General features: G+C 51.8%; 57 protein-coding genes (2 of these 57 cut by a window edge). 35 read left to right on the forward strand and 22 right to left on the reverse strand.

Translation table 11 applies throughout. From position 1 onward, the window contains the following. The 13 genes from holA to lipA form a co-directional block, all read left to right on the forward strand. On the forward strand, positions 1-777 hold the 3' portion of the coding sequence (gene holA / locus K0778_RS09035; RefSeq protein ID WP_000620529.1) for a DNA polymerase III subunit delta. It extends 255 nt beyond the left edge of the window; 777 of the gene's 1,032 nt are visible here — the last part of the coding sequence; its start codon lies beyond the left edge, outside the window; the stop codon is at positions 775-777. 1 nt (position 778) lies between these two features. Continuing rightward, positions 779-1,420, forward strand: a complete 642-nt coding sequence (gene nadD, locus K0778_RS09040) for a nicotinate-nucleotide adenylyltransferase (protein WP_000838889.1) — start codon at positions 779-781, stop codon at positions 1,418-1,420. A 23-nt stretch (positions 1,421-1,443) separates the two neighbouring features. Further along, entirely contained in the window at positions 1,444-2,055 is a 612-nt protein-coding gene (locus K0778_RS09045) for an adenosylcobalamin/alpha-ribazole phosphatase (RefSeq protein WP_001241883.1), read from the forward strand. A 259-nt stretch (positions 2,056-2,314) separates the two neighbouring features. Beyond that, the gene (rsfS, locus tag K0778_RS09050) at positions 2,315-2,632 is read left to right on the forward strand and encodes a ribosome silencing factor (RefSeq protein WP_001161664.1); all 318 of its coding nucleotides are present in this window, start codon (positions 2,315-2,317) and stop codon (positions 2,630-2,632) included. Positions 2,633-2,635: 3 nt separating this feature from the next. After that, positions 2,636-3,103, forward strand: coding sequence for a 23S rRNA (pseudouridine(1915)-N(3))-methyltransferase RlmH (gene rlmH, locus K0778_RS09055; RefSeq protein ID WP_000776104.1), 468 nt, complete (start codon positions 2,636-2,638; stop codon positions 3,101-3,103). A gap of 30 nt (positions 3,104-3,133) precedes the next feature. Beyond that, complete coding sequence (gene mrdA, locus K0778_RS09060; protein ID WP_000776191.1) at positions 3,134-5,035, forward strand: peptidoglycan DD-transpeptidase MrdA; 1,902 nt, start codon at positions 3,134-3,136, stop codon at positions 5,033-5,035. 2 nt (positions 5,036-5,037) lie between these two features. Continuing rightward, positions 5,038-6,150, forward strand: a complete 1,113-nt coding sequence (gene mrdB / locus K0778_RS09065; protein ID WP_000131719.1) for a peptidoglycan glycosyltransferase MrdB — start codon at positions 5,038-5,040, stop codon at positions 6,148-6,150. A gap of 10 nt (positions 6,151-6,160) precedes the next feature. Beyond that, complete coding sequence (rlpA, locus tag K0778_RS09070; RefSeq protein WP_001619223.1) at positions 6,161-7,249, forward strand: endolytic peptidoglycan transglycosylase RlpA; 1,089 nt, start codon at positions 6,161-6,163, stop codon at positions 7,247-7,249. Between the two features lie 138 nt (positions 7,250-7,387). Further along, entirely contained in the window at positions 7,388-8,599 is a 1,212-nt protein-coding gene (gene dacA, locus K0778_RS09075) for a D-alanyl-D-alanine carboxypeptidase DacA (RefSeq protein WP_001092082.1), read from the forward strand. Positions 8,600-8,708: 109 nt separating this feature from the next. After that, positions 8,709-8,972: a DUF493 family protein YbeD gene (gene ybeD, locus K0778_RS09080; protein WP_000850550.1), complete on the forward strand. Its 264-nt coding sequence runs from the start codon at positions 8,709-8,711 to the stop codon at positions 8,970-8,972. Between the two features lie 100 nt (positions 8,973-9,072). Further along, positions 9,073-9,714: a lipoyl(octanoyl) transferase LipB gene (gene lipB / locus K0778_RS09085; protein WP_000284027.1), complete on the forward strand. Its 642-nt coding sequence runs from the start codon at positions 9,073-9,075 to the stop codon at positions 9,712-9,714. Between the two features lie 258 nt (positions 9,715-9,972). Continuing rightward, the gene (locus tag K0778_RS09090; RefSeq protein ID WP_001619222.1) at positions 9,973-10,926 is read left to right on the forward strand and encodes a YbeF family transcriptional regulator; all 954 of its coding nucleotides are present in this window, start codon (positions 9,973-9,975) and stop codon (positions 10,924-10,926) included. 208 nt (positions 10,927-11,134) lie between these two features. Beyond that, entirely contained in the window at positions 11,135-12,100 is a 966-nt protein-coding gene (lipA, locus tag K0778_RS09095; RefSeq protein ID WP_000042632.1) for a lipoyl synthase, read from the forward strand. A gap of 100 nt (positions 12,101-12,200) precedes the next feature. On the opposite strand, the gene tatE is transcribed toward lipA, so the two are convergent. Together tatE and K0778_RS09105 are read right to left on the reverse strand one after the other, a co-directional pair. Further along, a complete protein-coding gene (gene tatE / locus K0778_RS09100) occupies positions 12,201-12,404 on the reverse strand; it encodes a twin-arginine translocase subunit TatE (protein ID WP_000503931.1) in 204 nt (67 codons plus the stop codon). Positions 12,405-12,532: 128 nt separating this feature from the next. Continuing rightward, the gene (locus K0778_RS09105) at positions 12,533-13,321 is read right to left on the reverse strand and encodes a deaminated glutathione amidase (protein WP_063084763.1); all 789 of its coding nucleotides are present in this window, start codon (positions 13,319-13,321) and stop codon (positions 12,533-12,535) included. Between the two features lie 92 nt (positions 13,322-13,413). Between K0778_RS09105 and crcB the strand changes: the two genes are divergently transcribed. After that, the gene (gene crcB, locus K0778_RS09110; protein ID WP_000939749.1) at positions 13,414-13,797 is read left to right on the forward strand and encodes a fluoride efflux transporter CrcB; all 384 of its coding nucleotides are present in this window, start codon (positions 13,414-13,416) and stop codon (positions 13,795-13,797) included. A 53-nt stretch (positions 13,798-13,850) separates the two neighbouring features. Here the strand turns inward: crcB and cspE are convergent, their stop codons facing one another. Then, positions 13,851-14,060: a transcription antiterminator/RNA stability regulator CspE gene (gene cspE, locus K0778_RS09115; protein WP_000034825.1), complete on the reverse strand. Its 210-nt coding sequence runs from the start codon at positions 14,058-14,060 to the stop codon at positions 13,851-13,853. Positions 14,061-14,234: 174 nt separating this feature from the next. After that, entirely contained in the window at positions 14,235-14,795 is a 561-nt protein-coding gene (gene pagP / locus K0778_RS09120) for a lipid IV(A) palmitoyltransferase PagP (RefSeq protein ID WP_001103094.1), read from the reverse strand. 585 nt (positions 14,796-15,380) lie between these two features. On the opposite strand from pagP, the gene dcuC reads away from it, so the two are divergent. Then, positions 15,381-16,766, forward strand: coding sequence for an anaerobic C4-dicarboxylate transporter DcuC (gene dcuC / locus K0778_RS09125; RefSeq protein WP_000955063.1), 1,386 nt, complete (start codon positions 15,381-15,383; stop codon positions 16,764-16,766). A 40-nt stretch (positions 16,767-16,806) separates the two neighbouring features. Here dcuC and dpiA read toward each other — a convergent pair whose 3' ends face one another. Continuing rightward, positions 16,807-17,487 (reverse strand): two-component response regulator DpiA, encoded by a 681-nt coding sequence (dpiA, locus tag K0778_RS09130; RefSeq protein ID WP_000126500.1) that lies wholly within the window; start codon positions 17,485-17,487, stop codon positions 16,807-16,809. Next, on the reverse strand, positions 17,456-19,114 hold the full coding sequence (gene dpiB, locus K0778_RS09135; protein ID WP_000939767.1) for a sensor histidine kinase DpiB: 1,659 nt from the start codon (positions 19,112-19,114) through the stop codon (positions 17,456-17,458). Before dpiB ends, dpiA begins: the two co-directional genes overlap by 32 nt. Positions 19,115-19,493: 379 nt before the next feature. Here dpiB and citC point away from each other — a divergent pair, with 379 nt between their 5' ends. The 10 genes from citC to yldA all read left to right on the forward strand — a co-directional run bounded on the left by citC (position 19,494) and on the right by yldA (position 28,019). Further along, complete coding sequence (gene citC / locus K0778_RS09140; RefSeq protein ID WP_000467705.1) at positions 19,494-20,552, forward strand: [citrate (pro-3S)-lyase] ligase; 1,059 nt, start codon at positions 19,494-19,496, stop codon at positions 20,550-20,552. 14 nt (positions 20,553-20,566) lie between these two features. Next, entirely contained in the window at positions 20,567-20,863 is a 297-nt protein-coding gene (gene citD / locus K0778_RS09145; RefSeq protein ID WP_000700703.1) for a citrate lyase acyl carrier protein, read from the forward strand. After that, entirely contained in the window at positions 20,860-21,768 is a 909-nt protein-coding gene (gene citE / locus K0778_RS09150) for a citrate (pro-3S)-lyase subunit beta (protein ID WP_000622357.1), read from the forward strand. The genes citD and citE overlap by 4 nt, the downstream gene beginning before the upstream one ends. A 10-nt stretch (positions 21,769-21,778) precedes the next feature. Continuing rightward, a complete protein-coding gene (citF, locus tag K0778_RS09155) occupies positions 21,779-23,311 on the forward strand; it encodes a citrate lyase subunit alpha (protein WP_000192245.1) in 1,533 nt (510 codons plus the stop codon). A gap of 3 nt (positions 23,312-23,314) precedes the next feature. After that, positions 23,315-23,866: a citrate lyase holo-[acyl-carrier protein] synthase gene (gene citX, locus K0778_RS09160; protein WP_000550411.1), complete on the forward strand. Its 552-nt coding sequence runs from the start codon at positions 23,315-23,317 to the stop codon at positions 23,864-23,866. Then, positions 23,841-24,719 (forward strand): triphosphoribosyl-dephospho-CoA synthase CitG, encoded by an 879-nt coding sequence (gene citG / locus K0778_RS09165; protein WP_000062459.1) that lies wholly within the window; start codon positions 23,841-23,843, stop codon positions 24,717-24,719. Before citX ends, citG begins: the two co-directional genes overlap by 26 nt. A gap of 50 nt (positions 24,720-24,769) precedes the next feature. Continuing rightward, positions 24,770-26,233: a citrate/succinate antiporter CitT gene (citT, locus tag K0778_RS09170; protein ID WP_000050323.1), complete on the forward strand. Its 1,464-nt coding sequence runs from the start codon at positions 24,770-24,772 to the stop codon at positions 26,231-26,233. A 113-nt stretch (positions 26,234-26,346) separates the two neighbouring features. Then, positions 26,347-27,153, forward strand: coding sequence for a ribonuclease I (gene rna / locus K0778_RS09175; RefSeq protein WP_001295857.1), 807 nt, complete (start codon positions 26,347-26,349; stop codon positions 27,151-27,153). A 228-nt stretch (positions 27,154-27,381) separates the two neighbouring features. Beyond that, positions 27,382-27,792, forward strand: a complete 411-nt coding sequence (rnk, locus tag K0778_RS09180) for a nucleoside diphosphate kinase regulator (RefSeq protein ID WP_000089731.1) — start codon at positions 27,382-27,384, stop codon at positions 27,790-27,792. A 137-nt stretch (positions 27,793-27,929) separates the two neighbouring features. Further along, positions 27,930-28,019: a small membrane protein YldA gene (gene yldA, locus K0778_RS28310; protein ID WP_000796528.1), complete on the forward strand. Its 90-nt coding sequence runs from the start codon at positions 27,930-27,932 to the stop codon at positions 28,017-28,019. Between the two features lie 3 nt (positions 28,020-28,022). Here yldA and K0778_RS09185 read toward each other — a convergent pair whose 3' ends face one another. Then, positions 28,023-29,261: a zinc-dependent alcohol dehydrogenase gene (locus K0778_RS09185; RefSeq protein WP_000646175.1), complete on the reverse strand. Its 1,239-nt coding sequence runs from the start codon at positions 29,259-29,261 to the stop codon at positions 28,023-28,025. 220 nt (positions 29,262-29,481) lie between these two features. On the opposite strand from K0778_RS09185, the gene uspG reads away from it, so the two are divergent. Further along, the gene (gene uspG, locus K0778_RS09190; RefSeq protein WP_000278509.1) at positions 29,482-29,910 is read left to right on the forward strand and encodes a universal stress protein UspG; all 429 of its coding nucleotides are present in this window, start codon (positions 29,482-29,484) and stop codon (positions 29,908-29,910) included. A 120-nt stretch (positions 29,911-30,030) separates the two neighbouring features. On the opposite strand, the gene ahpF is transcribed toward uspG, so the two are convergent. After that, a complete protein-coding gene (gene ahpF / locus K0778_RS09195) occupies positions 30,031-31,596 on the reverse strand; it encodes an alkyl hydroperoxide reductase subunit F (protein ID WP_000887629.1) in 1,566 nt (521 codons plus the stop codon). Positions 31,597-31,840: 244 nt separating this feature from the next. Continuing rightward, positions 31,841-32,404, reverse strand: a complete 564-nt coding sequence (gene ahpC / locus K0778_RS09200; protein ID WP_000052796.1) for an alkyl hydroperoxide reductase subunit C — start codon at positions 32,402-32,404, stop codon at positions 31,841-31,843. A 371-nt stretch (positions 32,405-32,775) separates the two neighbouring features. Between ahpC and dsbG the strand changes: the two genes are divergently transcribed. The 4 genes from dsbG (at position 32,776) to K0778_RS09220 (ending at position 36,602) form a co-directional block, all read left to right on the forward strand. Next, positions 32,776-33,522: a thiol:disulfide interchange protein DsbG gene (gene dsbG, locus K0778_RS09205; protein WP_000913829.1), complete on the forward strand. Its 747-nt coding sequence runs from the start codon at positions 32,776-32,778 to the stop codon at positions 33,520-33,522. A gap of 208 nt (positions 33,523-33,730) precedes the next feature. Next, positions 33,731-34,633 carry a LysR family transcriptional regulator gene (locus K0778_RS09210; RefSeq protein ID WP_000002474.1) on the forward strand — a complete coding sequence of 301 codons (903 nt, stop codon included), beginning with the start codon at positions 33,731-33,733 and terminating at the stop codon, positions 34,631-34,633. 146 nt (positions 34,634-34,779) lie between these two features. Beyond that, entirely contained in the window at positions 34,780-36,000 is a 1,221-nt protein-coding gene (locus K0778_RS09215) for a phosphoadenosine phosphosulfate reductase (protein ID WP_000029825.1), read from the forward strand. Further along, positions 35,973-36,602 carry a ParB/RepB/Spo0J family partition protein gene (locus K0778_RS09220; RefSeq protein WP_000502945.1) on the forward strand — a complete coding sequence of 210 codons (630 nt, stop codon included), beginning with the start codon at positions 35,973-35,975 and terminating at the stop codon, positions 36,600-36,602. Before K0778_RS09215 ends, K0778_RS09220 begins: the two co-directional genes overlap by 28 nt. Here the strand turns inward: K0778_RS09220 and ybdL are convergent, their stop codons facing one another. Continuing rightward, positions 36,603-37,763: a methionine-oxo-acid transaminase gene (gene ybdL / locus K0778_RS09225; protein WP_063084765.1), complete on the reverse strand. Its 1,161-nt coding sequence runs from the start codon at positions 37,761-37,763 to the stop codon at positions 36,603-36,605. Positions 37,764-37,871: 108 nt separating this feature from the next. Here ybdL and hcxA point away from each other — a divergent pair, with 108 nt between their 5' ends. Next, positions 37,872-38,960 carry a hydroxycarboxylate dehydrogenase HcxA gene (gene hcxA / locus K0778_RS09230; protein WP_001120432.1) on the forward strand — a complete coding sequence of 363 codons (1,089 nt, stop codon included), beginning with the start codon at positions 37,872-37,874 and terminating at the stop codon, positions 38,958-38,960. 9 nt (positions 38,961-38,969) lie between these two features. On the opposite strand, the gene K0778_RS09235 is transcribed toward hcxA, so the two are convergent. From K0778_RS09235 to entC, 7 genes are all read right to left on the reverse strand, one after another. After that, a complete protein-coding gene (locus K0778_RS09235) occupies positions 38,970-39,167 on the reverse strand; it encodes a YbdD/YjiX family protein (RefSeq protein ID WP_000460431.1) in 198 nt (65 codons plus the stop codon). A 181-nt stretch (positions 39,168-39,348) separates the two neighbouring features. Then, a complete protein-coding gene (gene cstA / locus K0778_RS09240) occupies positions 39,349-41,454 on the reverse strand; it encodes a pyruvate/proton symporter CstA (protein WP_001043156.1) in 2,106 nt (701 codons plus the stop codon). A 180-nt stretch (positions 41,455-41,634) separates the two neighbouring features. Continuing rightward, positions 41,635-42,048, reverse strand: coding sequence for a proofreading thioesterase EntH (gene entH / locus K0778_RS09245; RefSeq protein WP_000637953.1), 414 nt, complete (start codon positions 42,046-42,048; stop codon positions 41,635-41,637). Positions 42,049-42,050: 2 nt separating this feature from the next. Beyond that, a complete protein-coding gene (gene entA, locus K0778_RS09250) occupies positions 42,051-42,797 on the reverse strand; it encodes a 2,3-dihydro-2,3-dihydroxybenzoate dehydrogenase EntA (protein WP_000347651.1) in 747 nt (248 codons plus the stop codon). Further along, positions 42,797-43,654: an enterobactin biosynthesis bifunctional isochorismatase/aryl carrier protein EntB gene (gene entB / locus K0778_RS09255; RefSeq protein ID WP_001007138.1), complete on the reverse strand. Its 858-nt coding sequence runs from the start codon at positions 43,652-43,654 to the stop codon at positions 42,797-42,799. Before entB ends, entA begins: the two co-directional genes overlap by 1 nt. A gap of 13 nt (positions 43,655-43,667) precedes the next feature. Beyond that, on the reverse strand, positions 43,668-45,278 hold the full coding sequence (gene entE, locus K0778_RS09260) for a (2,3-dihydroxybenzoyl)adenylate synthase EntE (protein ID WP_000026812.1): 1,611 nt from the start codon (positions 45,276-45,278) through the stop codon (positions 43,668-43,670). 9 nt (positions 45,279-45,287) lie between these two features. Beyond that, positions 45,288-46,463: an isochorismate synthase EntC gene (gene entC / locus K0778_RS09265; protein WP_000381303.1), complete on the reverse strand. Its 1,176-nt coding sequence runs from the start codon at positions 46,461-46,463 to the stop codon at positions 45,288-45,290. 374 nt (positions 46,464-46,837) lie between these two features. Here entC and fepB point away from each other — a divergent pair, with 374 nt between their 5' ends. Further along, positions 46,838-47,794 (forward strand): Fe2+-enterobactin ABC transporter substrate-binding protein, encoded by a 957-nt coding sequence (gene fepB / locus K0778_RS09270; protein ID WP_001234311.1) that lies wholly within the window; start codon positions 46,838-46,840, stop codon positions 47,792-47,794. A gap of 3 nt (positions 47,795-47,797) precedes the next feature. On the opposite strand, the gene entS is transcribed toward fepB, so the two are convergent. Beyond that, a complete protein-coding gene (gene entS / locus K0778_RS09275; RefSeq protein WP_001041786.1) occupies positions 47,798-49,048 on the reverse strand; it encodes an enterobactin transporter EntS in 1,251 nt (416 codons plus the stop codon). Positions 49,049-49,158: 110 nt separating this feature from the next. Between entS and fepD the strand changes: the two genes are divergently transcribed. The 3 genes from fepD to fepC are packed head-to-tail and all read left to right on the forward strand — an operon-like array spanning position 49,159 to position 51,964. Then, a complete protein-coding gene (fepD, locus tag K0778_RS09280) occupies positions 49,159-50,163 on the forward strand; it encodes a Fe(3+)-siderophore ABC transporter permease (protein ID WP_000016947.1) in 1,005 nt (334 codons plus the stop codon). After that, on the forward strand, positions 50,160-51,152 hold the full coding sequence (gene fepG / locus K0778_RS09285; RefSeq protein WP_000640988.1) for an iron-enterobactin ABC transporter permease: 993 nt from the start codon (positions 50,160-50,162) through the stop codon (positions 51,150-51,152). The genes fepD and fepG overlap by 4 nt, the downstream gene beginning before the upstream one ends. Beyond that, complete coding sequence (gene fepC, locus K0778_RS09290) at positions 51,149-51,964, forward strand: iron-enterobactin ABC transporter ATP-binding protein (protein ID WP_000140647.1); 816 nt, start codon at positions 51,149-51,151, stop codon at positions 51,962-51,964. The genes fepG and fepC overlap by 4 nt, the downstream gene beginning before the upstream one ends. Here the strand turns inward: fepC and wzz(fepE) are convergent. The 4 genes from wzz(fepE) to fes all read right to left on the reverse strand — a co-directional run. Continuing rightward, positions 51,961-53,094, reverse strand: a complete 1,134-nt coding sequence (gene wzz(fepE), locus K0778_RS09295; RefSeq protein ID WP_000096692.1) for an LPS O-antigen length regulator Wzz(fepE) — start codon at positions 53,092-53,094, stop codon at positions 51,961-51,963. The genes fepC and wzz(fepE) overlap by 4 nt on opposite strands. 215 nt (positions 53,095-53,309) lie before the next feature. Then, positions 53,310-57,191 carry an enterobactin non-ribosomal peptide synthetase EntF gene (gene entF, locus K0778_RS09300; RefSeq protein ID WP_063084766.1) on the reverse strand — a complete coding sequence of 1,294 codons (3,882 nt, stop codon included), beginning with the start codon at positions 57,189-57,191 and terminating at the stop codon, positions 53,310-53,312. Then, on the reverse strand, positions 57,188-57,406 hold the full coding sequence (gene ybdZ, locus K0778_RS09305; RefSeq protein WP_000885801.1) for an enterobactin biosynthesis protein YbdZ: 219 nt from the start codon (positions 57,404-57,406) through the stop codon (positions 57,188-57,190). The genes entF and ybdZ overlap by 4 nt, the downstream gene beginning before the upstream one ends. Positions 57,407-57,408: 2 nt before the next feature. Continuing rightward, on the reverse strand, positions 57,409-57,671 hold the end of the coding sequence (fes, locus tag K0778_RS09310) for an enterochelin esterase (protein WP_000125843.1). It continues 940 nt past the right edge of the window; the window shows 263 of its 1,203 coding nt (coding positions 941-1,203); the start codon falls outside the window, past its right edge; the stop codon is at positions 57,409-57,411.

Here is a 57,671-nt window from a genome sequence, read left to right on the forward strand (position 1 = left end):
GAAAACGGACCGAATGCGGCGATCAATGAACAACTTCTCACACTCACCGGACTTCTGCATGACGACCTGCTGTTGATCGTCCGCGGTAATAAATTAAGCAAAGCGCAAGAAAATGCCGCCTGGTTTACTGCTCTTGCGAATCGCAGCGTGCAGGTGACCTGTCAGACACCGGAGCAGGCTCAGCTTCCCCGCTGGGTTGCTGCGCGCGCAAAACAGCTCAACTTAGAACTGGATGACGCGGCGAATCAGGTGCTCTGCTACTGTTATGAAGGAAACCTGCTGGCGCTGGCACAGGCACTGGAGCGTTTATCGCTACTCTGGCCGGACGGCAAACTGACATTACCGCGCGTTGAACAGGCGGTGAATGATGCCGCGCATTTCACCCCTTTTCATTGGGTTGATGCTTTGTTGATGGGAAAAAGTAAGCGCGCGTTGCATATTCTTCAGCAACTGTGTCTGGAAGGCAGCGAGCCGGTTATTTTGTTGCGCACATTACAACGTGAACTGTTGTTACTGGTTAACCTGAAACGCCAGTCTGCCCATACGCCACTGCGTGCGTTGTTTGATAAGCATCGGGTATGGCAGAACCGCCGGGGCATGATGGGCGAGGCGTTAAATCGCTTAAGTCAGCCGCAGTTACGTCAGGCCGTGCAACTCCTGACACGAACGGAACTCACCCTCAAACAAGATTACGGTCAGTCAGTGTGGGCAGAGCTGGAAGGGTTATCTCTTCTGTTGTGCCATAAACCCCTGGCGGACGTATTTATCGACGGTTGATATGAAATCTTTACAGGCTCTGTTTGGCGGCACCTTTGATCCGGTGCACTATGGTCATCTAAAACCCGTGGAAACGCTGGCGAATTTGATTGGTCTGACGCGGGTCACAATCATCCCTAATAATGTTCCTCCGCATCGTCCCCAGCCGGAAGCGAACAGCGTGCAGCGTAAACACATGCTTGAACTGGCGATTGCCGACAAGCCATTATTTACTCTTGATGAACGCGAGCTAAAGCGCAATGCCCCCTCTTACACTGCGCAAACACTGAAAGAGTGGCGGCAGGAACAAGGACCGGACGTGCCGCTGGCGTTTATTATTGGTCAGGATTCATTGCTGACCTTTCCGACCTGGTACGAATACGAAACGATACTCGACAATGCACATTTGATCGTCTGTCGGCGTCCAGGTTACCCACTTGAAATGGCGCAACCGCAATACCAGCAATGGCTGGAAGATCATTTGACACATAACCCGGAAGATCTTCACCTTCAGCCTGCCGGTAAAATTTATCTGGCTGAAACGCCGTGGTTTAACATCTCGGCGACCATCATCCGCGAACGTTTGCAAAACGGTGAATCGTGTGAGGATTTATTGCCGGAACCGGTATTGACGTACATTAACCAACAAGGCTTGTATCGCTGATACCTGTCGTTACGGAGGGCATGATGCGACTGTGGTTAATTCGTCATGGCGAAACACAAGCGAATGTCGATGGTCTGTACAGCGGTCATGCGGCCACCCCCCTGACCGCACGCGGTATTGAGCAAGCGCAAAATCTGCATACACTGCTACATGATGTTTTCTTTGACCTGGTTTTATGCAGTGAACTGGAACGGGCACAGCATACCGCGCGACTGGTTCTCAGTGACCGCCAGCTCCCCGTTCATATCATCCCTGAACTCAACGAAATGTTTTTTGGCGACTGGGAGATGCGACATCATCGCGACCTCATGCAAGAAGATGCCGAAAACTATAGCGCGTGGTGCAATGACTGGCAGCATGCTATCCCCACGAACGGTGAAGGATTTCAGGCATTTTCGCAACGTGTGGAACGCTTTATCGCAAGGCTTAGTGAATATCAGCACTATCAGAATATTTTAATCGTCAGCCATCAGGGCGTACTGAGTCTGTTAATTGCTCGTTTAATTGGCATGCCTGCCGAGTCTATGTGGCATTTTCGCGTTGACCAGGGGTGTTGGAGCGCCATTGATATCAACCAAAAATTCGCGACGCTACGCGTCCTCAATAGCCGTGCCATCGGGGTCGAGAATGCATGACTTTTCTGTTTTTTTACGGGTAAGCCGCAACGACCATTGACAGCCCCGGGCAGGCTGATATTCTCCGCAGCCAGACTTTTTCCGCCAGACACGACTTTGTAGAAATTGTTTTACAAAAATGGCGATGCAATCTGCGGCGCGGGGTGGGATGATAGCCCACTTTCGAAAGCCGATTCGGCGACAATTGTCCCGAAATCGCCTCTGGTTCAGGTATACTGACAGACCATTTTTATCTATTTGATTCACCCAGGGGGAAAACTTGCAGGGTAAAGCACTCCAGGATTTTGTTATCGACAAAATTGATGACCTCAAAGGTCAGGACATCATCGCCTTAGACGTTCAGGGCAAATCCAGCATCACCGACTGCATGATCATCTGTACGGGTACGTCCAGCCGTCATGTTATGTCCATTGCTGACCACGTTGTGCAGGAGTCTCGCGCAGCGGGCCTGTTACCGCTCGGCGTAGAAGGTGAAAACAGCGCCGACTGGATTGTCGTGGATTTGGGCGATGTGATTGTCCATGTCATGCAGGAAGAGAGCCGTCGCCTGTATGAACTGGAAAAACTCTGGAGTTAATGCGTGAAGCTGCAACTTGTCGCCGTGGGAACGAAAATGCCGGACTGGGTACAAACCGGTTTTACCGAGTACCTGCGTCGTTTTCCGAAAGATATGCCCTTCGAGCTGATTGAAATTCCGGCCGGAAAACGCGGCAAGAATGCGGACATCAAGCGCATACTCGACAAAGAGGGTGAGCAGATGTTGGCGGCCGCAGGCAAAAACCGCATTGTCACCCTCGATATTCCAGGCAAGCCCTGGGATACGCCGCAGTTAGCCGCTGAGCTGGAACGCTGGAAGCTGGATGGTCGCGACGTCAGTCTACTGATTGGCGGGCCTGAAGGGTTGTCGCCTGCCTGTAAAGCGGCGGCTGAGCAGAGCTGGTCGCTGTCGGCGCTTACCCTCCCCCATCCGCTGGTTCGCGTGCTGGTCGCAGAGAGTCTGTACCGGGCGTGGAGCATCACCACCAACCATCCTTATCACCGTGAGTGATAAGGGAGCTTTGAGTAGAAAACGCAGCGGATGAAACTACAGAACTCTTTTCGCGACTATACGGCAGAGTCCGCGCTGTTTGTGCGCCGGGCGCTGGTCGCCTTTTTGGGGATTTTGCTGCTGACCGGCGTGCTTATCGCCAACCTGTATAATCTGCAAATTGTTCGCTTTACCGACTACCAGACCCGCTCTAATGAAAACCGCATTAAGCTGGTGCCTATCGCGCCCAGCCGCGGCATTATCTATGACCGTAACGGTATCCCTCTGGCCCTCAACCGCACTATCTACCAGATAGAAATGATGCCGGAGAAAGTCGATAACGTGCAGCAAACGCTGGACGCTTTGCGCAGCGTGGTAGATCTGACCGATGACGATATTGCTGCATTCCGAAAAGAGCGCGCACGTTCACACCGTTTCACCTCTATTCCGGTGAAAACTAACCTGACCGAAGTACAAGTAGCTCGCTTTGCCGTCAATCAGTACCGTTTTCCGGGTGTTGAAGTTAAAGGCTATAAACGTCGTTACTATCCTTACGGTTCGGCGTTGACCCACGTCATCGGCTATGTGTCGAAAATCAACGATAAAGACGTCGAACGCCTGAATAATGACGGCAAACTGGCCAACTATGCGGCAACGCATGATATCGGTAAGCTGGGCATTGAGCGTTACTATGAAGACGTGCTGCACGGTCAGACCGGTTATGAAGAGGTTGAAGTTAACAACCGTGGGCGTGTTATCCGCCAGTTAAAAGAAGTACCACCGCAAGCCGGACACGATATTTACCTGACGCTGGATCTCAAACTCCAGCAATATATTGAAACGCTGCTGGCGGGTAGCCGCGCAGCTGTGGTAGTCACCGATCCGCGTACAGGTGGGGTGCTGGCGCTGGTTTCCACGCCTAGTTATGACCCAAACTTGTTTGTTGACGGTATCTCCAGCAAAGATTATTCCGCCTTGTTGAACGACCCGAATACACCGCTGGTGAACCGCGCTACACAGGGGGTTTATCCTCCCGCGTCTACAGTTAAACCCTATGTGGCGGTTTCGGCATTGAGCGCCGGGGTGATCACGCGCAATACGACGCTGTTTGACCCTGGCTGGTGGCAACTGCCAGGTTCAGAAAAACGTTATCGTGACTGGAAAAAATGGGGCCACGGGCGTCTGAATGTCACAAGATCGCTGGAAGAATCTGCGGATACCTTCTTCTATCAGGTGGCCTACGATATGGGGATCGATCGCCTCTCCGAATGGATGGGTAAATTCGGTTATGGTCATTACACCGGTATCGACCTGGCGGAAGAACGTTCCGGCAACATGCCTACCCGCGAATGGAAACAGAAACGCTTTAAAAAACCGTGGTATCAGGGTGACACCATTCCGGTTGGTATCGGTCAGGGTTACTGGACAGCGACCCCAATCCAGATGAGTAAGGCACTGATGATCCTGATTAATGACGGTATCGTGAAGGTTCCGCATTTGCTGATGAGCACCGCCGAAGACGGCAAACAGGTGCCATGGGTACAACCGCATGAACCGCCCGTCGGCGATATTCATTCCGGTTACTGGGAGCTGGCGAAAGACGGTATGTACGGTGTTGCTAACCGCCCTAACGGTACGGCGCATAAATACTTTGCCAGCGCACCATACAAAATTGCGGCGAAATCTGGTACCGCTCAGGTCTTCGGTCTGAAAGCGAACGAAACCTATAATGCGCACAAAATTGCCGAGCGTTTACGTGACCACAAACTGATGACCGCCTTTGCGCCATACAACAATCCGCAAGTGGCTGTCGCCATGATTCTGGAGAACGGCGGCGCGGGTCCGGCGGTTGGTACGCTGATGCGTCAGATCCTCGACCACATTATGCTGGGTGATAACAACACCGATCTGCCTGCGGAAAATCCTGCGGTTGCCGCAGCGGAGGACCATTAATCATGACGGATAATCCGAATAAAAAAACATTCTGGGATAAAGTCCATCTCGATCCCACAATGCTGCTGATTTTACTGGCATTGCTGGTTTACAGCGCCCTGGTTATCTGGAGCGCCAGCGGTCAGGATATTGGCATGATGGAGCGTAAAATCGGCCAAATCGCGATGGGTCTGGTCATCATGGTGGTGATGGCGCAAATTCCTCCACGCGTTTATGAAGGCTGGGCCCCCTATCTCTATATCATCTGTATTATTTTGCTGGTGGCGGTAGATGCTTTCGGTGCCATCTCTAAAGGCGCTCAACGCTGGCTGGACCTCGGTATTGTTCGTTTTCAGCCGTCGGAAATTGCCAAAATAGCCGTACCACTGATGGTTGCGCGCTTTATCAACCGCGACGTTTGCCCGCCATCGTTGAAGAACACTGGCATCGCGCTGGTACTGATATTTATGCCCACGCTGCTGGTGGCTGCACAGCCTGACCTGGGAACATCAATCCTCGTTGCGCTTTCCGGTCTGTTTGTACTGTTCCTCTCTGGCCTTAGCTGGCGTCTGATTGGCGTCGCAGTAGTGCTGGTAGCGGCGTTCATTCCGATTCTGTGGTTCTTCCTGATGCATGATTACCAGCGCCAGCGCGTAATGATGCTCCTGGACCCGGAATCAGACCCACTCGGCGCGGGCTATCACATTATTCAGTCTAAAATTGCTATTGGCTCCGGCGGATTACGCGGCAAAGGCTGGCTGCACGGCACTCAGTCACAGCTTGAATTTCTACCCGAACGCCATACCGACTTTATCTTCGCGGTACTGGCGGAAGAGCTGGGATTAGTGGGCATTCTGATTCTGCTCGCTCTCTACATTCTGCTGATCATGCGCGGGCTGTGGATAGCCGCCAGAGCGCAAACCACCTTTGGTCGCGTCATGGCTGGCGGCTTAATGCTGATATTATTCGTTTATGTCTTCGTAAATATTGGTATGGTAAGCGGTATTCTGCCGGTTGTAGGGGTTCCGCTCCCACTGGTCAGTTATGGAGGATCGGCGCTAATTGTGCTGATGGCTGGGTTCGGGATTGTAATGTCAATCCACACCCACAGGAAAATGTTGTCGAAAAGCGTGTAAGAGGTGCGCAATGCGTAAGCAGTGGCTCGGGATCTGCATCGCGGCAGGAATGCTCGCGGCATGTACAAGCGATGATGGTCAGCAACAGACGGTAAGTGTACCGCAGCCTGCGGTATGTAACGGCCCCATAGTTGAAATTAGCGGGGCGGACCCGCGTTTCGAACCACTGAACGCGACGGCAAATCAGGATTACCAGCGCGACGGTAAAAGCTACAAAATCGTGCAGGATCCGTCTCGATTTAGCCAGGCGGGACTGGCGGCAATCTATGATGCCGAACCAGGCAGTAACCTGACGGCCTCTGGCGAAGCTTTCGATCCGACACAGCTGACGGCGGCCCATCCAACGCTTCCGATCCCCAGCTACGCCAGAATCACTAACCTGGCTAACGGGCGAATGATCGTGGTGCGCATTAATGATCGCGGCCCTTACGGCAACGACCGCGTTATTTCGCTTTCTCGCGCGGCAGCTGACCGTCTTAACACGTCAAACAACACCAAAGTTCGTATCGATCCGATTATTGTCGCCCAGGATGGTTCGCTTTCTGGTCCTGGTATGGCTTGTACCACAGTCGCCAAACAGACTTACGCCCTGCCTGCACCTCCCGATTTAAGCGGTGGCGCGGGAACAAGTTCAGTGTCTGGCCCGCAGGGTGACATTCTTCCGGTCAGTAATTCGACGCTAAAAAGCGAAGATCCGACCGGCGCGCCGGTAACCAGTAGCGGTTTCCTCGGCGCACCAACGACCTTAGCGCCTGGTGTACTGGAAGGCAGCGAACCGACGCCTGCGCCACAGCCCGTTGTTACAGCTCCGTTGACAACGCCTGCAACCTCGCCTGCAATGGTGACACCGCAAGCCGTCTCGCAAAGCGCCAGCGGCAACTTTATGGTGCAAGTCGGGGCCGTAAGCGATCAGGCTCGTGCGCAACAGTACCAACAGCAACTGGGACAGAAGTTCGGCGTCCCCGGTCGCGTAACTCAAAATGGCGCGGTCTGGCGGATCCAGCTTGGCCCATTCGCCAGCAAAGCCGAAGCCAGTACCTTGCAGCAACGTTTGCAAACCGAAGCCCAATTACAGTCATTTATTACTACCGCGCAGTAGCGTAAAGCAGGCATCTGATGTGTCAATTTCTGTAAATGACGTTAACAAAGTCACGCGGAAAGTCAGATGCCTGCCGGTAGTGCATTTGCTATAGTAGGGCACTTTTTTAATTCCATCACGGATGTCGTAGTTCAGACCATGAATACCATTTTTTCCGCTCGTATCATGAAGCGCCTGGCGCTCACCACGGCTCTTTGCACAGCCTTTATCTCTGCTGCACATGCCGATGACCTGAATATCAAAACTATGATCCCGGGTGTACCGCAGATCGATGCGGAGTCCTACATCCTGATTGACTATAACTCCGGCAAAGTGCTCGCCGAACAGAACGCAGATGTCCGCCGCGATCCTGCCAGCCTGACCAAAATGATGACCAGTTACGTTATCGGCCAGGCAATGAAAGCCGGTAAATTTAAAGAAACTGATTTAGTCACTATCGGCAACGACGCATGGGCCACCGGTAACCCGGTGTTTAAAGGTTCTTCGCTGATGTTCCTCAAACCGGGCATGCAGGTTCCGGTTTCTCAGCTGATCCGCGGTATTAACCTGCAATCGGGTAACGATGCTTGTGTCGCCATGGCCGATTTTGCCGCTGGTAGCCAGGACGCTTTTGTTGGCTTGATGAACAGCTACGTTAACGCACTGGGCCTGAAAAATACCCACTTCCAGACGGTACATGGTCTGGATGCTGATGGTCAGTACAGCTCCGCGCGAGATATGGCGCTGATCGGCCAGGCATTGATCCGTGACGTACCGAATGAATACTCGATCTATAAAGAAAAAGAATTTACGTTTAACGGTATTCGCCAGCTGAACCGTAACGGCCTGTTATGGGATAACAGCCTGAATGTCGACGGCATCAAAACCGGACACACTGACAAAGCAGGTTACAACCTTGTTGCTTCTGCGACTGAAGGCCAGATGCGCTTGATTTCTGCGGTAATGGGCGGACGTACTTTTAAAGGCCGTGAAGCCGAAAGTAAAAAACTGCTAACCTGGGGCTTCCGTTTCTTTGAAACCGTTAACCCACTGAAAGTAGGTAAAGAGTTCGCCTCTGAACCGGTTTGGTTTGGTGATTCTGATCGCGCTTCGTTAGGGGTTGATAAAGACGTGTACCTGACCATTCCGCGTGGTCGCATGAAAGATCTGAAAGCCAGCTATGTGCTGAACAGCAGTGAATTGCATGCGCCGCTGCAAAAGAATCAGGTCGTCGGAACTATCAACTTCCAGCTTGATGGCAAAACGATCGAGCAACGCCCGCTGGTTGTGTTGCAAGAAATCCCGGAAGGTAACTTCTTCGGCAAAATCATTGATTACATTAAATTAATGTTCCATCACTGGTTTGGCTAAAAATTGAACACTTGAAAGTGTAATTTCCGTCCCCATATACTAAGCATCAGTAAAAAACTCCCGCCTTCTGGCGGGAGTTGCTATTTAATTACGTTACGCCGGAGCTGACATGAAAACCAAACTTAACGAACTGCTTGAATTCCCTACTCCTTTTACTTACAAAGTTATGGGGCAGGCGTTACCTGAGCTGGTTGATCAGGTGGTTGAAGTGGTACAGCGCCATGCGCCAGGTGACTACACCCCAACGGTAAAACCAAGCAGCAAAGGCAACTACCACTCGGTATCTATCACTATCAACGCCACTCATATCGAGCAGGTTGAAACACTGTATGAAGAACTGGGCAAAATCGATATTGTCCGCATGGTTCTGTAACTCGCTTCTCCGTTACCCGGCCCCTGGTCGGGTAACTCCCCTCTCCTCGCTGTGATATACTTTTCCCCCACTTTTACTCATTCTCCACGGAGATGCCGTTTTGTATCAGGATAAAATTCTTGTCCGCCAGCTCGGTCTTCAGCCTTACGAGCCAATCTCCCAGGCTATGCATGAATTCACCGATACCCGCGATGATAGTACCCTTGATGAAATCTGGCTGGTCGAGCACTATCCGGTATTCACCCAAGGGCAGGCAGGAAAGGCGGAGCACATTTTAATGCCGGGTGATATTCCGGTGATTCAGAGCGATCGCGGTGGGCAGGTGACTTATCACGGGCCGGGGCAACAGGTGATGTATGTGTTGCTTAACCTGAAACGCCGTAAACTCGGTGTGCGTGAACTGGTGACCTTGCTTGAGCAAACAGTGGTGAATACCCTGGCTGAACTGGGTATAGAAGCGCATCCTCGGGCTGACGCGCCTGGTGTCTATGTCGGGGAAAAGAAAATTTGCTCACTGGGTTTACGTATTCGACGCGGTTGTTCATTCCACGGTCTGGCATTAAACGTCAATATGGATCTTTCACCATTTTTACGTATTAATCCTTGTGGGTATGCCGGAATGGAAATGGCTAAAATATCACAATGGAAACCCGAAGCGACGACTAATAATATTGCACCACGTTTACTGGAAAATATTTTAGCGCTACTAAACAATCCTGACTTCGAATATATTACCGCTTAATTGCATACCTCAATGGCCCAATTTACACTGGGTCATTACTCATAATACCTGCTAATGCTTTACATCTCCTTCGCGTTTGTATATTTTCTTTATCACTTGCAGAAATGCGGTGCCACGCCTTGCTCCGTAACTCACCCCATTGATTAACCTATTGAAATAGTTGATTATGGTGAGCAAAAGCGTTCCGTTCCAATTAGACATAAGATTATTGTAATTTTTTAAATATTATTTTTCCATGAATAAAATTGGAGTAAGTGCGTGGATAGTAATAATCAAATTGAACCCTGTTTAAGCAGAAAGTCGTCAGAAGGTAAACCACAAATATTTACAACCTTACGAAATATTGAACTTAACCTTCTGACTATTTTTGAAGCTGTATATGTACATAAAGGGATCGTTAATGCAGCGAAAGTGCTTAATCTGACCCCCTCGGCAATCAGTCAGTCTATTCAGAAACTGCGCGTTATATTCCCTGACCCATTGTTTATTCGCAAAGGCCAGGGTGTCACTCCTACCGCATTTGCGATGCATCTACATGAGTATATCAGTCAGGGCCTTGAGTCCATTCTTGGCGCGCTGGATATCGAAGGAAGCTATGATAAGCAACGAACGATAACTATTGCGACCACTCCCTCGGTCGGAGCCCTGGTCCTTCCTGTCATCTATCGGGCGATTAAAACTCACTATCCGCAGCTTTTACTGCGCAACCCGCCCATCAGCGACGCGGAAAACCAACTCAGTCAGTTTCAAACCGATCTCATCATCGATAACATGTTTTGCACCAATCGTACGGTGCAACATCATGTTCTGTTCACCGACAATATGGTGTTAATTTGCCGCGAGGGAAATCCACTACTCTCTTTAGAAGATGACAGAGAGACTATCGACAACGCTGCGCATGTACTTCTGTTACCGGAAGAGCAAAATTTCAGCGGTCTGCGGCAGAGAGTTCAAGAAATGTTTCCGGACCGGCAAATCAATTTCACCAGCTACAACATTTTGACAATCGCTGCACTGGTTGCCAACAGTGACATGTTAGCGATTATTCCCAGCCGTTTTTATAACCTGTTTAGCCGCTGCTGGCCGCTGGAAAAACTGCCTTTTCCGTCCTTAAATGAGGAGCAAATAGATTTCTCTATCCACTACAACAAATTCAGCCTGCGTGATCCCATCCTGCACGGAGTAATAGATGTTATCCGTAATGCATTTTGAAAAAGTATTGTTACAGCCAGATCACAGCGCAGAACGATAAAATGGCACAATCCAACAACAATTTTACATTTTCGCGACCGCTTTGGCTGCTTTCAGGTCCGTTTCAATGATATACTGCCAGTCGTTAATTCAAAAATAGTTGATAATTACAACAATCTATTGAATTGAAACGCTTTCCTTCGTAATTCGCAACTGGAACACGCACGCTATGAGTAAACCCATTGTGATGGAACGCGGTGTTAAATACCGCGATGCCGATAAGATGGCCCTTATCCCGGTTAAAAACGTGGCAACAGAGCGCGAAGCCCTGCTGCGCAAGCCGGAATGGATGAAAATCAAGCTTCCAGCGGACTCTACACGTATCCAGGGCATCAAAGCCGCAATGCGCAAAAATGGCCTGCATTCTGTCTGCGAGGAAGCCTCCTGCCCTAACCTGGCGGAATGCTTCAACCACGGCACAGCAACGTTTATGATCCTCGGCGCTATTTGTACCCGCCGTTGTCCGTTCTGTGATGTTGCCCACGGTCGCCCGGTAGCTCCTGATGCCAATGAACCAGTGAAACTGGCGCAGACCATTGCCGATATGGCGCTGCGTTATGTGGTTATCACCTCCGTTGACCGTGATGACCTGCGCGATGGCGGTGCCCAGCACTTTGCGGATTGCATTACTGCCATTCGGGAAAAAAGCCCGCAAATCAAAATTGAAACTCTGGTGCCGGATTTCCGTGGTCGTATGGATCGTGCTCTGGATATTCTGACTGCAACGCCACCAGATGTGTTCAACCATAACCTAGAAAACGTACCGCGTATTTACCGTCAGGTACGGCCTGGTGCAGATTACAACTGGTCGCTGAAGCTGCTGGAACGCTTTAAAGAAGCGCATCCGGAAATCCCGACCAAGTCTGGTCTGATGGTGGGACTGGGTGAAACCAATGAAGAAATTATTGAGGTAATGCGCGACCTGCGCCGTCATGGTGTGACGATGTTAACGCTGGGGCAATATTTGCAGCCAAGCCGCCATCACCTGCCGGTTCAACGTTACGTTAGCCCGGATGAGTTCGACGAAATGAAAGCCGAAGCGCTGGCGATGGGCTTTACCCATGCTGCATGCGGTCCGTTTGTCCGCTCTTCTTACCACGCCGATTTGCAGGCGAAAGGGATGGAAGTTAAGTAATCCTGTAATAATTACTTACATCTGTCTGATAAAAAACCCGCTTTTTGAAGCGGGTTTTTTGTATCGAACAAGATATTGAGGGAGCGTCCTGCTCGCCACGTCACTCTTTATGAGAGAGCTTTTCAGCCTGAAGATCAACGTCTGCGCCTTTTTTCGCCGCAGCATCGTCATCATTCATCGCCTTCTTGAACCCTTTAATGGCCGCTCCAAGGTCTCCGCCCAGCGTACGTAACTTCTTAGTCCCAAACAGCAGAACGACCAGCGCCGCAACTACCAGCAGTTTGGTAATACTAATCTCACCCATAGATACCTTCTTGACATATAACCGGCAACAGAACGCGCCTTAAAAACCAGAGAATATTAACGGTCATTCGACGCGCGCACACAATAGCAATCTGTAACAAGGTGAATCAAGCGCCGAGTAAAAAAACATCATAATAATTGCGGCGGCGCAAAGCGACGGTTGTTTAAGACGGGCAGTTGCGCGCGCACCTGACGCACACGTTCGGGCGTCACTTCCGCCATAATGAGTGCAGGCATTTCTGACGCTGCCGCAATGGTGACGCCAAAGGGATCTATAATCCGGCTTTGACCGATATTTTTGTTCCCGCACTCCCCCGCCGCCACCATATAACAGGTGGTATCCAGCGCACGAGCGGCAAGCAACGTTGACCAGTGATGCTCTTTGAGCGGCCCGCGAACCCAGGCGGCAGGAAGTACCAGGATTTCAGCTCCCTGTAATGCCTGTGCCAGCGCCAGCTCTGGAAAGCGTAAGTCATAACAGGTCATCAGACCGACCTTCATCCCTTCCACCTCCAGTAACGGAGCGATTTCATTACCAGCATCAACACGGCGTGATTCCTGAATGGCAAATGCATCATAGAGATGCAGTTTGGCATAACGGGCGACGATGTTTCCTGCCTGAAGTGCCACCAGCATATTCCATGCGCGCCTCGGCGTTGAAGGAACATGAATCGTCAGAATTGTCGTCATCATGTTACGTTTACTTTCTCGCCGTAAACGTCCGAGGAATTCGCCTTCCAGCAGCTGTGCTGATTTAACCGATAGATCTGCATCATGATCATCGCGCGCCAGCAATGCTTCCGGCAGGACAAACAGCGATACGTCGTTTTCCGCCGCCTGCGCCATCAACGAGGCACAAATCTCAGCGTTCTTTTCCCACACAGATGTAACAGCAAACTGTCCTGCGGCAACCAGCATTGCCACCTCCTGTCAGAGTCGTAAAATTCGCCAACGACGATTATTCGGCGTTACACTTATCACTCATACAAATCAAATAGCAGGATTTTGCAGTGTTACAACTTCTTTTAGCAGTTTTTATTGGCGGTGGTACGGGAAGCGTGGCGAGATGGCTGTTAAGTATGCGATTTAACCCACTGCATCAGGCGATTCCGTTGGGGACGCTGACAGCAAACCTGATTGGGGCATTCATCATAGGAATGGGATTCGCATGGTTCAGCAGGATGACGAACATTGATCCAGTGTGGAAAGTATTAATCACCACCGGATTTTGTGGCGGTCTAACAACCTTCTCAACATTTTCGGCAGAAGTGGTGTTTTTGTTACAAGAGGGCCGCTTTGGCTGGGCATTACTGAACGTTTTCGTCAACCTTCTGGGGTCTTTTGCCATGACCGCACTGGCATTCTGGCTGTTTTCGGCCTCAACCGCACACTAAAGACCAAAAAAAACCCGCTGATTAAGCGGGTTTTGAATTCTTGCTGACGTATCTTACAGAGCGATTACGTTTGCAGCAGAAGGGCCTTTGGCACCGTTAGTGATTTCGAACTCTACGCGCTGACCTTCAGCAAGAGTTTTAAAACCATTAGTCTGGATTGCAGAGAAGTGTACGAACACGTCTTTGCTGCCGTCTTCCGGAGTAATGAAACCGAATCCTTTGGACTCATTAAACCACTTAACGTTACCTTTAATCTTAGACATCAAAATTACCTTTACATGAAAAATAGACACAAATGCTGTGTCGGTTACCAGTACACCAATTGTGGTACGCTTTGTCCAGTGTAACTTTACTAAAAAGTGATAAAAGTCGCGTTATTTTTGATGTTACTTATTTTAGCTATTGATTTTAAAGAAGTTACTAAAACTTCATTTGTCTCAAAACTGAAAGCGCATCCAGGCAAAGTACACATTGCCATTGTTGTAGGTACCCGGAATGTAGGTCATCTGAAAAGTCACTGGGCCATAACCCACGGAGGCCAATGGCAGTAGAACCGGGAGAGGGATGTAATTCCAGTTATCGCGTGCCGTTACGCCAGCGGTGAATCCCAGACCTAAATGAAAATTTTCATCCGCCAGCGGTCGCCAGGTACTTTCCCATCCGTATCCGGCAATCGGTTCCCATTTGTTCCACGAGTCCTTAAATGCCATGGCATACAGGCCATGCCAGTTTCCTTTTTCATCCCAACGCGACAGGCCAAAACCGCCACCCCACGGTCGCTCGTTATAGCGATCGGTTTTTTCTTTGTCGTAAGCGAAACGTGCATGCCAGGTGATGGCAGGAATATATAAATCATAATGTTCAGGCTGTTGCCAGGTTTGTGCAATATTTTCTCTAAACGTTGTCATCCACTCATCTGCGTTAGCAAAAACTTTACCAACGCTGATTAACTGAATAAAAACAAAGGAAAAGATAGCGACATATTTACTCACGTTCATTTGTGACCATAAAACATTTATCAAAAATCTACTACTAGCATAGCAAAGCTACAATTAACATAACCTTAATAGACCCAACATAAAGAATAATCTGAATAGCTGCTCATTTATTTCCGCTTGTTCAAGTTAAATATTTCCGCGCATCGATTAAAGATGATGCGTCGTTTTCTGCGATGGGAATAGTCAAAAAAGAAAAACCAAGTCTTTTTTGATGACAAAATGCAATCAAGGAAAAATTATTTTATTTTTTAACGAGATACAACAATCATCTTAACGAAGTATATAATATATCGTCAACCTGTGCTCATATTAGATTATTTTTTGAGCGCACAGCCGCAGCTAACACCATTGCAATTAACAAATTTGCATCAATCCACCATCAATTTGCACACATTATTATGTGATAATTGCCAACCGCTAAATATGCGTTTTGTTATCTATGTATAAAAACAGCAACTTCAATGTCTTAATGGCAGTTTTTCTTGATTTTAATCAGCATTCATCGACAATTTATTGGGCATATTTTTTCCTTAAGCTTTAGGAATTTTTTATTATTTACTTTGGGGCCTGGAGACAGGAAAAATTATGCTGACATTCATTGAACTCCTTATTGGGGTTGTGGTTATTGTGGGTGTAGCTCGCTACATCATTAAAGGGTATTCCGCCACTGGTGTGTTATTTGTCGGTGGCCTGTTATTGCTGATTATCAGTGCCATTATGGGGCACAAAGTGTTACCGTCCAGCCAGGCTTCAACAGGCTACAGCGCCACGGATATCGTTGAATACGTTAAAATATTACTAATGAGCCGCGGCGGCGACCTCGGCATGATGATTATGATGCTGTGTGGATTTGCCGCTTACATGACCCATATCGGCGCGAATGATATGGTGGTCAAGCTGGCGTCAAAACCATTGCAGTATATTAACTCCCCTTACCTGCTGATGATTGCCGCCTATTTTGTCGCCTGTCTGATGTCTCTGGCCGTCTCTTCCGCAACCGGTCTGGGTGTTTTGCTGATGGCAACCCTATTTCCGGTGATGGTAAACGTTGGTATCAGTCGTGGCGCAGCTGCTGCCATTTGTGCCTCCCCGGCGGCGATTATTCTCGCACCGACTTCAGGGGATGTGGTGCTGGCGGCGCAAGCTTCCGAAATGTCGCTGATTGACTTCGCCTTCAAAACGACGCTGCCTATCTCAATTGCTGCAATTATCGGCATGGCGATCGCCCACTTCTTCTGGCAACGTTATCTGGATAAAAAAGAGCACATCTCTCATGAAATGTTAGATGTCAGTGAAATCACCACCACTGCTCCTGCGTTTTATGCCATTTTGCCGTTCACGCCGATCATCGGTGTACTGATTTTTGACGGTAAATGGGGTCCGCAATTACACATCATCACTATTCTGGTGATTTGTATGCTGATTGCCTCCATTCTGGAGTTCCTCCGCAGCTTTAATACCCAGAAAGTTTTCTCTGGTCTGGAAGTGGCTTATCGCGGGATGGCAGATGCGTTTGCTAACGTGGTGATGCTGCTGGTTGCCGCTGGGGTATTCGCTCAGGGGCTTAGCACCATCGGCTTTATTCAAAGTCTGATTTCTATCGCTACCTCGTTTGGTTCGGCGAGTATCATCCTGATGCTGGTATTGGTGATTCTGACCATGCTGGCGGCAGTCACGACCGGTTCAGGCAATGCGCCGTTTTATGCGTTTGTTGAGATGATCCCGAAACTGGCGCACTCTTCCGGCATTAACCCGGCGTATTTGACTATCCCGATGCTGCAGGCGTCAAACCTGGGTCGTACCCTATCACCCGTTTCTGGCGTAGTCGTTGCGGTTGCCGGGATGGCGAAAATCTCACCATTTGAAGTCGTAAAACGCACCTCGGTGCCGGTGCTTGTTGGGCTAGTGATTGTTATCGTTGCTACAGAGCTGATGGTGCCAGGAACGGCAGCAGCGGTCACAGGCAAGTAAATAGTAATGCCGGAGGCAAGTTTCCTCCGGCTTTATCATGTCACCCACTGTGGTATATGCGTTGTGGTCTGCCAACTTTGCCGTGAACAATTTCAGCAATAATCAGATGGCGGCTGGCGCAATATTCAAGATAACGCCTGGCAGTGGTGCGACTGATGGTCAGTGCCTGCGCCACCGTTTCTGCCGTATGTTGCACACCAGGCTCTTTAAACAGTTTTCGCACCGCGTTTAGCGTCAAGGGATCAATGCCGGTCGGCAGTTCGTCTTTAGGTTCACCGCGAGCATAGGCATTAAACATCTCATCAATTTGCTTCTGGCTGGCGCTATCAATACTTTCCAGCATATGTTTACGCTGGCGGAAACGGGTTAGCGTTTGCCCCAGCCGTTCATAGGCAATGGGCTTAATGAGATAATCAAATACACCACAACGTACGGCTTCAGACACCGTTTCCATATCGCTGGCTGCAGTGGTAAACACCACGTCGCCGGGATAATGCGCCTGCACCAGTTCATGCAATAAATTAATCCCTCTGCCGTCAGGAAGATAGTTATCGAGCAAGATTAGCCCCGGCTTAAAACGCTCGATCATCATTCGGGCCTGCGCCAGGTTTCCCGCCAGTAATATCTGACTGAATCCGGGAATGTGACGAATATATTCCGCATGCATCTCTGCCAGCGGCGTTTCGTCCTCAACGATCAATAGGGTTAATGGAGCTGTCATTAGGTTTCACTTTCGGAATATAGATTGAAAACAAGGTACCGCAGGGATCATTATCTTCGAGAGTGATAACACCACCGCAGCGCGTTACGTAGCTGGCAATCAAGTACAACCCAATGCCATGTTCACCGGGCTCGTCAGCACGCGTACTGACCCCCTGCTCAAATATTTTGTCTCGTAGAGACTCTGGAACGCCGCAGCCCTGATCGGCGACTTCAATCACCACATCATCGCCTTCATCGCTGAGGAATAATTCAACGATCTTGTTTCCTTCATCGCTACGCAGGCTGGCTTCGAAGGCGTTATCAAGTAAATTGCCCACAATGGCTGCAAACTCGGTGCTATCCAGTCCTGGCGGCAGTTGCGAAAGCTGGCTACCGGGGACAATGATCATTTTTAGCCCCAGTTCCCGGGCGCGCTGCACTTTACCAAAAAGCAGCCCCGCCACCTGGCGATCGGCAAACGCCTCGCGCAGGCTGTCAATAAGCTGTTGCTGGGCCTGAGACTCCCCCTGCACCATCGCCAGCACGCGATCATACTCTTTCATCTGCAACAGACCATTGAGCGTCGACATCCAATTGAGATGCTCGTGTCGCAATGTACGAAGGCTCTCAACGTATTGTTTTATTTGCGTCAGTTGCGCATTGAGGGTGGAAATTTCGTCTTTACTACGAAAGCTGATAATGGCCCCCAGCAAATCATCACCTGAACGAATAGCTTCCCGGTTGGCAATAACGCTCAGACCGTTAAAGTTCGCCACCACATCCTGACGTTTTTCATCAATCTGTTCGGTAAAGAAATCGGCGGGCCTGACCACTTCAACAATGGGTTTACCCAACCATTGCCGTCCGGGGGAACTCAGCCCCAGCATCTTTCTTGCGTTACGATTGATGGCGGTAATGTAACCATGCGGATCCACCGCAATCAGCCCTTCATAAACCGAACTAAACAGCGCCTCTTGCTGACGGACCACGCGTGCGATTTGCTTTGGCTCCATGCCCATCATCTGCCGACGGATATGCGCTGCCAGGAACCACGACAGCAACATCAGAATCCCTAACAGCACGACAAACACGCCTGCCATCGGTAATAAAAACTCAGCCCGCCAGCTATCGATTTTACTCACCAGGTAGCCAATCGACACCACGCCGATGACTTTTCCATCGTCATCAAAGATTGGCGTTTTGGCGCGCATCGCCATCCCCATTGACCCTTTCCCGGTAATGAAGTAGCTCTCCCCTTTCTCCAGCGCGCCCTGTTTGGTGAACTGCATAGGATAACCAATTTTCTCCGGATTAGGATGGTAAAGGCGGATCGAGTGCCGGTCCCCAATCACCACATAATCAAAATCGGTATCTCTTTGTAATTTGTTAGCGATGGTCGCCAGCCGTTTGTAGTCACGCGTTTTCACCGCAGAGATGACACTGTCATTGGAGGCAATAATTTTCGCCTGATTCATTGCCATGTCGCGTACATGAAGCGTTAAATAGTCCTCAAAACTGGCCGTAAAATATTGCGCCAGGGCTGCAATGACAAATATTGAGAACACCAGAATCAGCAAAAAGATACGCAGCGGAAATGCCAGTCTTTGGAAAAATGCAAACTGTTTATTCTCGTTAAGCTGCAACATTGTTTTCCTTGCGGGTTGTCCCGAGCCTCTTTGACGGATGTAATTAAAATGTTGAATCAAAATACATAGATATTAATTATGATCGTGGCAAATTTTATTCATTAAATCAATTAAATCACTTAAACCTGCAGGTCATTTCGTAATTACATTAATTAAAAAACTTAAAACCATTAAATAAATAAAAAACCACTAACTCTATGTGAAATAAATCAAAATTTCACGCTGCAATACTCCTTAGGATGTATAGCGAAAGGAGAAAAAGATATACCTCGATCACCCCCCTTTCTCCCAAGTGAAAATAAAAGGTTATCAGTTTGCAACATTGAACAACATTCGTTGCAAATCGATAACAACATGCACCTTCAGGATACTATTTATTATGTTCGGCAATGATATTTTCACCCGCGTAAAACGTTCAGAAAATAAAAAAATGGCGGAAATCGCCCAATTCCTGCATGAAAATGATTTGAGCGTTGACACCACAGTCGAAGTATTTATTACCGTAACCCGCGATGAAAAGCTTATCGCGTGCGGTGGAATTGCCGGAAATATTATTAAATGCGTTGCTATCAGTGAATCCGTTCGCGGTGAAGGACTGGCGCTGACATTAGCCACTGAACTGATAAACCTCGCCTATGAGCGGCACAGCACGCATCTGTTTATTTATACCAAAACCGAATACGAGGCGCTGTTCCGCCAGTGCGGTTTTTCCACGCTGACCAGCGTACCCGGCGTGATGGTGCTGATGGAAAACAGCGCCACGCGACTGAAACGCTATGCCGAATCGCTGAAAAAATTTCGTCATCCAGGGAACAAGATTGGCTGCATTGTGATGAACGCCAATCCCTTCACGAATGGTCACCGTTATCTGATTCAACAAGCTGCGGCACAGTGCGACTGGTTGCATCTGTTTTTAGTCAAAGAAGATTCTTCACGCTTCCCCTATGAAGACCGGTTGGATCTGGTGTTAAAAGGCACCGCCGATATTCCACGCCTGACTGTGCATCGCGGCTCCGAATACATCATCTCCCGCGCTACGTTCCCTTGCTACTTCATTAAAGAACAGAGCGTCATTAACCATTGTTACACCGAAATTGATCTGAAGATTTTCCGTCAGTACCTCGCTCCCGCGCTGGGTGTAACTCACCGCTTTGTCGGTACTGAACCCTTTTGTCGCGTTACCGCCCAGTACAACCAGGATATGCGCTACTGGCTGGAAACGCCGACTATCTCCGCACCGCCCATCGAACTGGTTGAAATTGAGCGGCTGCGTTACCAGGAGATGCCGATATCCGCTTCCCGGGTACGTCAACTGCTGGCGAAAAACGATCTCACGGCTATCGCGCCGCTGGTCCCTGCAGTCACGCTGCATTATTTGCAGAACCTGCTTGAGCACTCCCGCCAGGACGCGGCAGCTCGTCAAAAGACCCCCGCATGAGAAACAGGTGAAAAATGAAAATAAACCAGCCCGCCGTTGCAGGCACCCTTGAGTCTGGGGATGTGATGATACGCATCGCCCCACTCGATACGCAGGATATCGACCTGCAAATCAATAGCAGCGTTGAGAAACAGTTTGGCGATGCAATTCGCACCACCATTCTGGACGTTCTCGCCCGCTACAACGTGCGCGGCGTACAGCTGAATGTCGATGACAAAGGCGCACTGGACTGCATTTTACGTGCACGACTGGAAGCCCTGCTGGCACGCGCCAGCGGTATCCCGGCTCTGCCATGGGAGGATTGCCAATGATTTCCGCTTCGCTGCAACAACGTAAAACTCGCACCCGCCGCAGCATGTTGTTTGTGCCTGGTGCCAATGCCGCGATGGTCAGCAACTCCTTCATCTACCCGGCTGATGCCCTGATGTTTGACCTCGAAGACTCCGTGGCATTACGTGAAAAAGACACCGCCCGCCGCATGGTTTATCACGCGCTGCAACATCCGCTGTATCGCGATATTGAAACCATTGTGCGTGTCAACGCGCTGGATTCCGAATGGGGTGTTAACGACCTGGAAGCCGTCGTTCGCGGTGGTGCGGACGTTGTGCGTCTGCCGAAAACCGATACCGCTCAGGATGTTCTGGATATTGAAAAAGAGATCCTGCGTATCGAAAAAGCCTGTGGTCGTGAACCCGGCAGCACCGGCCTGCTGGCGGCGATTGAATCTCCGCTGGGCATTACCCGCGCAGTGGAAATCGCTCACGCTTCCGAGCGTTTGATCGGTATCGCCCTCGGTGCAGAAGACTATGTGCGCAACCTGCGTACAGAACGCTCCCCGGAAGGAACTGAACTGCTGTTCGCACGCTGTTCCATTTTGCAGGCCGCGCGCTCTGCGGGTATTCAGGCGTTCGATACCGTCTATTCCGACGCTAACAACGAAGCTGGATTCCTGCAAGAAGCCGCCCACATCAAACAGCTGGGCTTTGACGGCAAATCGCTGATCAACCCGCGTCAGATTGATCTGCTGCACAACCTCTACGCACCGACCCAGAAAGAAGTGGATCACGCCCGCCGCGTCGTAGAAGCCGCTGAAGCCGCCGCTCGCGAAGGCCTCGGCGTGGTTTCCCTGAACGGCAAGATGGTGGACGGTCCGGTTATCGATCGCGCCCGTCTGGTGCTCTCCCGTGCAGAACTTTCCGGCATCCGCGAAGAATAAGGCAATCAAAATGACGCAGAAAATTGAACAATCTCAACGACAAGAACGGGTAGCGGCCTGGAATCGTCGCGCTGAATGCGATCTTGCCGCTTTCCAGAACTCGCCGAAACAAACCTATCAGGCTGAAAAAGCGCGCGATCGCAAACTGTGCGCCAACCTGGAAGAAGCGATTCGTCGCTCTGGTTTACAGGACGGCATGACGGTTTCCTTCCATCACGCTTTCCGTGGCGGTGACCTGACCGTCAATATGGTGATGGACGTCATCGCGAAGATGGGCTTTAAAAACCTGACCCTGGCGTCCAGCTCCCTGAGTGATTGCCATGCGCCGCTGGTAGAACACATTCGCCAGGGCGTGGTTACCCGCATTTATACCTCCGGCCTGCGTGGTCCACTGGCGGAAGAGATCTCCCGTGGTCTGCTGGCAGAACCGGTGCAGATCCACTCTCACGGCGGACGTGTGCATCTGGTACAGAGCGGCGAACTGAATATCGACGTGGCTTTCCTCGGCGTCCCGTCCTGTGATGAATTCGGTAATGCCAACGGCTACACCGGTAAAGCCTGCTGCGGCTCCCTCGGCTATGCAATGGTTGATGCCGACAACGCAAAACAGGTCGTGATGCTTACCGAAGAACTGCTGCCTTATCCGCATAATCCGGCAAGCATTGAGCAAGATCAGGTTGATTTGATCGTCAAAGTTGACCGCGTTGGCGATGCTGCAAAAATCGGCGCTGGCGCGACCCGTATGACCACTAACCCGCGCGAACTGCTTATTGCCCGTAGCGCTGCGGATGTGATTGTCAACTCTGGCTACTTCAAAGAAGGTTTCTCCATGCAAACCGGCACCGGCGGCGCATCGCTGGCGGTAACCCGTTTCCTGGAAGACAAAATGCGTAGCCGCGATATTCGCGCCGACTTCGCCCTTGGCGGTATTACCGCGACGATGGTTGACCTGCACGAAAAAGGTCTGATCCGCAAACTGCTGGATGTGCAGAGCTTTGACAGCCATGCTGCGCAATCGCTGGCCCGTAACCCCAATCACATCGAAATCAGCGCCAACCAGTACGCTAACTGGGGTTCGAAAGGCGCATCGGTTGATCGTCTCGACGTGGTGGTACTGAGCGCGCTGGAAATTGACACCCAGTTCAACGTTAACGTGCTGACCGGCTCTGACGGCGTACTGCGTGGTGCTTCCGGTGGTCACTGCGATACCGCGATTGCCTCTGCGCTTTCCATCATCGTCGCGCCGCTGGTACGCGGTCGTATTCCGACTCTGGTGGATAACGTGCTGACCTGCATCACCCCAGGCTCCAGTGTCGATATTCTGGTCACAGACCACGGTATCGCAGTTAACCCGGCACGTCCGGAACTGGCAGAACGTCTGCAGGAAGCGGGCATTAAAGTGGTTTCCATTGAGTGGCTGCGCGAACGTGCGCGTCTGCTGACCGGTGAACCACAGCCGATTGAATTCACCGACCGCGTCGTTGCCGTTGTGCGTTACCGCGATGGCTCGGTGATCGATGTTGTGCATCAGGTGAAGGAATAAGCCATGCACCTGCTTCCTGAACTCGCCAGCCACCATGCGGTGTCAATTCCCGAGCTGCTCGTCAGCCGGGATGAAAGGCAAGCACGGCAACACGCCTGGCTCAAGCGCCATCCTGTTCCACTGGTCTCCTTTACCGTGGTTGCGCCTGGGCCGATTAAAGACAGCGAGGTCACACGCCGAATTTTTAATCATGGCGTGACAGCCTTGCGTGCCTTAGCCACAAAGCAGGGCTGGCAAATTCAGGAGCAGGCTGCACTGGTTTCCGCCAGCGGGCCGGAGGGCATGTTGAGCATTGCCGCCCCGGCTCGCGACCTCAAGCTCGCCACCATTGAGCTTGAACATAGTCATCCTCTCGGGCGGTTATGGGATATCGATGTCCTGACGCCCGAAGGCGAAATTCTCTCCCGCCGCGACTATTCACTGCCGCCTCGCCGCTGCCTGTTGTGCGAGCAAAGCGCAGCTGTTTGTGCGCGTGGAAAAACCCATCAACTGACCGATTTACTCAACCGCATGGAGGAGCTGCTGAACGATGTCGATGCCTGCAACGTCAACTAAAACCACAAAGCTTGCGACGTCATTAATCGATGAGTACGCCCTGCTGGGCTGGCGCGCCATGCTGACTGAAGTCAATCTGTCACCGAAACCAGGCCTTGTGGATCGCATTAACTGCGGTGCGCACAAAGATATGGCGCTGGAAGATTTCCACCGCAGCGCGCTGGCGATTCAGGGCTGGTTACCCCGTTTCATTGAATTTGGTGCCTGTAGTGCAGAAATGGCACCAGAAGCGGTACTCCACGGATTACGCCCAATTGGTATGGCTTGCGAAGGTGATATGTTCCGCGCCACTGCGGGCGTAAACACGCATAAAGGCAGCATTTTTTCTTTAGGGCTGCTATGTGCGGCAATTGGCCGTTTGCTTCAGCTCAACCAGCCGGTAACGCCAACAACCGTTTGTTCTACGGCGGCAAGTTTCTGCCGTGGCCTGACCGATCGCGAACTGCGTACCAATAATTCACAACTGACGGCAGGTCAACGGTTGTACCAGCAGCTTGGCCTTACCGGCGCACGCGGTGAAGCCGAAGCGGGTTATCCACTAGTGCTCAACCACGCCCTGCCGCATTACCTCACTCTGCTGGATCAGGGGTTAGATCCTGAACTGGCATTGCTCGATACCTTGCTCCTACTGATGGCGATCAACGGCGATACCAACGTTGCATCGCGCGGTGGCGAGGGGGGCCTGCGCTGGCTACAGCGCGAGGCGCAAACATTATTGCAAAAAGGGGGCATTCGAACCCCCGCCGATCTCGATTATCTCCGGCAGTTCGACAGGGAGTGTATCGAACGAAATCTCAGTCCAGGCGGCAGTGCCGACCTGCTGATCCTTACCTGGTTTTTAGCACAGATTTAATTATTTAAGCACTTGATAAATTTGGAAATATTAATTTTCGGAGAACCCGTATGTCTTTAGCAAAAGATAATATATGGAAACTATTGGCCCCACTGGTGGTGATGGGTGTCATGTTTCTTATCCCTGTCCCCGACGGTATGCCACCACAGGCATGGCATTACTTCGCTGTGTTTGTGGCAATGATTGTCGGCATGATCCTCGAGCCAATTCCGGCAACAGCGATCAGTTTTATTGCGGTTACTATTTGCGTTATTGGCAGTAATTACCTGCTCTTTGATGCCAAAGAATTAGCTGACCCAGCGTTTAATGCGCAAAAACAGGCGCTGAAATGGGGTCTGGCTGGTTTTTCCAGCACCACGGTATGGCTGGTATTTGGCGCATTTATTTTTGCATTAGGGTATGAAGTTTCCGGGTTAGGTCGTCGCATTGCCCTTTTCCTGGTGAAATTCATGGGCAAACGCACGCTGACGTTGGGTTATGCGATTGTCATTATCGACATTCTGCTGGCACCGTTTACACCGTCCAACACCGCGCGTACCGGGGGTACGGTTTTTCCGGTCATTAAAAACCTGCCGCCGCTGTTTAAATCATTCCCCAACGATCCGTCCGCGCGTCGTATTGGCGGCTATTTGATGTGGATGATGGTCATTAGTACCAGTCTGAGTTCGTCCATGTTTGTCACCGGTGCGGCACCAAACGTGCTGGGTCTGGAGTTCGTCAGCAAAATTGCCGGTATCCAGATTAGCTGGTTGCAGTGGTTCCTCTGCTTCCTGCCGGTTGGGGTTATCTTGCTTATCATTGCGCCGTGGCTTTCCTACGTGCTGTACAAACCGGAAATCACACACAGTGAAGAAGTGGCAACCTGGGCGGGTGATGAACTAAAAACCATGGGTGCGCTGACACGCAGAGAGTGGACGCTGATTGGCCTTGTATTGCTCAGCTTAGGTTTGTGGGTATTTGGCAGTGAAGTCATTAATGCTACTGCGGTTGGTCTGCTGGCAGTTTCGCTAATGCTGGCTCTGCACGTTGTGCCGTGGAAAGACATTACCCGCTATAACAGCGCATGGAACACGCTGGTCAACCTGGCAACTCTGGTTGTGATGGCTAACGGCCTGACTCGTTCTGGTTTTATTGACTGGTTCGCCGGTACCATGAGTACGCACCTGGAAGGATTCTCACCAAACGCAACGGTGATTGTACTGGTTCTGGTGTTCTACTTTGCACACTACCTGTTTGCCAGCCTGTCTGCGCACACCGCAACCATGCTGCCGGTTATTCTGGCCGTCGGTAAAGGTATTCCGGGCGTACCAATGGAACAACTGTGTATCCTGCTGGTGCTGTCTATCGGTATCATGGGCTGTCTGACGCCGTATGCAACCGGTCCTGGGGTGATTATTTACGGCTGTGGCTATGTGAAATCAAAAGATTACTGGCGTCTTGGCGCAATCTTCGGGGTGATTTACATCTCTATGTTGCTGTTGGTTGGCTGGCCGATTCTCGCCATGTGGAACTAATACGTTCGCCAAACGCTGAATAAATCATCACGCCCGCCAGGTAAGCCCACCTGGCGGGCTTTTTTATGATTTAATAGATAGTATTCAGTGTATGTATGAGTTCCACACCCATTATGAAAGCATTCTGGCGTAACGCCGCGTTGCTCGCGGTTTCTCTGCTTCCCTTCTCTTCTGCCAACGCCGTAGCGTTGCAGGCAAAACAGTATGGCGATTTTGATCGCTATGTCCTGGCCCTCTCCTGGCAAACCGGATTTTGCCAGAGTCAACACGATCGAAATCGTAACGAACGAGATGAATGTCGCCTGCAAACCGAAACGACCAACAAAGCTGATTTTCTGACCGTACATGGTCTGTGGCCAGGATTGCCTAAATCGGTCGCTGCCCGTGGTGTTGATGAACGCCGCTGGATGCGCTTCGGTTGCGCTACTCGCCCAATCCCGAATCTACCAGAAGCGCGCGCCAGCCGGATGTGTTCATCGCCGGAAACCGGATTATCACTGGAAACGGCCGCTAAACTAAGTGAAGTCATGCCAGGAGCTGGCGGACGTTCCTGCCTGGAACGCTACGAATATGCCAAACACGGTGCCTGCTTTGGTTTTGATCCGGACGCATACTTCGGTACTATGGTACGCCTGAATCAAGAAATTAAAGAGAGCGAAGCCGGAAAATTCCTTGCGGATAATTACGGTAAAACAGTGAGCCGCCGTGACTTTGACGCCGCCTTTGCCAAAAGCTGGGGAAAAGAGAACGTGAAAGCAGTTAAGCTAACGTGCCAGGGTAACCCTGCGTATTTGACTGAAATTCAGATCTCGATCAAAGCTGACGCCATCAACGCTCCGCTTTCTGCAAACTCATTCTTGCCACAACCTCACCCAGGTAACTGTGGCAAAACCTTTGTGATTGATAAAGCGGGTTATTAATCCTCTGATTTACAAAACACGCTAATTCGTCTTCCATAACCATGACGATTAAGAATTATACATAATGCGCTGCATTGAGGAATTCCCTGAATGTGACGCAAATCACTTCAAAGAGTGAGCAACAGTCAGTATCATCATGTGAGTTAAACCCTCGCCGCCTGACGGTGAGGGTTTTCTTTTGGGTATGTTTATCTGCGACACTCGCAGTACCGACGACATGGAGTAAAAATGTCCAGACCAACTATCATCATTAACGACCTGGATGCCGAACGCATCGATATTCTGCTGGAGCAACCCGCCTATGCTGGTTTGCCAATCGCCGACGCGTTAAACGCAGAGTTGGATCGCGCCCAAATGTGTTCGCCAGAAGAGATGCCACACGACGTGGTGACAATGAACAGCCGGGTTAAATTCCGCAATCTTAGCGATGGCGAAGTGCGTGTGCGCACGCTGGTGTATCCGGCAAAAATGACCGATAGCAATACTCAGCTTTCCGTTATGGCTCCGGTAGGTGCCGCACTGCTGGGGCTGCGCGTTGGCGATTCCATTCACTGGGAACTTCCGGGCGGCGTTGCAACCCACCTTGAAGTGCTGGAACTCGAATACCAGCCAGAAGCTGCTGGCGACTACCTGCTTTAATCCCATCTGCACAAGCGATAACTCGCTTTGCCCAGAGGATGCACTCGCATCCTCTTTACGCAAAATCAGCAATTTTTCCTGGTTCTCACTGTTCACTTTTGCTGCAAAATTATTCCGTTTCGTTTGTGGGAATAACCATGGCAGAAGCATTTTACATCCTGATAGGATTTCTGATTATGGCGGCGATTATCGTCATGGCTGTCCTTTACCTCGAAAACCACTCCTGACGATCATATTGTTCCCCCCGGCATCGCATTCACCAGACCTGAAACCGCCTTCTGCGCCGCCTCTGCGCTTTGTGCACCGGGTACCAGAATCACCTTACGGCACTCCTCTTCACGTTTTTCGAAAATCTCATATCCCCGGGCGGCCTCTTCAAACGGCATATAGTGGGTAACAATTTCTTCTGGTTTCAGTAATCCTTTCTCAATTAACGGTAATAATTCTCCCAGCCATGCGTGAACGTGGGTCTGTCCCATTTTAAACGTCAACCCTTTATCAAAGGCGTCGCCAAACAGGAAACCGTGAATAAATCCAGCGTAGACGCCGGGTACGCTAACAATGCCGCCACGCCTGACCGCCGCAATACACTGGCGCAACGCTTTACCGCTGCTGCCCTCCAGTTTCAGGTTAGTCAGCACCGTTTCCGTGGTGCTGCCTTTCGCTTCAAAACCGACGGCGTCTATTACTGCATCCACGCCCCGGTGACCTGCCGTTTGTTCAATAATTGACTGTGCCGGATCGCTGTCTTCATCAAAATTAATCGGGATCGCGCCGTAGCGGTCGGCGGCGAAATGCAAGCGGTAGGGATGATGATCAACAACAAAAATCTGTTCCGCACCGAGCAACCGTGCACAGGCGATTGTCAACAATCCCACAGGACCAGCACCATAGACTGCAACGCTTGAACCTTGTTGGATCTGCGCATTTTTTGCTGCCTGCCATGCCGTTGGCAGAATATCAGAAAGGAAAAGCGCTTTATCATCTGAAAGCAAAGGCGGTACTTTAAACGGCCCCACATTCCCTTTAGGGACGCGGACATATTCCGCCTGCCCACCAGGAACGCCGCCATACAGGTGACTATAACCAAACAATGCCGCTGGAGCTGGTATCTGTTTTTTATTGAGCGCAGCGCCTTTACCCGCATTGGTATTTTCGCAGGCGGCATATTGTTGCAATCGACAGAAAAAACAGTCGCCACAAGCAATGACGAACGGAATTACCACTCGGTCGCCTTTTTGCAAATTTTTTACGTCCTTTCCGGTTTCAACTACTTCCCCCATAAATTCATGACCAAAAATATCGCCATGTTTAACCTGAGGTATTTTGCCTCGATAAAGATGGAGGTCAGAGCCACAGATCGCCGTTGCCGTAATACGCAGAATAATATCATCTGCCTGTTCAACGCCCGGATCGGGAACATTTTCTACCTGAACGTGATGTGGGCCGTGATAAGTCAATGCTTTCATGCAACCTCCAGAGACAGTTCAAAAAAGAGTCAGTCTTTAAGGGTAGCTATCACAGCGGGAAAACGGGCGGTACCACAGGTTTTGGGAGAATTCCTGGTGTTCAGTGAGAATATATTCATCACAGAAACAGTTCGTAAGGAAAAAGAACCAGACAAATATCAGGGATAAATATTATAATCATGGCGAATGATTTGTTCATGATTAACAGGGAGAAAGGGTTATGTATAAGACAATCATTATGCCAGTTGATGTATTTGAAATGGAATTGAGCGACAAAGCTGTTCGCCACGCTGAATTCCTCGCCCAGGATGACGGAGTTATTCATCTACTTCACGTACTACCCGGGTCAGCCAGCCTGAGCCTGCACCGTTTTGCCGCTGATGTGCGTCGTTTTGAAGAGCATCTGCAACATGAAGCACAAGAACGTCTGCAAACGATGGTCAGCCACTTCACCATCGATCCTTCCCGCATTAAACAACATGTCCGTTTTGGTAGCGTACGGGATGAAGTCAATGAGTTGGCAGAAGAACTGGGGGCTGATGTTGTAGTTATTGGTTCTCGCAACCCATCGATTTCGACCCATCTGTTAGGTTCTAACGCCTCGAGCGTGATCCGCCACGCCAATCTGCCGGTGCTGGTTGTGCGTTAATTGCCAGAATAAGTATCCCGCCCTGCCCGGAGCCATCCCGGCGGGGCTTTTTAATGCCATAAAAAAGCCGCCAGGTTTGACCCCGGCGGCTAAGCAATTGCAGGTGAATCTTACTTCTTCTTATGCAGTTTTGGTGCGAATCAGGTAGTCAAAAGCACTCAGAGAGGCTTTGGCACCTTCGCCAGTGGCGATGATGATCTGCTTGTACGGAACCGTCGTACAGTCACCCGCTGCGAACACGCCTTTCACGTTGGTTTCGCATTTCGCATCAATGATAATCTCGCCCATGCGGTTACGTTCGACTGCGCCTTCGAGCCAGTTGGTGTTCGGCAGCAGACCAATCTGGACGAAAATACCGGCCAGTTCGATGTTGTGAATATCGCCGCTGACACGATCTCGATATTCCAGACCAACGACTTTGCTGCCGTCGCCTTTCACTTCCGTGGTTTGCGCATTCAGAATAATGTCGACGTTTTTCAGGCTGCGCAGTTTGTCCTGCAGAACCTGGTCGGCTTTCATTTCTGGCGCAAATTCCAGCAGCGTTACGTGCTCAACGATACCCGCCAGGTCAATTGCCGCTTCCACGCCGGAGTTACCGCCGCCGATAACCGCTACGCGTTTACCTTTAAACAGCGGGCCGTCGCAGTGCGGGCAGTAGGTCACGCCTTTGGTGCGATACTGATCTTCGCCCGGAACGTTCATGTTGCGCCATTTTGCACCGGTCGCCACGATAATGCTGCGTGCTTTCAGTACCGCGCCAGAAGCTGTTTCAATCTGATGCAGACCACCTTCAACTGCTGCTGGGATCAGTTTGCTGGCGCTCTGGCTGTCGATCACATCAACGTCGTATTCATCAACGTGAACTTTCAGTGCGCCTGCCAGCTTCTGCCCTTCAGTCTTCGGTACAGAAATGTAGTTTTCGATATCAACGGTATCGAGGATCTGACCACCAAAACGTTCGCCCATCAGACCGGTACGGATGCCTTTACGTGCGGAGTAAATTGCTGCCGCTGCACCCGCCGGGCCGGAACCGACGATTAATACGTCATAAGCATCACGCTTGTTCAGCTCTTCTGCCGCACGTTTTTCCGCGCCAGTATCAATTTTGGCAACGATTTCAGTCAACGTCATGCGGCCCTGACCAAACTCTTTCCCGTTTACGAACACTGCCGGAACGCCCATCACGTTGCGATCGGTGATTTCGTTCTGGAAGGTGCCGCCGTCAATTGCAGTGTGCTTGATGCGCGGGTTCAGTACGCTCATCAGGTTCAGCGCCTGCACCACGTCCGGGCAGTTGTGGCAAGAGAGCGAGTAATAGGTTTCGAATTCAAAATCACCGTCAATATGGCGAATCTGCTCCAGCAGAGACTGCGCTTCTTTCGACGGATGACCACCGGTCCACAGCAACGCCAGTACCAGCGAGGTGAACTCGTGGCCCAGCGGGGAGCCTGCAAAACGTGGCCCCTGGTTGGAACCTGGGTTGGTGATCAGGAAAGACGGCTTACGCACCGGCAAGCTGTTATCTTCTTTAAAGGTGACTTTGTCTGACAGTTCTGCGATTTCAGCCAACAGTTCCTTGATTTCTGCCGATTTAGCGCTGTCATCCAGCGTGGCAATTAACTCAACAGGCTTGGTCAATTTCTCAAGGTAAGCCTTGAGTTGAGTTTTCATATTTGTGTCGAGCATGTTTATCTCCTGGGCTTTAAACATCATCATGCAAGCGGCCTCTGCGGCTACCTGGATGCAGCTTGCATCATGGTGCGGGGAAGAAAATCGGGTGCCGCAGCACCCGAAGAATTAGGTGAATTTCCGAAGTATTTCGCGTCAGAGCAAGGCGGCTAGCCTGTGAATCCCCGGGAGCTTACACAAGTAAGTGACCGGGGTGAGCGGGCGACGCCAACGCCGCTATGGCGTGAAAGACGAAGGAAATTTAGATTTTACCAACCAGGTCCAGAGACGGAGCCAGAGTTGCTTCACCTTCTTTCCATTTAGCCGGGCAAACTTCACCTGGGTGAGAAGCTACGTACTGTGCTGCTTTGATTTTACGCAGCAGGTCAGACGCGTCACGGCCAATGCCTTCAGCGGTAACTTCGATTGCCTGGATGATACCCTGCGGGTCAACAACGAAGGTCGCACGGTCAGCCAGACCTTCATCTTCACGCATGTTGTCGAAGTTACGGGTCAGGGCGCCAGTCGGGTCGCCGATCATCGCATATTTGATTTTAGCGATGGTTTCAGAGCTGCTGTGCCATGCTTTGTGGGTGAAGTGAGTATCGGTAGATACTGCGTATACGTCTACGCCCAGTTTCTGCAGTTCTTCGTAGTGGTCAGCAACGTCACCCAGTTCGGTCGGGCATACGAAAGTAAAGTCAGCCGGGTAGAAGAAGAAGACGCTCCAGCGGCCTTCGGTATCTTTTTCGGTGATTTCGATGAATTCGCCGTTTTTGAATGCCTGGTTTTTAAAAGGTTTAATTTTGGTGTTAATCAAGGACATCTATACTTCCTCCGTGTTTTCGATGAGATGTAAGGTAACCAATTTTTGCCGATTCGGCTAATGCGTTTCCATTATCAAATCGATAAGTTTTACCTTACAACCTTCGTAAGACAACTTTGTGAACTTTGCACCGCCAGCGGCGATAAAAAGTAAAATGGCCCCCTTTCCAGGTGACCGTGTAATCTGAACTACCCTTTGGTATCTTCAGTGCCTGCCTGCAGGCTGAGGTGTTGCCCTTACAAATGCAACAACGACATGGATTACAACACCCTCATAAACAAAGGGCAATCACCTGATCTAAGCTCTTACCTATGACAGTGATAGGTTATGCCTTTTACTCGACTTTTGCACTGACTGAAAAGGACAAATTAATGTTAAAAAAGATACTTTTACTGGCTCTGCTTCCTGCAATCGCCTTCGCAGAGGAACTTCCTGCTCCAGTAAAAGCGATTGAAAAACAGGGCATTACAATCATCAAAACATTCGATGCCCCCGGAGGAATGAAAGGTTATCTCGGAAAGTATCAGGATATGGGCGTCACCATCTACCTGACTCCAGATGGTAAGCACGCTATCTCTGGTTACATGTACAACGAGAAAGGTGAAAACCTGAGTAACACACTTATCGAAAAAGAAATTTACGCACCAGCCGGACGCGAAATGTGGCAACGGATGGAACAATCCCACTGGCTCCTCGACGGTAAAAAAGATGCGCCGGTCATTGTCTACGTCTTCGCCGATCCGTTCTGCCCATATTGTAAACAGTTCTGGCAGCAGGCGCGCCCGTGGGTAGATTCTGGCAAAGTGCAATTAAGAACATTGTTGGTTGGGGTTATCAAGCCAGAAAGCCCGGCGACAGCAGCGGCAATTCTTGCCTCCAAAGATCCCGCAAAAACCTGGCAACAATATGAAGCCTCTGGTGGCAAGCTTAAGCTAAACGTGCCTGCAAACGTAAGTACAGAGCAAATGAAAGTGTTAAGTGACAATGAGAAACTGATGGACGATCTGGGGGCAAATGTCACGCCGGCTATCTATTACATGAGTAAGGAAAATACGCTACAACAGGCCGTGGGGTTGCCCGATCAGAAAACGCTTAATATCATTATGGGGAATAAATAAAAGGTAATTCATGGATGGTTGAACTATATCCCTGCTTTTCAACCATCCTAAAAAAGCATGAATTGCTCGCTCTGCCCTAAGTGGCTGTGCTATTTTAGAAAAACTTAATCCTGAGTTAAGCAAAAAAACATAATCAATAAAAATATATACGCAAAAAACATTGATTAAGTGAATATATCATGGAAGAAAAATATAACCGGAGTAGTGTATGGCCAATCTCTACGACTTGAAAAAGTTCGACTTAAATCTTCTTGTCATATTTGAGTGTATTTACCAGCATTTAAGCATTAGCAAAGCTGCTGAATCACTATATATCACCCCATCAGCCGTGAGCCAGTCGTTACAACGCTTACGTGCGCAATTTAATGACCCTTTATTCATTCGCTCAGGAAAAGGTATCGCGCCGACGACAACAGGGTTAAATCTGCATCACCATCTTGAGAAAAATCTCAGAGGCCTTGAACAAACAATTAATATAGTCAATAAGTCCGAACTAAAGAAAAACTTTATTATCTACGGCCCTCAGCTCATTTCTTGCTCTAATAATAGTATGCTGATCCGCTGCCTACGGCAAGATTCCTCTGTCGAGATTGAGTGCCATGATATCCTCATGTCAGCAGAGAATGCTGAAGAACTGTTGGTTCACCGCAAAGCCGATCTGGTGATCACCCAAATGCCAGTGATCAGCCGTTCCGTCATTTGCATGCCATTGCATACGATTCGCAATACTCTAATTTGTAGTAATAGGCATCCACGAATTACTGACAATAGCACTTATGAACAAATTATGGCAGAAGAGTTCACCCAATTAATATCTAAATCAGCAGGGGTTGATGATATTCAAATGGAAATAGACGAGAGATTTATGAATCGCAAAATCTCATTTCGTGGTTCCTCTTTGCTGACAATCATTAATAGCATTGCAGTTACAGATTTACTGGGAATAGTCCCCTATGAACTTTATAATTCCTACCGTGACTTTCTTAATTTAAAAGAGATAAAACTAGAACATCCGTTACCTTCAATAAAGCTTTACATTTCCTATAATAAATCTTCTTTAAATAATTTGGTGTTCTCCCGATTTATTGACCGTCTAAATGAGAGTTTTTGATATATAACTACAGACAGTTACTATAACTTTCATCTATTTATTCACAGCGCGAATGAAAAATAAAACACTCTGCTTTACAGTGTTTACTTTATAATTAACAGACTTATCTCACTGATCACCCTGTAACGTTCAGAGAGCGTCTTCAGATGTCTATTTATAAAATTCCTCTTCCGCTCAATATTCTGGAAGCTGCACGAGAGCGTATTACCTGGACACTCAACACCCTACCCCGCGTTTGTGTCTCATTTTCTGGCGGCAAAGACTCTGGTTTAATGCTGCATCTGACAGCCGAACTTGCCCGACAAATGGGCAAAAAAATCTGCGTTTTGTTTATCGACTGGGAGGCGCAATTCTCTTGCACCATTAACTATGTTCAGTCCCTGCGCGAGTTGTACACCGATGTCATCGAAGAGTTTTACTGGGTTGCGCTCCCGCTTACGACGCAAAATTCCCTTTCACAATACCAACCCGAATGGCAGTGCTGGGAACCTGATGTCGAATGGGTACGTCAACCTCCCCAAGATGCGATAACCGACCCTGACTTTTTCTCCTTTTACCAGCCAGGCATGACCTTCGAACAATTTGTACGTGAGTTTGCCGAATGGTTTTCACAAAAACGTCCGGCGGCGATGATGATCGGCATCCGTGCGGATGAGTCCTACAACCGTTTTGTCGCCATCGCCAGTTTAAATAAACAACGTTTTGCCGACGATAAACCCTGGACTACGGCCGCACCAGGCGGTCATAGCTGGTACATTTACCCCATTTACGACTGGAAAGTGGCTGATATCTGGACCTGGTATGCAAATCATCAAAGTCTCTGCAACCCACTGTATAACCTAATGTATCAGGCAGGCGTTCCTCTGCGTCATATGCGAATTTGCGAACCTTTTGGCCCGGAGCAACGACAAGGATTATGGCTCTATCACGTTATCGAACCGGATCGCTGGGCTGCTATGTGCGCACGAGTCAGCGGGGTAAAAAGTGGCGGCATTTACGCCGGACATGACAATCATTTCTATGGGCATCGGAAAATCCTCAAGCCAGAACATTTAGACTGGCAAGAATATGCATTATTGCTGCTCAATAGCATGCCGGAAAAAACAGCTGAGCATTACCGCAATAAAATCGCCATTTATTTGCACTGGTATCAGAAAAAAGGCATCGAGGTTCCACAAACCCAGCAAGGGGACATTGGCGCGAAAGATATCCCCTCCTGGCGGCGGATATGCAAAGTTTTACTCAATAACGATTACTGGTGTCGGGCATTATCATTTAGCCCCACAAAATCGAAGAACTATCAGCGTTATAACGAACGGATAAAAGGAAAACGTCAGGAATGGGGGATACTATGCAACAACGATTAACGCAGGATTTAACGCAATTTCTCGCCAGCTTGCCGGAAGATGATCGCATCAAAGCGATTAATGAAATCCGCATGGCGATCCATCAGGTTAGCCCCTTTCGTGAAGAGCCAGTGGATTGCGTTCTGTGGGTTAAAAACAGCCAACTTATGCCTAATGATTACAACCCAAACAACGTGGCACCACCCGAAAAAAAACTGCTGCAAAAATCCATTGAAATAGATGGTTTTACCCAACCCATTGTGGTCACACATACGGATAAAAATGCCATGGAAATCGTGGATGGTTTTCACCGCCATGAAATTGGTAAAGGCTCATCATCATTAAAATTACGCTTAAAAGGTTATTTGCCGGTGACCTGTCTGGAAGGTACGCGTAATCAACGCATCGCCGCGACTATTCGTCATAATCGCGCTCGTGGACGCCATCAAATCACCGCCATGTCGGAAATCGTCCGTGAACTTAGCCAGTTGGGATGGGACGATAATAAAATTGGCAAAGAGCTGGGAATGGACAGCGACGAAGTGCTGCGCCTGAAGCAAATTAACGGCCTGCAAGAGTTGTTTGCCGACCGTCAATATTCCCGCGCCTGGACGGTTAAATAGCTAAAGCTGGCGCAGGCGTTCAGCTGCTGCCAGCAACGTCGATTCCTTCTTGGCAAAACAGAGACGAATCAGTTTATGTGGGAAGGGATCGGCGCAAAACACCGACAGCGGAATCGCCGCTACGCCGTGCTCCTGCGTCAGCCACTGGCAAAACTCAACATCATCCAGGGTAGAAACCGCGCTGTAATCCACCAGCAAAAAGTATGTACCTTCACACGGTAAAATCTCCAGCCGGCTTTCATTTAAAGCATTCACCAGAATATCGCGCTTCTGGCGATAAAAGTCCGGTAACGCAAGATAATGCTCAGGTTCTGCACGTAGCATATCAGCAAGCGCCAGCTGTGCCGGGGTATTCACCGAAAAGGTCAGATACTGATGTACCTTGCGAATTTCGGCGCTGATGGGCGCTGGCGCAACACAATAACCCACTTTCCAGCCGGTCATATGATAGGTCTTGCCAAATGAAGAAACCGCCACTGCCCGCTCACGCAGCTGCGGATGCGCCAGCACACTGGCATGGCCCTGTTGTGAAAAGTTGATGTGCTCGTAGACTTCATCGCTAATGACAAAAATCTCGTGCCCGGCGATCGCCTGCCACAAAGCGGCGAAATCAGCCTGCTGCCAGACAGTTGCACTGGGGTTATGCGGAGTGTTGAGGATCACCAGTCTGGTGCGCTCGCTTAATAATGCGGCAAATTCCTGCCAGTCAACGCGAAAATGCGGTGGTTGCAGTGCCATACGCTTCACTATTCCCCCAGAAAGCGCGATGGCGGGGGCGTAACTGTCATAGCTGGGATCAAAACAAATCACTTCATCGCCATTGCACACCAGTGCGGTAATCGCCGCGTATAACGCTTCCGTCGCCCCTGCCGTTACGGTGATATCGCTATCGGCATCTGGTTGATAGCCATACAAACGTTCCGTTTTCTGAGCAATCGCCTCGCGCAAGGCCTGCACGCCGGTCATGGGCGCGTATTGGTTTGCCCCCTGGGCAACGTGGTACGCCAGCCGCTCCTGTAAATAGCGCGGACCATCAAAATCAGGAAAGCCTTGCGACAGGTTAATCGCCTGGTGTTGCTGCGCCAGCGCGCTCATCTGGGTGAAAATAGTGGTGCCAAGTTGTGGAAGTTTGCTTTGTGGAATCAGAGGGTTATTTGTCATTTTTATTGTACCTGACGAAGTTGCGTGTTGAAGGCACTATAACACGATGCTAGTATTTGGCAATCAAGACGTTTAGATGTCTAAATAAAACAATAAGGACAACACAACATGCCTCACAATCCTATCCGCGTGGTCGTCGGCCCGGCTAACTACTTTTCACATCCAGGAAGTTTCAATCACCTGCACGATTTTTTCACTGATGAACAACTTTCTCGCGCGGTGTGGATCTACGGCAAACGCGCCATTGCTGCGGCGCAAACCAAACTTCCGCCAGCGTTTGGACTTCCAGGGGCAAAGCATATTTTGTTTCGTGGTCATTGCAGCGAAAGCGATGTACAGCAACTGGCGGCTGAGTCCGGTGACGATCGCAGCGTGGTGATTGGCGTCGGCGGCGGCGCACTGCTCGACACCGCGAAAGCCCTCGCCCGCCGTCTCGGTCTGCCATTTGTTGCCGCTCCGACGATCGCCGCCACCTGCGCAGCCTGGACACCGCTCTCCGTCTGGTATAACGATGCCGGACAGGCGCTGCATTATGAGATTTTCGACGACGCCAATTTTATGGTGCTGGTGGAACCGGAGATTATCCTCAATGCACCGCAACAATATCTGCTGGCGGGGATCGGTGACACGCTGGCGAAATGGTATGAAGCGGTGGTGCTGGCTCCGCAACCAGAAACGTTGCCGCTAACCGTGCGGCTGGGGATCAATAATGCGCAGGCCATTCGCGACGTCTTGTTAAACAGTAGCGAACAGGCACTTGCCGATCAGCAAAATCAGCAGTTAACGCAATCATTTTGCGATGTGGTGGATGCTATTATTGCTGGTGGTGGGATGGTCGGTGGTCTGGGCGATCGTTTTACGCGTGTGGCGGCGGCTCATGCCGTGCATAACGGTCTGACTGTCCTGCCGCAAACCGAGAAGTTTCTTCACGGCACCAAAGTCGCTTACGGAATTCTGGTGCAAAGCGCCTTGCTGGGTCAGGATGATGTGCTGGCGCAATTAACCGGGGCGTATCAGCGTTTTCATCTGCCGACTACGCTGGCGGAGCTGGAAGTGGATATCAATAATCAGGCGGAGATCGACAAAGTGATTGCCCACACCTTGCGCCCGGTGGAGTCCATTCATTACCTGCCAGTCACGCTGACACCAGATACGTTGCGTGCAGCGTTCGAAAAAGTGGAATCGTTTAAAGCCTGACGTGCAAATTTAGCAGCAGCGCGCGCCGCCTTTTCCACCGTAGCGCGCGTCCTGCCGCTCACGGAAAAACTCCTCGTAGGTCATCGGCGTTTGATCGGGATGGTTAACCCGCATATGTTCGACATAGTTGTCGTAATCAGGCATACCAATCATCAGCTTCGCCGCCTGACCTAAATATTTTCCGGCTTTTGCCAGTGAATCAAACATCTTGGCCTCCGCTAACCATGTTGCTGAAAGAGTGCCGGATGCGGCGTGAACGCTTTATCCGGCCTACAAATGCTATCAACGCACTCGGTCAGTCCCCTCGCCCCATCGGGGAGAGGGTTAGGGTGAGGGGGAACCCTCGGCACTATGCCAACATTCGCCAACATCCCCCCTCACTCTGACTTTAGTGCGCGCCTTTCGCCTGCGCTACGATCTCCTCAACATTTTCCGGCATCGGCTCATACGGCGTTTCTTTCGCCGTTGGCTTCGGATCTTTCAATGCCGCAAGTGCCGTCTTAATCGAGAACAGTGCCAGAACCACCACGACCACCATAAAGAAGATGGTTAACCCGGCATCCAGACGGTTATTGAACACCAGTTGCGCCAGCTGTGACTCAGTATACTGCGACGGAATATTGCCGCTGTCGATCATTGCCTGGAACTTATTAGCAATGGCCAGGAAGCCGACTTTCGCATCCGGGCTAAACGCTTTCTGCCAGCCTGCGGTCAGGGTACAAATCAGCAGCCAGGCCGTTGGTACCAGCGCCACCCAGGCGTAACGTTGACGTTTCATCTTGAACAACACCACGGCACAGAGCATCAGTGCCATCCCTGCCAGCATCTGGTTGGCAATACCAAACAGCGGCCACAGAGTGTTAATACCGCCCAGCGGATCGACCACGCCCTGATGGAGGAAGTAGCCCCACGCCAGTACGCACAGCGCTGTTGCCAGCAGGTTAGCAGGCAGTGAATCGGTCCGCTTCAGGCCAGGAGACACCACGCCCAGCAGATCCTGCAACATAAAGCGCGCAGCACGCGTACCCGCATCTACCGCCGTCAGAATAAACAGAGCTTCAAACAGAATGGCGAAGTGATACCAGAACGCCACATCCATCATACCACCCAGCGCACCGTGCAGGATGTAAGCCATCCCCACCGCCAGCGTCGGCGCACCGCCCGCACGGGAAATGATCGACTGTTCACCCACTTCGCTGGCAATCTGGTTGAGCGTATCTGGTGTAATGCTAAAGCCCCAGCTACTCACCACCTGCGCGGCAGAAGCGACTACATCCGCCGTCCCTGCCGGAGCCAGTACCGCCATTGGGCTGTTCATGGCAAAATACACGCCCGGATCGATGATACAGGCAGAAACCAGCGCCATAATCGCCACGAAGGATTCCATCAACATCCCACCGTAGCCGATAAAGCACGCCTGCCCTTCGTTCGCCAGCATCTTCGGCGTGGTGCCGGAAGAGATCAGCGCATGGAAGCCAGACACCGCACCACAGGCGATGGTGATAAACAGGAACGGGAACAGGTTACCGGTCCATACCGGGCCAGTGCCATCGACAAATTTGGTCAGCGCAGGCATGGTCAGCGTCGGGCGCATAATCAAAATGCCTACCGCCAGACCGACGATAGTCCCGATTTTCAGGAAGGTAGAGAGGTAGTCACGCGGGGCCAGCAGTAACCACACCGGCAGCACCGCCGCCACAAAACCGTAACCCACCAGCATCCAGGTCAACTGCACGCCGGTAAAGTCAAAGTACGGTGCCCAGGTCGGACTTTCTGCCACCCAGCCGCCAGAGATAATGGCGAAAATCAGGAATACCAGACCGATGACCGACACTTCGCCAATACGCCCCGGACGCAGATAGCGCAGGTAGATCCCCATAAACAGCGCCAGCGGAATGGTGAACGCAACGGTATATGTTCCCCACGGGCTATGAGTCAGGGCTTTCACCACGATCATCGCCAGCACTGCAAGGATAATGACCATGATCATAAAGCAGGCCACCAGCGCAATCACCCCGGCGGTTGGCCCCATCTCTTCTTTGACCAGCTCACCCAGCGAGCGACCGTCACGGCGCGTAGAAACAAACAGCACCATGAAATCCTGCACCGCACCGGCGAGAACCACCCCAGCGAGCAGCCAGATCATCCCCGGCAGGTAGCCCATTTGCGCCGCCAGTACCGGCCCCACCAGCGGACCTGCTCCGGCAATGGCCGCAAAATGGTGACCGAACAGCACTTTCTTGTCCGTCGGCACATAGTCCAGCCCGTCGTTATGGCGCACCGCTGGCGTCATACGCGTCGGGTCAACCGCCAGCACATTTTTGGCGATATACAGCCCATAAAAACGGTAAGCGATCAGATAGATACAGACCGACGCCACCACAATCCACAGCGCGTTGATCTGTTCCCCACGATTTAAAGCAATGTATCCCAGAGCAAATGCTCCCATTACAGAGAGCACTGTCCAGACGAGGTATTTCCCTGATTTGTTCATAGTTGTTATCCGTGTGCGTGTCCATAGAGATGTTACATTTTGTTTCTATAACATCTTTGTACAATTTAACAACACAGCAACCATGTAAATCGGAGTTGAAACCAATATTTAACTTAACAATGTTAACTCGATCACTCCGTTAACCGAGTTTTCCTGCAATCTCATCTAATTCTGTCGGGTTCATCCCAAAACTGCCGTACCCAGCCGACAAGTGCAGCAACGCCGCCCCTGTTCATCGAAAACGACGATTTCCCAGCTCTGATTTTGCCGACCAAGATGCAGCGGCTGGCAGACGCCGCGTACCTTTCCCTCAGACACCGGGCGATGGTGTGTTGCATTAAGTTCTGTGCCTACCACACACTGTCCGTCGCGGGTCATCATAAATCCGGCCATCGATCCCAGCGTTTCCGCCAGCGCCGCCGACGCGCCGCCATGTAGTAAACCGAACGGCTGATGAGTACGGGTATCAACCGGCATTTCGGCTTCCAGCACATCATCGCCCAGACGGGTATACACAATTCCCAGATGCGCCACCATTGTGTTATCGCTGGTGGCGTTCAGTTCGTCGAGCGTTAAATGGCGTTTCCAGATCATGCTTATGCCCCCAGCGTTGAGCCGCCATCGACCACAATATCCTGTAGGGTAATATGGCTGGCGAGGTCAGAGGCGAGGAACAAAATCGTGTTGGCGATCTCTTGTGGACGGGCGATTTTCCCCAGCGGAATGCCGAGTTTAAACTGCTCGCCAAAGCCGCGAATACGCTGTTCTTCGGCGTCATCGCTCACCCACAGCGTGCGTTGCATATCGGTGTCGGTGGAGCCAGGCGAAACCACATTACAGCGCACGCCGCTACCCGCCAGTTCCAGCCCGACGCTCAACGCCAGGCTTTTCAGCGCCGCTTTCGATGCGCCATAAGCACTCATGCCAATACGCGGCGTGTGCGCGGCGTCGGACGCCACAGTGACAATCGCCCCGCCCCGCTGACGGCGAAACTGGTTCATGGTTTGCTGGAACAGGTTAAACGCACCGCCGACGTTAACCGCAAAAGTCTGCTGCCAGTCCTCTTTACTGAGCTGATCGGTCGCGCCCATGCGTAAAATTCCCGCCGCATTGACCAGCGCGTCCAGTCGCTCCGTTTCAGCTAACAGTCGCTGACACACTTGCGCGACCTGCGCAGCGTCGGCAACATCCATCACTTCGGTCGCAAAGGGATATTGCTCCTGAGTGAACGCTTGATCAAAACCTGTAACTTTCGCTCCCGCCTCAACAAACGCCAGCGCCGTGGCGTAGCCGATACCTTTACCTGCGCCGGTTACCCAGACATTTTTACCGCTGAAATCCATTATTTCACCTCGCGGGAGAGTAGCTTCCACCAGGCGTCGATGGTCGGGTTTTTCGCCAGCATGACAAAGTCGATATCACCATGCACTTTGCGCCAGCGCGCCGCCAGCGCCATCATGCGCACCGAATCCAGACCGTAGTCGATCAGGTTGTCGTCATCGAACGGCTCATCGGACTCGTCCAGCAACGGCAGGATCACCTCACGCAGCGCCGCTTTGCTGGCGGGGATAGGTGCTGGCAGTAATTCTTCAGTCATCACCACCCGGCCAGAACGTCCGGCCACATATTTCAGCGACATCAAATGCTCGTCACGGCTGAAATCGGCCAGCGCATCCGCCACCATAAACGGTTTAATATCGCGCATAAATGCGTCGGTTGCGGTGGTCATACAGCCAATGTGGGCATATACCCCGGTAATAATCAGCTGGTTACGTCCACTCTCTTTCAGCATTTGCTCCAGCGGAGAACGATGAAACGCGCTGTAGCGCCACTTCACCAGCACCGTGTCGTCGGCATCTGGCGTCAGGCGATCCACCACCTTTTGCTGTTCCGGCGAGCGGGTCAGGCCCGGCCCCCACATATCATTCAACAGCGCCCGATCTTCATCGCTCTGCTCTTTCGGCTGGGCGGTGTAATAAACCGGGATATTGTGCTGTTTGCAGTAGTCGCGCAGCGCAGCAATATTCGCGATCACCTGCTCCATCATCGGGCAGTTCTCGCCCCAGAAGCTGACAAAATAGTCCTGCATATCATGGATTAACAACGCGGCACGTTGCGGTTCAAAGGCCCAGTCAACTTTATTCTGCGGAATATCGTGAGACTCCGGCAGTGCGTAAGCCTGTAATTTTGGAATAGCCATCGTGTTCTCTCCTTCAGGCTGATGCGCGTGACGCCAGCCACTGACGTAATTGTTTTTTATCGACTTTCCCGACCGCCGTCAGCGGAAGTGAATCCACACACTCCACGCGATCCGGTAATTTAAATTCGGCAATACCCTGTTCACGCAGGAAACGACGCACCTGCACCGCGCGCAGCGGCTCTTTTACCACCAGATAAGCGCAGCTTTTTTCGCCCATCAGCTCATCTTCCATGCTCACCAGTGCGGCGTAGATCACCGCCGGGTGGCGCAGCAGCAGGTTTTCGATCTCTTCGGCAGCGATCTTCTCGCCGCCACGGTTAATCTGATCTTTCTCGCGCCCCTGCACGGTGATGTAACCCTCTGGATCAATAGAGATCAGATCGCCGGAACAGTAAAAACCGTTGGCATCAAAGGCGCTGGCATTGTGCTGTGGACTTTTGTAATAGCCGCGGAAGGTGTACGGCCCGCGCGTCATCAGGCGTCCGACTTCCCCTTGCGGCAGTGGATTTCCTTCGGCATCGGCAACCCATACTTCGTCATCCGGACACATTGGGTAACCCTGGGTATGGATAATTTTCTCCGCGCTATCATCAAGTCGGGTGTAGTTCACCAGCCCTTCCGCCATGCCAAACACCTGCTGCAACTGACAGCCAATCTCAGCGGGAATACGCGCCGCAAGGGTGGCAGAAAGACGTGCGCCGCCGACCTGTAACAGTTTCAGCGAGGCAAGCTGCGCCCGGCTTTCGCCTTCGATCAGCGCCTGCAACCACAGGCTGACTGCGGGTGGCACCAGCGCGGTAACGTTAACCTGATGTTTTTCAATCAATGGGAAACAGAGCGTGGCGCTGGGATCGGCCGCCAGAACAACCGTTCCTCCGGCAAGAAAGACGCCCAGCGATCCTGGCGAACTCATGGCGTAGTTATGAGCCGCCGGGATCGCGCACAGGTAGCGTGTCTGTTGTGTGAACTGACAAATCTCGACGCTACGACGCACGCTGTAGTAGTAGTCGTTATGAGTGCGCGGGATCAGTTTCGGTGTGCCGGTGGTGCCACCGGAAAGCTGGAAATAGGCCACTTCATCAGCAGGTGATGGCGTGGCAGTAAAATCCTCAGCCGGATGGTTAATCGCATCCTGCAAGTTATGCTCACCGCTGTCGTTGAGCAGTTGCACCACGCGAATGGAGGAATGTTCTGTGACGAAAGTATTGAGGAAATCATCCCCGCTAAACAGCGCATGTTGGCGATCGGCAATCAGCAATGCGGGTTCAATCTGGCTGGCATAGGCGTTCAGTTCACTACGCTGATGGCTGAACAACGCCAGCACCGGCGCAACGCCCAGTTTCAGCAGCGCGAAAAAGGTAATATACAATTCAGCGACGTTACCCAGTTGTACCAGCGCGGTTTCACCAGGTTTAATGCCCTGACGGCGTAAACTACACGCGAGGTTATCCGCCGCCTGATTCAGCTCCCGATAACTCAACTGTCGCTCGCCGTCGATAACCGCGATGCTGTCACTCGCAGCATGTCGCGTCAGAATGTCGGTCAGCGGCAAATCCTGCCAGTAGCCTTTTTCCCGATAGCGACGGGCAAACTCTTCCGGCCAGCGGGTGAATGGAATGCTCATCCTCGCTCCTTAATGCAATCCAAAAACGTTCAACATGGTAGAAAGTTTGACGCCTGTTTCGCGCCACTCACCCAACGGTGACGACGCAGGCACAATCCCCGCTCCGGCAAACAGACGCACCTGATTTTCCCGCAGCTTCGCGCAGCGGATGGTCACCACCCATTCGCCGTTACCTTCGCTGTCACACCAACCCACAATGCCGCCAAACAGTTCGCGGTCGAACGGTTCCAGTTCAGCAATAACCTGGGTCGCGGCCTGATGCGGGAAACCGCTCAGCGCGGGGGTCGGATGCAGCAGACAGGCCAGAGTCAGTGCGTTTTCTTGCGAATTCGCTTTACCTTCAAAGGGAGTTGCGAGATGCCACAGCGTCGGCGTGGTGATCAGCTGTGGAGAAGAAGGAACGTGTAACTCACTACTGCGTTCGCGCAGTACCTCTTTCATCGCCTGAGTCACCAGTTCATGTTCATGGCGATCTTTTTCTGACGCCAGCAGACGATTACCTGCTTCGCGATCGAGCACTTCATCCGGCTGACGACGCGCGGAACCGGCTAACGGAATGGAGCTAAAACGCTCGCCGTCTTTACGTAGCAGCAGTTCCGGGCTGGCCCCCAGCAGGACGCCACCATCAGCCAGCGGAACATGGAAGTTGTAACTAACCGGGTTTTGCGCAATCAACCGTTCCAGCAATACGCCACTATCAATGGCGGCGTCAGTGGTGATATCAATCAACCGTGACAACACCACTTTGTCGACCTGCGGCGTGGCGGTAAGTGCGGCGGCGCGGGCAACCATCTGTTCAAACGTGGTTTGCTCCGGAATTGCCTGGCGTTCCACCACATTCAGCGACTGGCTGCGGGTGAAACGGCGTGCGGAAGCTTGTTTTTCCTGACGGGAGAACGACTGCCAGGATTCAGGAATATACAGCGACGAAGGCTGACGTGGATCGAAGGGAATCGCCCCGACCATCACCGGATTTTTGATGCCCTGCGCTTTGGCATCGGCAAACAGCGCGGCGAGTTTTTGCTGGAAGGGACTGTCGGGCGAATCCCCGTTCACAGCCGGTTCATCGAAGCGGGCGAAACATCCTGACGTCGTAAAACTGCGGTACGGCGACATAAAGAAAAAGCGATTGGGCGCAAGTGTTGCCATGGTCTGCTGTACTTCCTCAGCCAGTGACGTATCCATATCATCCTCCACAAAATGATAAATGCTTTAATAATGATTATCATTTATATTTTCGGTCGCTAACCTAAAAGCAAACGCGCACTATGTCAACTCTTGAGGTAACGCAATCTGCAACTCGGGGTTGCATCTGGTTGTGGTTACAATGAAAATGAGAAGCATTATTGATGGATTCGCATAAGCGCAATGTGATGTCCTGCGCCGTTCTGCCCCCTCTCCCTTCCAGGGTGAGGGCTGGGGTGAGGGTTAATGTTCGCACCAGTGCTGGCTGTTCCCCTCACCCTAACCCTCTCCCCAAAGGGGCGAGGGGACGGATTGTGCGCTTTGTCGAATTTGTCATTACGCCCTTAACCTTATTAATAACAGGAAGCTGATTTGTGAGACTCGCCCCGCTCTACCGCAACGCCCTTCTATTAACAGGACTTTTGCTTTCAGGAATAGCCGCAGTTCAGGCCGCTGACTGGCCGCGTCAGATTACTGACAGCCGTGGCACACATACACTGGAAAGCCAGCCGCAGCGTATTGTTTCCACCAGCGTCACCCTGACCGGCTCACTGCTGGCGATTGATGCTCCGGTGATCGCCAGCGGCGCGACCACGCCGAATAACCGCGTCGCGGATGACCAGGGCTTTTTACGCCAGTGGAGCAAGGTGGCGAAAGAACGCAAACTGCAACGGCTCTATATCGGCGAACCGAGCGCCGAAGCCGTTGCCGCGCAAATGCCGGATCTGATTTTAATTAGCGCAACCGGCGGGGATTCGGCGCTGGCACTGTATGATCAGCTTTCCACCATCGCCCCGACATTAATCATCAATTACGACGACAAAAGCTGGCAGTCGCTGTTAACGCAACTTGGCGAAATTACCGGGCATGAGAAACAAGCGGCAGAGCGGATTGCGCAGTTTGATAAGCAACTGGCGGCGGCGAAAGAGCAAATCAAATTACCGCCGCAGCCGGTCACTGCCATTGTCTATACTGCCGCTGCACACAGTGCCAATCTCTGGACGCCAGAATCAGCACAAGGGCAGATGCTGGAACAACTCGGCTTTACGCTGGCGAAGTTACCCGCAGGGTTAAATGCGAGCCAAAGTCAGGGTAAACGCCATGACATCATTCAGCTTGGTGGGGAAAATCTGGCTGCAGGGTTAAATGGCGAGTCACTATTCCTGTTCGCCGGTGATCAGAAAGATGCCGATGCTATTTATGCTAATCCGCTGCTCGCGCACCTGCCTGCAGTACAAAACAAGCAGGTTTATGCGCTGGGAACCGAGACGTTCCGTCTGGATTACTACAGCGCCATGCAAGTGCTGGATAGGCTTAAGGCGCTGTTTTAAGCATTAACTGTCGGACGCTGTCACCTGCGGCGGCGTCTGGCGAAAATGTCGCAACTCCACCAGCACCAGCAATAACAACACGCCGATAATCAACAAACCAAAACCGCTCGCGCTTGCGGAAGCAACCGGTGTCATCATCGCGCCCAAACCACCCAGCAGCGCCGCGCCTATGGCATCGCCCGTCACGTTCTGCGCCGTCCACAAACCGTTAATCCGCCCTAACATCGCTTCCGGGGTTTGCGTTTGCAGCATTGTGTATTGCAGCAACGAGCTGACCGCACTCAACCAGCCGAACAGCGCCAGACAAACCACGCCTAAAATCCACATCGGCATCAGGCCAAACAGACCAATGGCGAGGAACGATCCCAGCGTGGAGAGCAGCATCAATAACCCTGGTCGCGCACTATGTGCCAGCTTCCCGCTGGTTAACGCACCAATAGCCGCGCCGAGCGGGATCGCCGCGTAGAGAAAACCAATCTGTGCCGCTGACATCTGCCAGTTGTCAGCCAGCGCCGGATACAGTACCCGCACCGCGCTCGCCATCGTCAATAAACCACCCAGCAGCGCAATCCCGCCCACCAGCGGGCTGGCAAGCAGAAAACGAAATCCTGCCAGTAATGATTTCAACGGATGCTCACGCGGCTGCGGTGGCGGTGGCAACGCCGGAAGGCTTAACAACGGTAGCAAGGTAATAAACGTGCCCGCCGCCGCCAGCCCGTAGTTCCAGGCTACGCCACCGGTCGCCAGCAATAAACCGCCAATCATGGGCGAAATCACCGACCCCAGACGCACGGTCAACATGGTGATCGCCCCGGCCTGCATTAAGTTTTCACGCCCTACCAGTGCTGGTGTCGCCGCCAATAGCGCCGTAACGCCAAGCGATGCGAAAAAACCATCCCATAAACCAAGTAAATAGATTGCCAGCAATGACGGCTCCGGCAGCAGTGCATTAAGGCACAGTCCAATGAAGCCAATGCCACAGGTGCCGCGCGCCAGCAAAATCACTTTTTTGCGCTCATAGCGATCCGCCAGCACACCGCCGACCATCAGGCCAACAAACATCGCGCCGCCGGTCAGCGTCACCGAAAGCCCCACCTGCCAGGTGGAATGTGTCATCATCTGGATCTGCACCGGCACCGCGACGCCGAGCAAACCCAGAGACACAATTGAGATGAAACGAGCGAGGAATACTGCGCGAAACGCCGGGTGCGTTTTCAACAGGCTGAGGTTAAGCAGCCAGGATTGTTTATTCATTACAATGCCTTGCCATCAAATATTTTAAATACCTATTCTTAGGCTGCACATGCTAACATATCCAAATAAGATCGATAACGATAATTAATTTCATTATCATGGAAGTTCGTATGTCTGGTTCTGTTGCCGTGACACGCGCCATTGCCGTGCCCGGATTGCTGTTATTACTGATTATCGCGACGGCATTAAGCCTGCTCATTGGGGCAAAATCACTCCCCGCTTCCGTAGTGCTGGAGGCCTTCTCCGGCACCTGCCAGAGCGCCGACTGCACCATCGTGCTCGACGCGCGGCTGCCGCGTACCCTTGCCGGTTTACTGGCAGGCGGCGCGCTTGGCCTTGCCGGGGCGTTAATGCAAACCCTCACCCGAAACCCACTTGCCGACCCCGGCTTGCTTGGCGTGAACGCCGGAGCCAGCTTTGCCATTGTGCTGGGTGCGGCGCTGTTTGGTTACTCTTCCGCGCAGGAACAACTGGCGATGGCCTTCGCCGGGGCGCTGGTGGCCTCATTGATTGTTGCCTTTACCGGCAGTCAGGGCGGCGGGCAGTTAAGTCCGGTGCGTTTAACCCTGGCGGGCGTGGCGCTGGCGGCGGTGCTGGAAGGACTGACCAGCGGCATCGCCCTGCTTAATCCTGACGTCTACGATCAGTTGCGTTTCTGGCAAGCCGGTTCGCTGGATATTCGCAATCTACATACCTTAAAAGTGGTGCTGATCCCGGTGCTGATCGCCGGAGCAACTGCGCTATTACTGAGTCGCGCGCTGAACAGTTTGAGCCTCGGCAGCGACACCGCGACGGCGCTGGGCAGTCGCGTGGCGCGCACACAGTTGATTGGTCTGCTGGCGATTACCGTGCTTTGTGGTAGTGCGACGGCAATAGTTGGCCCGATTGCCTTTATTGGCCTGATGATGCCGCATATGGCGCGTTGGCTGGTGGGTGCCGATCATCGCTGGTCGCTGCCCGTCACGCTACTTGCTACCCCTGCCCTGCTGCTGTTTGCCGATATCATCGGGCGGGTGATTGTGCCCGGCGAACTGCGCGTTTCTGTGGTCAGTGCGTTTATTGGTGCACCGGTGCTGATCTTCCTCGTGCGACGTAAAACGCGAGGTGGTGCATGATTTACGTCTCTCGCCGATTACTCATCACCTGTTTGCTGCTGGTTTCCGCCTGTGTGGTTGCAGGTATCTGGGGATTACGCAGCGGTGCCGTCACGCTGGAAACCTCGCAGGTATTCGCCGCGCTGATGGGCGATGCGCCGCGCAGTATGACGATGGTGGTCACCGAATGGCGTTTACCACGCGTGCTGATGGCGCTGTTGATTGGCGCAGCACTGGGCGTCAGTGGCGCGATTTTTCAGTCGCTGATGCGTAACCCGCTCGGCAGCCCTGACGTAATGGGCTTTAACACCGGGGCGTGGAGCGGCGTGCTGGTGGCGATGGTGCTGTTTGGTCAGGACCTGACGGCTATCGCGCTGTCAGCAATGGTGGGCGGCATTGTCACTTCGCTGCTGGTCTGGCTGCTCGCCTGGCGCAACGGCATCGACACCTTTCGGTTGATTATTATCGGTATCGGCGTTCGCGCCATGCTGGTGGCCTTTAATACCTGGCTGTTGCTGAAAGCGTCTTTAGAAACGGCGCTAACAGCAGGTTTGTGGAATGCCGGATCGCTCAACGGCCTGACGTGGGCAAAAACCTCGCCTTCCGCACCCATCATTATATTGATGCTCATTGCCGCCGCCTTACTGGTACGCCGGATGCGCTTGCTGGAAATGGGCGATGATACCGCGTGTGCGCTGGGCGTCAGCGTCGAACGTTCGCGTCTGTTAATGATGCTGGTTGCAGTGGTGCTTACCGCTGCGGCAACAGCGCTTGCCGGGCCGATTTCCTTTATTGCTTTAGTCGCACCGCACATTGCCCGACGCATTAGCGGCACCGCTCGCTGGGGGCTAACCCAGGCGGCGCTATGCGGGGCGCTGTTACTGCTGGCGGCCGATCTCTGCGCCCAACAACTGTTTATGCCGTATCAACTTCCGGTTGGCGTCGTTACCGTCAGCCTCGGCGGTATTTACCTTATCGTCTTGTTAATTCAGGAGTCTCGCAAAAAATGACCGAATCAGTAGCCCGTTTGCGCGGCGAACAGTTAACCCTGGGATATGGCAAATATACCGTTGCGGAAAATCTGACTGTAGAAATACCTGATGGTCACTTCACGGCAATTATCGGGCCAAATGGCTGCGGTAAATCCACGTTACTGCGTACCTTAAGCCGCCTGATGACGCCTGCTCATGGGCATGTCTGGCTGGATGGCGAGCACATTCAACATTACGCCAGTAAAGAGGTTGCACGCCGGATTGGTCTGTTGGCGCAAAATGCTACCACGCCGGGCGATATCACCGTGCAGGAGCTGGTGGCGCGTGGACGTTATCCGCATCAACCGCTGTTTACCCGCTGGCGCAAAGAGGATGAAGAAGCGGTAACGAAAGCAATGCAGGCCACGGGAATAACTCATCTGGCAGATCAAAGCGTGGATACCCTTTCTGGCGGACAACGCCAGCGAGCGTGGATCGCGATGGTGCTGGCCCAGGAAACGGCAATTATGCTGCTCGACGAACCCACGACCTGGCTGGATATCAGTCATCAGATTGATTTGCTGGAGTTGTTAAGCGAACTGAACCGCGAAAAAGGCTATACCCTGGCGGCGGTGCTGCACGATCTTAATCAGGCCTGTCGTTACGCCAGCCATTTGATTGCATTGCGGGAAGGGAAAATTGTTGCTCAGGGAGCGCCGAAGGAGATTGTCACTGCTGAACTGATTGAGCGCATTTATGGTCTGCGCTGCATGATCATTGACGATCCAGTTGCCGGAACGCCGCTTGTGGTGCCGCTCGGACGAACGGCACCTTCAACCGCAAATAGTTAAACTAAGTGGTCTGCCATCATGGCATCCTGTTTTCTGGATGCCATCGCATAGCGCAACAGCACGCCACCACAAGCCACCATCCCGCCGATCAACGCGGAAAGGATCACAATAATCGCCTTACCCGGACCGTCTTTTTTCACTGGCAATGACGGGCTTAACTGATATTTAAACGGCGTAAAATTCACATCGTTGACATGTGCTTTTGTTAATTGCTCGACAAGATACTGCCGATTACGTAATTCACCGTTCAGTTCCGCAACGTCAGTGACCGCTTTTTCTATTTCCAGTTTGCGTTCAATACCGTCTGCACCGAGAGAAATAGAAAAATCGGGGTCATCTTTAACGGCCTGACCATTACTGTAAACGGGCTTTTTAATTCCTGCCGCGTTGGCAATGTCGAGTGAATAATTGAGGCGCTGAATGTTTGCATCAAGTTGATTTTTCGTTTTAATGCGATCCTGAGCCAGTTTTTCTTTTTCAAACTGGGTTTTGATCTCCAGTTTATTACGGACGTTTTCTAGCGACTCTTTCACCACCAACGTAGAGATATAATCGATATACCCGCTCAAAACGGTCTGCGCCTCTTCACTGGTTGGCGCGGTAAAACTTAGCGTCCAGGAGGTATACAGTGACGGTTCATCTTTTTTCTTACTGGCATTGTCATCAACCGCTTTCATTTTTTCGCTCAATGCGACAATTGCGCGATGCAAATCCAGTTCGTCGATTTTCGCCTCTTTTAATTGGTCCATCACATAAGGTGATGAACGCAGGTACTCTTCCAGCAAGCTAACCGACTGAAACTTCTTGATAAACAGGTTAAATGCTTCTGTACGATCAATTTTGATATCCAGATCCAGCACACGAAGCTTAGTGAATGATTTCTCCAACTCTTGCCACTGAACAGGTTCTGGAGGCGTGACAACCGCCGCGCTGGTCCATTTTTGCGGCAGGATGAAAGAGATCAGCAAGCCTGCGCAGGCAAACGCAAAAACGACCGCCATGACCGTTTTTTTGGCCCGCCATAAAACTGAGATTAGATTAAGTAAATCAATTTCATTATTACTGGGCGACGCCAGAGGATAATCGGGAAAATGAGCGTCACTTCCCTGTTTAATATTCAGTGATGACATGGGGTATAACCTGAAAATGAGTCCAATAGGGGGAAATCTCCACGGCGCTCACTTTACCAGTTGGTGATAATTATCCGAAGCTGAAGTTTGTAAATTCCTTCCACTGAATGCAACATTCACTCTATTTAAGAGAAATATTCATCAAACCTATAAATCAAACAAATAAAAAACCCATAATTATTTTCTGTAATTATGGGTTTATAAATAATATTAATTTACCTGTTTAGCGTTGCGCGAATAATCGGCCCAATTTTTTCAAACGTCCCTGGAGAGATAATATCCACATGCGCACAATCCTGACGATAGATATCCAGCTCCGCTATCCACGGCGACCAGGCGCGTTCGGGACTCATACCTTCCTGAAGTGTGCGTTCAGCAACAAACAGCGTCGCTTTACCGTCAAACGGTACGCTATGAGCAGTCGTCAGCAGGCGCACAGCATCAGCGTAGTTGCCTTCAATGGTGGTAAACAACTCCGTTGAAGTACTTCCCTGCTGTGCTGCCAGGAAGGCCTCGCGTTCGCGGTTAATCTCCGCCAGCACTTCCGGGTCCAGACCATTAGCTTCTTTTTCCTGCCAGTTTTGCGTTTCTGGCGGCCAGGTATCCAGCAAGCCAAGAAATGCCACCTGTTCGCCACGGGCACGCAGTCGCGCCGCAATACCCTGCGCCAGCGTACCGCCAAGGGAATACCCCAGCAGGTAATAAGGGCCATGCGGTTGTTGTTCAAGTAACGTTGCCAGATGCGCTTCGCAGACTTCATCCAGGTTTGCCGCCGTCTGCATGGGACCATTGGGGCGCGGTGACTGAATGCCGATAATCGACCATTGTGGATCGAGATAACGCGAGAGCACGCTGAACTGCCAGGCAAAACCGGACGCAGGATGGAAACAAAACAGCGTCGGGCCATTACCTTCACGCAACGGCAGAATGGTTTCGAATCCCATACGCCGGGTGCTGTCTTCTTCAGCATCAATAATCGTTGCCAGTTTGGCGACAGTTGACGCGACCATCACTTGCCCCGGCGTCACCTGGCGGGCAACCTGCCGACTTAACTGCGCTGCCAGTTTCATTGCCAGTAGCGAATGACCGCCAAGCGCGAAGAAATCAGCATCGGCATCCTGCACGTCACACCCCAGCAACGACGAGAATGCCGCGGCGATAATCGTTTCACTGCCCGCTTTCGGCGCACGCCCTGGCGCTTGTGCCTTCAGTTCAGGCAACGGTAAGGCTTTGCGATCCAGCTTGCCGTTGGCGCTAAGTGGTAACTGTGGAAGTTGCAGCAGAACCACCGGTACCATATGTGGTGGCAATGTTTCACGAAGCTGCGCCTGCAATGCGCTGGTATCCAACGGCAGGCCCGATTGCGACACCAGATAGCCCACCAATTGACGCGCATCACCACCGGTGGCAGCCGCCTGGTTAATCACACAGGCGTGGGTAACGGCTTGTTCGACATCCGGCAGCGCCTGCATCACGCGATCGATTTCGCCCAGTTCGATACGCTGCCCGCGAATTTTTAGCTGATCATCACTGCGCCCGAGGTACTCCACCGCGCCGTTATCCAGCCAGCGGGCAACGTCTCCGGTACGGTACATCCGTTCACCTGGGGCAAAAGGATCGGCAATAAAGCGGCTGGCGGTCAGATCGGGGCGTCCGAGATAGCCCTGCGCCAGTTGAATGCCAGTGAGATAGAGATCACCCGCCACACCCGGCGGCACCGGATGCATCATCGCATCAAGAATACGCAGACCCGTATTCCATACCGGATAACCAATCGGCACACTGCTGCCGCGCACCTGTGCCAGTTCCTCGCCAAAAGCCGGATACCAGCTGACATCTACCGCCGCTTCCGTCGGGCCATATAGATTATGCAACGGCGCGCCAGTTAACTGTTGCCATTCGCGGCATAAATCAGCCGGTAAGGCCTCACCACTACAGAAAACCTGTTTCAACGTCGCGCAACTCTGGCGAGCGGTTTGCGGCGTCAGCGAGGCAACAAATGCCGCCAGCATCGACGGCACAAAGTGCGTGGTCGTTACGCCATATTCGGCAAAGAATTGCTGCATAGCGAGCGGGTCGCGGTGCGCTTCCGGTTCAGCCATCACCAGTTTTGCCCCTGCGATAAACGGCCAGAAAAACTCCCACACCGAGACATCAAAACTGCACGGCGTTTTTTGGGCAACGACATCTTCGCCTGTAAGCGGATAATGATTTTGCATCCAAAGCAGGCGGTTGACGATAGCCGTCTGCCCGACCATTACCCCTTTCGGCCTGCCGGTGGAGCCAGAGGTAAAGATGATATAAGCCGTGTGATGCGGTTGTGAAAGTTGCAGCGGCGCACTGCCCTGCGGTGTAAGCGGGGCGTTATAGCAAAGGCTTGTTAAATTGGGAACATCGCTAAAGCGCGGCAGTTGATCGTCGGTGGTAATTAACAGCGACGGACGCGCATCTTCCAGCATCATTTTCAGGCGATCGTCCGGATAGCCGGTATCCAGCGGTAGCCAGGCCGCTCCAGCTTCAACTATCGCATGGAGTGCCAGGGTCAAAAAGACCGAGCGCGGTAGTGCCACCGCCACGCTGTCCCCTGGTTTAACGCCGCGCTCACGCAGCAGATTCGCCAGCGCCACCACCTGCTCGCGCATTTCCCGATAGCTGAACAGGTAACGCGCATCTGCCAGCGCCGGAGCATCCGGTGTTTTTGCCGCTTGTTCTGCCACCAGCGCGCTAAGCGTGGTTTCTGGAATCTCAACCTGAGTGGCGTTGAGCTGCGCCAGCTGCGCATACTCACCTGGCAGCATAATATCGACATCGCCGCACAACAGCGCCGGATCCGCGGCGAACTGGGCAATCAGCATTTTCAGGCGTTCAGCATGCTGGATTAACGTTGGCTCATCGTAACGCTGTTTATTGGCGAGGATCTCAATACTCAAATCACCGTGTACATCCGGGAACAGGGCCAGTTCAAGGTCATTAACCGGACCGGTTGCCAGGGTATGGGTTTGCGCCTGAACATCAGGAATATCCAGTTGGTAATCAAATACCTTGATATTGAGTACCGGACCAAACAGCGGTTCATCACCTGCCGCTCGCCCGCTGTCACGGACAATTTGTTCGGCATCGTAACGTTGATGACGACGCATTTTTTTCAGTTGTGCTGCCAGTCGGGTTGCCAGTTCCGGCAGCGTTTCTTGCGCCGCAATGTGAATACCCAACGGCAAAACGTTGAGCACGGGTCCGGTAGCCGTCAGCGCCGCCGAGCCCAGTCGACGCATAAAGATAAATCCGGCGGCGTAGTCCATACGATTGCACAATCGCCCCAGCCACAAGGCTGCCAGCGCAAGGGCTAAATCGGTACGCTGCACACCTGAAAGTTGCGTAGCCAGCTGGCGGAATTCCCCGTCGGTAAATTCCAGTTTCAGGCGCAGAATATCTGCCGAGGCGCTGCGCCCCGGTAAAGGTGCCGGAGAAAGTGACGCGGGCGGCGGCAGTTGACGACGCTGTTCTGCCCAGAATGCCGCATCACGCTGCCAGGCTTCGCTTTCGCGGTATTGCTGGTACTCTTCCACTACATCAGCGAAAGGCGTAAATGGCGAAGCAGGCGTTGGTTCGCCACGCAGCCATGTGCAGTAAATATTGGCGATCTGGCGGGTAATGGCCGGGAAACTAAAGCCATCGACCAGCAAATGGTGATAACGCTGATACCAGTACCAGCGGTTATCCGCCACCTGTATCAGCTGATGAAAGACCAGTGGTTTACCGCTATCGACGCGCAGATCTTGTTGCAAATCCGCCTGCATTAATGCCTGCGCAGTACCGTGCGGATCAATGTTGGTTCGTAGGTCGATAATTTCTGGCAGTTCGAACGTCAGCGCATCATCGACCCACTGCCAGACTTCGCCGTTATCTTCCGTAAAACGCATCCGCAGCGTATCTGCTTGCGCTAGTCCGGCAACCACCGCGCGGGCCAGTAATGGCGAATCAACCTCTCCGGTTAACTCACCGTAATGCGCCACGCTCCAGGCGGAGGGTAATTCTGACAGTTTTTCTGCCATCCAGATGCCGGGCTGTGCGGCGACCAAAGGTAAATGCTGGCTCATTGTGCCTCCTGCAACTGGGTAAAATTCGTCGGTGTCAGAGTACGCCAGTGGGCTTCCAGCCACTGCTGGCAGGACGCCTGTGACTGCGGCTGACACACAATGTCCCAGCCTGCCGGTAAGACGCATTGTTGCGGCCACAGACTGAATTGCCCCTGCCCATTGCGCAATATGTAAAACGCTCCCTGCGGATCATCGAAGGGATTACTGAATGCCATATTCAACTCCTGTCATGGAAAAGTGGTTGCCAGAGGTCGATTAGCCCCTGCATCAAGCCACCGCGCCAACAAAGCGCATCATGTCCGCCGTCAACCTGACGCCAGAAAATGGATTCTTTTATGGGGTGTAATTGCGCATACAGCGCCTGATTGGCCCGCATGATCATCGGCTCGCGAATACCCGCTTCCAGCACAATGCGCAGACCTTCGGCGCTAACTTCACCAGCTTTTAGCTTTTCAAGTAACACGCCCTCTTGCTGCCCGC

The organism is Escherichia sp. XD33, from assembly GCF_019375075.1.
Lineage (GTDB): Bacteria > Pseudomonadota > Gammaproteobacteria > Enterobacterales > Enterobacteriaceae > Enterobacter > Enterobacter flexneri_A.

Excerpts from the sequence above, each read along its gene's own strand:
- nadD (WP_000838889.1), top strand. The coding sequence starts at position 779 with ATGAAATCTTTACAGGCTCTGTTTGGCGGCACCTTTGATCCGGTGCAC.
- K0778_RS09045 (WP_001241883.1), top strand. The coding sequence starts at position 1,444 with ATGCGACTGTGGTTAATTCGTCATGGCGAAACACAAGCGAATGTCGAT.
- mrdA (WP_000776191.1), top strand. The coding sequence starts at position 3,134 with ATGAAACTACAGAACTCTTTTCGCGACTATACGGCAGAGTCCGCGCTG.
- mrdB (WP_000131719.1), top strand. The coding sequence starts at position 5,038 with ATGACGGATAATCCGAATAAAAAAACATTCTGGGATAAAGTCCATCTC.
- rlpA (WP_001619223.1), top strand. The coding sequence starts at position 6,161 with ATGCGTAAGCAGTGGCTCGGGATCTGCATCGCGGCAGGAATGCTCGCG.
- dacA (WP_001092082.1), top strand. The coding sequence starts at position 7,388 with ATGAATACCATTTTTTCCGCTCGTATCATGAAGCGCCTGGCGCTCACC.
- ybeD (WP_000850550.1), top strand. The coding sequence starts at position 8,709 with ATGAAAACCAAACTTAACGAACTGCTTGAATTCCCTACTCCTTTTACT.
- lipA (WP_000042632.1), top strand. The coding sequence starts at position 11,135 with ATGAGTAAACCCATTGTGATGGAACGCGGTGTTAAATACCGCGATGCC.
- tatE (WP_000503931.1), bottom strand. The coding sequence starts at position 12,404 with ATGGGTGAGATTAGTATTACCAAACTGCTGGTAGTTGCGGCGCTGGTC.
- K0778_RS09105 (WP_063084763.1), bottom strand. The coding sequence starts at position 13,321 with ATGCTGGTTGCCGCAGGACAGTTTGCTGTTACATCTGTGTGGGAAAAG.
- cspE (WP_000034825.1), bottom strand. The coding sequence starts at position 14,060 with ATGTCTAAGATTAAAGGTAACGTTAAGTGGTTTAATGAGTCCAAAGGA.
- pagP (WP_001103094.1), bottom strand. The coding sequence starts at position 14,795 with ATGAACGTGAGTAAATATGTCGCTATCTTTTCCTTTGTTTTTATTCAG.
- dcuC (WP_000955063.1), top strand. The coding sequence starts at position 15,381 with ATGCTGACATTCATTGAACTCCTTATTGGGGTTGTGGTTATTGTGGGT.
- dpiA (WP_000126500.1), bottom strand. The coding sequence starts at position 17,487 with ATGACAGCTCCATTAACCCTATTGATCGTTGAGGACGAAACGCCGCTG.
- dpiB (WP_000939767.1), bottom strand. The coding sequence starts at position 19,114 with ATGTTGCAGCTTAACGAGAATAAACAGTTTGCATTTTTCCAAAGACTG.
- citC (WP_000467705.1), top strand. The coding sequence starts at position 19,494 with ATGTTCGGCAATGATATTTTCACCCGCGTAAAACGTTCAGAAAATAAA.
- citD (WP_000700703.1), top strand. The coding sequence starts at position 20,567 with ATGAAAATAAACCAGCCCGCCGTTGCAGGCACCCTTGAGTCTGGGGAT.
- citE (WP_000622357.1), top strand. The coding sequence starts at position 20,860 with ATGATTTCCGCTTCGCTGCAACAACGTAAAACTCGCACCCGCCGCAGC.
- citF (WP_000192245.1), top strand. The coding sequence starts at position 21,779 with ATGACGCAGAAAATTGAACAATCTCAACGACAAGAACGGGTAGCGGCC.
- citX (WP_000550411.1), top strand. The coding sequence starts at position 23,315 with ATGCACCTGCTTCCTGAACTCGCCAGCCACCATGCGGTGTCAATTCCC.
- citG (WP_000062459.1), top strand. The coding sequence starts at position 23,841 with ATGTCGATGCCTGCAACGTCAACTAAAACCACAAAGCTTGCGACGTCA.
- citT (WP_000050323.1), top strand. The coding sequence starts at position 24,770 with ATGTCTTTAGCAAAAGATAATATATGGAAACTATTGGCCCCACTGGTG.
- rna (WP_001295857.1), top strand. The coding sequence starts at position 26,347 with ATGAAAGCATTCTGGCGTAACGCCGCGTTGCTCGCGGTTTCTCTGCTT.
- rnk (WP_000089731.1), top strand. The coding sequence starts at position 27,382 with ATGTCCAGACCAACTATCATCATTAACGACCTGGATGCCGAACGCATC.
- yldA (WP_000796528.1), top strand. The coding sequence starts at position 27,930 with ATGGCAGAAGCATTTTACATCCTGATAGGATTTCTGATTATGGCGGCG.
- K0778_RS09185 (WP_000646175.1), bottom strand. The coding sequence starts at position 29,261 with ATGAAAGCATTGACTTATCACGGCCCACATCACGTTCAGGTAGAAAAT.
- uspG (WP_000278509.1), top strand. The coding sequence starts at position 29,482 with ATGTATAAGACAATCATTATGCCAGTTGATGTATTTGAAATGGAATTG.
- ahpF (WP_000887629.1), bottom strand. The coding sequence starts at position 31,596 with ATGCTCGACACAAATATGAAAACTCAACTCAAGGCTTACCTTGAGAAA.
- ahpC (WP_000052796.1), bottom strand. The coding sequence starts at position 32,404 with ATGTCCTTGATTAACACCAAAATTAAACCTTTTAAAAACCAGGCATTC.
- dsbG (WP_000913829.1), top strand. The coding sequence starts at position 32,776 with ATGTTAAAAAAGATACTTTTACTGGCTCTGCTTCCTGCAATCGCCTTC.
- K0778_RS09210 (WP_000002474.1), top strand. The coding sequence starts at position 33,731 with ATGGCCAATCTCTACGACTTGAAAAAGTTCGACTTAAATCTTCTTGTC.
- K0778_RS09215 (WP_000029825.1), top strand. The coding sequence starts at position 34,780 with ATGTCTATTTATAAAATTCCTCTTCCGCTCAATATTCTGGAAGCTGCA.
- K0778_RS09220 (WP_000502945.1), top strand. The coding sequence starts at position 35,973 with ATGGGGGATACTATGCAACAACGATTAACGCAGGATTTAACGCAATTT.
- ybdL (WP_063084765.1), bottom strand. The coding sequence starts at position 37,763 with ATGACAAATAACCCTCTGATTCCACAAAGCAAACTTCCACAACTTGGC.
- hcxA (WP_001120432.1), top strand. The coding sequence starts at position 37,872 with ATGCCTCACAATCCTATCCGCGTGGTCGTCGGCCCGGCTAACTACTTT.
- K0778_RS09235 (WP_000460431.1), bottom strand. The coding sequence starts at position 39,167 with ATGTTTGATTCACTGGCAAAAGCCGGAAAATATTTAGGTCAGGCGGCG.
- cstA (WP_001043156.1), bottom strand. The coding sequence starts at position 41,454 with ATGAACAAATCAGGGAAATACCTCGTCTGGACAGTGCTCTCTGTAATG.
- entH (WP_000637953.1), bottom strand. The coding sequence starts at position 42,048 with ATGATCTGGAAACGCCATTTAACGCTCGACGAACTGAACGCCACCAGC.
- entA (WP_000347651.1), bottom strand. The coding sequence starts at position 42,797 with ATGGATTTCAGCGGTAAAAATGTCTGGGTAACCGGCGCAGGTAAAGGT.
- entB (WP_001007138.1), bottom strand. The coding sequence starts at position 43,654 with ATGGCTATTCCAAAATTACAGGCTTACGCACTGCCGGAGTCTCACGAT.
- entE (WP_000026812.1), bottom strand. The coding sequence starts at position 45,278 with ATGAGCATTCCATTCACCCGCTGGCCGGAAGAGTTTGCCCGTCGCTAT.
- entC (WP_000381303.1), bottom strand. The coding sequence starts at position 46,463 with ATGGATACGTCACTGGCTGAGGAAGTACAGCAGACCATGGCAACACTT.
- entS (WP_001041786.1), bottom strand. The coding sequence starts at position 49,048 with ATGAATAAACAATCCTGGCTGCTTAACCTCAGCCTGTTGAAAACGCAC.
- fepD (WP_000016947.1), top strand. The coding sequence starts at position 49,159 with ATGTCTGGTTCTGTTGCCGTGACACGCGCCATTGCCGTGCCCGGATTG.
- fepG (WP_000640988.1), top strand. The coding sequence starts at position 50,160 with ATGATTTACGTCTCTCGCCGATTACTCATCACCTGTTTGCTGCTGGTT.
- fepC (WP_000140647.1), top strand. The coding sequence starts at position 51,149 with ATGACCGAATCAGTAGCCCGTTTGCGCGGCGAACAGTTAACCCTGGGA.
- entF (WP_063084766.1), bottom strand. The coding sequence starts at position 57,191 with ATGAGCCAGCATTTACCTTTGGTCGCCGCACAGCCCGGCATCTGGATG.
- ybdZ (WP_000885801.1), bottom strand. The coding sequence starts at position 57,406 with ATGGCATTCAGTAATCCCTTCGATGATCCGCAGGGAGCGTTTTACATA.